The 56,769-nt window shown below is 72.2% G+C and carries 52 protein-coding genes, 3 tRNA genes and 1 pseudogene (2 of these 56 cut by a window edge); 25 read left to right on the top strand and 31 right to left on the bottom strand.

The window, feature by feature from the left end:
- On the bottom strand, nt 1–391 hold the 5' portion of the coding sequence (locus J2S59_RS10385; protein ID WP_068125190.1) for a nuclear transport factor 2 family protein. Its footprint begins 110 nt before the window's first position; only the first 391 of its 501 coding nucleotides appear in the window; it begins with the start codon at nt 389–391; the stop codon falls past the left edge of the window.
- A gap of 44 nt (nt 392–435) precedes the next feature.
- Between J2S59_RS10385 and J2S59_RS10380 the strand changes: the two genes are divergently transcribed.
- A complete protein-coding gene (locus tag J2S59_RS10380) occupies nt 436–1,461 on the top strand; it encodes a TIGR03617 family F420-dependent LLM class oxidoreductase (RefSeq protein WP_068125191.1) in 1,026 nt (341 codons plus the stop codon).
- 109 nt (nt 1,462–1,570) lie between these two features.
- Here the strand turns inward: J2S59_RS10380 and J2S59_RS10375 are convergent, their stop codons facing one another.
- The 4 genes from J2S59_RS10375 to J2S59_RS10360 are packed head-to-tail and all read right to left on the bottom strand — an operon-like array spanning nt 1,571 to nt 5,207.
- Complete coding sequence (locus J2S59_RS10375) at nt 1,571–3,160, bottom strand: AMP-binding protein (protein WP_306825083.1); 1,590 nt, start codon at nt 3,158–3,160, stop codon at nt 1,571–1,573.
- Nucleotides 3,161–3,182: 22 nt separating this feature from the next.
- Entirely contained in the window at nt 3,183–3,845 is a 663-nt protein-coding gene (locus J2S59_RS10370; RefSeq protein WP_306825082.1) for a PaaI family thioesterase, read from the bottom strand.
- 10 nt (nt 3,846–3,855) lie between these two features.
- Nucleotides 3,856–4,455 (bottom strand): rhomboid family intramembrane serine protease, encoded by a 600-nt coding sequence (locus J2S59_RS10365; RefSeq protein ID WP_068124935.1) that lies wholly within the window; start codon nt 4,453–4,455, stop codon nt 3,856–3,858.
- Nucleotides 4,455–5,207, bottom strand: a complete 753-nt coding sequence (locus J2S59_RS10360; protein WP_181642643.1) for a DsbA family protein — start codon at nt 5,205–5,207, stop codon at nt 4,455–4,457. The genes J2S59_RS10365 and J2S59_RS10360 overlap by 1 nt, the downstream gene beginning before the upstream one ends.
- Nucleotides 5,208–5,277: 70 nt before the next feature.
- Between J2S59_RS10360 and orn the strand changes: the two genes are divergently transcribed.
- Nucleotides 5,278–5,937: an oligoribonuclease gene (orn, locus tag J2S59_RS10355; protein ID WP_068124939.1), complete on the top strand. Its 660-nt coding sequence runs from the start codon at nt 5,278–5,280 to the stop codon at nt 5,935–5,937.
- A 3-nt stretch (nt 5,938–5,940) separates the two neighbouring features.
- Here the strand turns inward: orn and J2S59_RS10350 are convergent, their stop codons facing one another.
- Nucleotides 5,941–6,762 (bottom strand): SMP-30/gluconolactonase/LRE family protein, encoded by an 822-nt coding sequence (locus J2S59_RS10350; protein ID WP_068124941.1) that lies wholly within the window; start codon nt 6,760–6,762, stop codon nt 5,941–5,943.
- On the bottom strand, nt 6,759–7,571 hold the full coding sequence (locus J2S59_RS10345; RefSeq protein WP_068124943.1) for an enoyl-CoA hydratase/isomerase family protein: 813 nt from the start codon (nt 7,569–7,571) through the stop codon (nt 6,759–6,761). The genes J2S59_RS10350 and J2S59_RS10345 overlap by 4 nt, the downstream gene beginning before the upstream one ends.
- A gap of 175 nt (nt 7,572–7,746) precedes the next feature.
- On the opposite strand from J2S59_RS10345, the gene J2S59_RS10340 reads away from it, so the two are divergent.
- A complete protein-coding gene (locus J2S59_RS10340) occupies nt 7,747–8,694 on the top strand; it encodes an SDR family NAD(P)-dependent oxidoreductase (RefSeq protein WP_068124945.1) in 948 nt (315 codons plus the stop codon).
- Here the strand turns inward: J2S59_RS10340 and J2S59_RS10335 are convergent.
- Nucleotides 8,687–10,768, bottom strand: a complete 2,082-nt coding sequence (locus tag J2S59_RS10335; RefSeq protein WP_068124948.1) for a sensor histidine kinase — start codon at nt 10,766–10,768, stop codon at nt 8,687–8,689. The genes J2S59_RS10340 and J2S59_RS10335 overlap by 8 nt on opposite strands.
- 151 nt (nt 10,769–10,919) lie before the next feature.
- Nucleotides 10,920–10,995: transfer RNA gene (locus J2S59_RS10330), tRNA-His, on the bottom strand.
- An 85-nt stretch (nt 10,996–11,080) separates the two neighbouring features.
- Between J2S59_RS10330 and J2S59_RS10325 the strand changes: the two genes are divergently transcribed.
- Nucleotides 11,081–12,691: a phytoene desaturase family protein gene (locus J2S59_RS10325; RefSeq protein WP_068124950.1), complete on the top strand. Its 1,611-nt coding sequence runs from the start codon at nt 11,081–11,083 to the stop codon at nt 12,689–12,691.
- 11 nt (nt 12,692–12,702) lie between these two features.
- Here J2S59_RS10325 and J2S59_RS10320 read toward each other — a convergent pair whose 3' ends face one another.
- The gene (locus tag J2S59_RS10320) at nt 12,703–13,446 is read right to left on the bottom strand and encodes an anti-sigma factor (protein ID WP_068124953.1); all 744 of its coding nucleotides are present in this window, start codon (nt 13,444–13,446) and stop codon (nt 12,703–12,705) included.
- The gene (gene sigK, locus J2S59_RS10315; RefSeq protein WP_068124955.1) at nt 13,443–14,024 is read right to left on the bottom strand and encodes an ECF RNA polymerase sigma factor SigK; all 582 of its coding nucleotides are present in this window, start codon (nt 14,022–14,024) and stop codon (nt 13,443–13,445) included. The genes J2S59_RS10320 and sigK overlap by 4 nt, the downstream gene beginning before the upstream one ends.
- 119 nt (nt 14,025–14,143) lie before the next feature.
- Here sigK and J2S59_RS10310 point away from each other — a divergent pair, with 119 nt between their 5' ends.
- The 3 genes from J2S59_RS10310 (at nt 14,144) to J2S59_RS10300 (ending at nt 16,741) form a co-directional block, all read left to right on the top strand.
- Entirely contained in the window at nt 14,144–15,328 is a 1,185-nt protein-coding gene (locus tag J2S59_RS10310; protein ID WP_306825459.1) for a benzoate/H(+) symporter BenE family transporter, read from the top strand.
- Nucleotides 15,329–15,385: 57 nt separating this feature from the next.
- Nucleotides 15,386–15,458: transfer RNA gene (locus J2S59_RS10305), tRNA-Lys, on the top strand.
- A 158-nt stretch (nt 15,459–15,616) separates the two neighbouring features.
- Nucleotides 15,617–16,741: a zinc metalloprotease gene (locus tag J2S59_RS10300; protein WP_306825081.1), complete on the top strand. Its 1,125-nt coding sequence runs from the start codon at nt 15,617–15,619 to the stop codon at nt 16,739–16,741.
- 17 nt (nt 16,742–16,758) lie between these two features.
- Here J2S59_RS10300 and J2S59_RS10295 read toward each other — a convergent pair whose 3' ends face one another.
- Nucleotides 16,759–17,184 (bottom strand): hypothetical protein, encoded by a 426-nt coding sequence (locus tag J2S59_RS10295; protein ID WP_068125213.1) that lies wholly within the window; start codon nt 17,182–17,184, stop codon nt 16,759–16,761.
- Between the two features lie 96 nt (nt 17,185–17,280).
- Here J2S59_RS10295 and J2S59_RS10290 point away from each other — a divergent pair, with 96 nt between their 5' ends.
- Nucleotides 17,281–18,234, top strand: a complete 954-nt coding sequence (locus tag J2S59_RS10290) for an HNH endonuclease family protein (RefSeq protein ID WP_220138424.1) — start codon at nt 17,281–17,283, stop codon at nt 18,232–18,234.
- Between the two features lie 12 nt (nt 18,235–18,246).
- Here J2S59_RS10290 and J2S59_RS10285 read toward each other — a convergent pair whose 3' ends face one another.
- Complete coding sequence (locus tag J2S59_RS10285) at nt 18,247–18,561, bottom strand: hypothetical protein (protein WP_068120362.1); 315 nt, start codon at nt 18,559–18,561, stop codon at nt 18,247–18,249.
- 71 nt (nt 18,562–18,632) lie between these two features.
- On the opposite strand from J2S59_RS10285, the gene J2S59_RS10280 reads away from it, so the two are divergent.
- The gene (locus tag J2S59_RS10280; RefSeq protein ID WP_246360287.1) at nt 18,633–19,589 is read left to right on the top strand and encodes an esterase/lipase family protein; all 957 of its coding nucleotides are present in this window, start codon (nt 18,633–18,635) and stop codon (nt 19,587–19,589) included.
- Between the two features lie 22 nt (nt 19,590–19,611).
- On the opposite strand, the gene serA is transcribed toward J2S59_RS10280, so the two are convergent.
- The 5 genes and pseudogenes from serA to J2S59_RS10255 form a co-directional block, all read right to left on the bottom strand.
- Nucleotides 19,612–20,808, bottom strand: coding sequence for a phosphoglycerate dehydrogenase (gene serA, locus J2S59_RS10275; RefSeq protein ID WP_068120365.1), 1,197 nt, complete (start codon nt 20,806–20,808; stop codon nt 19,612–19,614).
- Nucleotides 20,809–21,073: 265 nt separating this feature from the next.
- Complete coding sequence (locus J2S59_RS10270; protein ID WP_068120367.1) at nt 21,074–22,828, bottom strand: ABC transporter ATP-binding protein; 1,755 nt, start codon at nt 22,826–22,828, stop codon at nt 21,074–21,076.
- Nucleotides 22,825–24,543 (bottom strand): ABC transporter transmembrane domain-containing protein, encoded by a 1,719-nt coding sequence (locus J2S59_RS10265; RefSeq protein ID WP_306825080.1) that lies wholly within the window; start codon nt 24,541–24,543, stop codon nt 22,825–22,827. Before J2S59_RS10265 ends, J2S59_RS10270 begins: the two co-directional genes overlap by 4 nt.
- Before the next feature lie 43 nt (nt 24,544–24,586).
- Nucleotides 24,587–25,222 (bottom strand): penicillin acylase family protein, encoded by a 636-nt coding sequence (locus J2S59_RS10260; protein ID WP_281366689.1) that lies wholly within the window; start codon nt 25,220–25,222, stop codon nt 24,587–24,589.
- Nucleotide 25,223: 1 nt separating this feature from the next.
- Nucleotides 25,224–27,122, bottom strand: a pseudogene (locus tag J2S59_RS10255) (penicillin acylase family protein); the annotation flags it as partial.
- 102 nt (nt 27,123–27,224) lie between these two features.
- Between J2S59_RS10255 and J2S59_RS10250 the strand changes: the two are divergent.
- The gene (locus J2S59_RS10250; RefSeq protein ID WP_306825079.1) at nt 27,225–28,367 is read left to right on the top strand and encodes an MBL fold metallo-hydrolase; all 1,143 of its coding nucleotides are present in this window, start codon (nt 27,225–27,227) and stop codon (nt 28,365–28,367) included.
- A 16-nt stretch (nt 28,368–28,383) separates the two neighbouring features.
- Here the strand turns inward: J2S59_RS10250 and J2S59_RS10245 are convergent, their stop codons facing one another.
- Both J2S59_RS10245 and J2S59_RS10240 read right to left on the bottom strand, forming a co-directional pair.
- Nucleotides 28,384–28,683 carry a GroES family chaperonin gene (locus J2S59_RS10245; RefSeq protein WP_068120425.1) on the bottom strand — a complete coding sequence of 100 codons (300 nt, stop codon included), beginning with the start codon at nt 28,681–28,683 and terminating at the stop codon, nt 28,384–28,386.
- 54 nt (nt 28,684–28,737) lie between these two features.
- The gene (locus J2S59_RS10240) at nt 28,738–28,998 is read right to left on the bottom strand and encodes a DUF3618 domain-containing protein (protein ID WP_306825078.1); all 261 of its coding nucleotides are present in this window, start codon (nt 28,996–28,998) and stop codon (nt 28,738–28,740) included.
- Between the two features lie 104 nt (nt 28,999–29,102).
- On the opposite strand from J2S59_RS10240, the gene bcp reads away from it, so the two are divergent.
- Both bcp and J2S59_RS10230 read left to right on the top strand, forming a co-directional pair.
- Nucleotides 29,103–29,579: a thioredoxin-dependent thiol peroxidase gene (bcp, locus tag J2S59_RS10235; RefSeq protein ID WP_068122103.1), complete on the top strand. Its 477-nt coding sequence runs from the start codon at nt 29,103–29,105 to the stop codon at nt 29,577–29,579.
- A 34-nt stretch (nt 29,580–29,613) separates the two neighbouring features.
- Nucleotides 29,614–29,687, top strand: a tRNA-Leu gene (locus J2S59_RS10230).
- A gap of 3 nt (nt 29,688–29,690) precedes the next feature.
- On the opposite strand, the gene J2S59_RS10225 is transcribed toward J2S59_RS10230, so the two are convergent.
- The 7 genes from J2S59_RS10225 to murI form a co-directional block, all read right to left on the bottom strand.
- The gene (locus J2S59_RS10225; RefSeq protein ID WP_306825077.1) at nt 29,691–30,404 is read right to left on the bottom strand and encodes a non-canonical purine NTP pyrophosphatase; all 714 of its coding nucleotides are present in this window, start codon (nt 30,402–30,404) and stop codon (nt 29,691–29,693) included.
- A complete protein-coding gene (gene rph, locus J2S59_RS10220; protein ID WP_306825076.1) occupies nt 30,401–31,141 on the bottom strand; it encodes a ribonuclease PH in 741 nt (246 codons plus the stop codon). The genes J2S59_RS10225 and rph overlap by 4 nt, the downstream gene beginning before the upstream one ends.
- A 43-nt stretch (nt 31,142–31,184) precedes the next feature.
- Nucleotides 31,185–32,018, bottom strand: a complete 834-nt coding sequence (locus tag J2S59_RS10215; RefSeq protein WP_068122567.1) for an ABC-2 transporter permease — start codon at nt 32,016–32,018, stop codon at nt 31,185–31,187.
- Nucleotides 32,015–32,914: an ABC transporter ATP-binding protein gene (locus tag J2S59_RS10210; protein ID WP_068122568.1), complete on the bottom strand. Its 900-nt coding sequence runs from the start codon at nt 32,912–32,914 to the stop codon at nt 32,015–32,017. The genes J2S59_RS10215 and J2S59_RS10210 overlap by 4 nt, the downstream gene beginning before the upstream one ends.
- A gap of 116 nt (nt 32,915–33,030) precedes the next feature.
- Nucleotides 33,031–34,074 carry a putative endonuclease domain-containing protein gene (locus tag J2S59_RS10205; RefSeq protein ID WP_068122573.1) on the bottom strand — a complete coding sequence of 348 codons (1,044 nt, stop codon included), beginning with the start codon at nt 34,072–34,074 and terminating at the stop codon, nt 33,031–33,033.
- Nucleotides 34,075–34,195: 121 nt separating this feature from the next.
- Nucleotides 34,196–34,957: an MBL fold metallo-hydrolase gene (locus J2S59_RS10200; RefSeq protein WP_068122590.1), complete on the bottom strand. Its 762-nt coding sequence runs from the start codon at nt 34,955–34,957 to the stop codon at nt 34,196–34,198.
- The gene (murI, locus tag J2S59_RS10195) at nt 34,957–35,769 is read right to left on the bottom strand and encodes a glutamate racemase (RefSeq protein ID WP_068122576.1); all 813 of its coding nucleotides are present in this window, start codon (nt 35,767–35,769) and stop codon (nt 34,957–34,959) included. The genes J2S59_RS10200 and murI overlap by 1 nt, the downstream gene beginning before the upstream one ends.
- 73 nt (nt 35,770–35,842) lie before the next feature.
- Here murI and J2S59_RS10190 point away from each other — a divergent pair, with 73 nt between their 5' ends.
- Both J2S59_RS10190 and J2S59_RS10185 read left to right on the top strand, forming a co-directional pair.
- Nucleotides 35,843–37,537 (top strand): DUF885 domain-containing protein, encoded by a 1,695-nt coding sequence (locus J2S59_RS10190; RefSeq protein WP_068122578.1) that lies wholly within the window; start codon nt 35,843–35,845, stop codon nt 37,535–37,537.
- Nucleotides 37,534–38,175 carry a Maf family protein gene (locus J2S59_RS10185; RefSeq protein WP_068122581.1) on the top strand — a complete coding sequence of 214 codons (642 nt, stop codon included), beginning with the start codon at nt 37,534–37,536 and terminating at the stop codon, nt 38,173–38,175. Before J2S59_RS10190 ends, J2S59_RS10185 begins: the two co-directional genes overlap by 4 nt.
- On the opposite strand, the gene J2S59_RS10180 is transcribed toward J2S59_RS10185, so the two are convergent.
- Nucleotides 38,126–38,704 (bottom strand): GtrA family protein, encoded by a 579-nt coding sequence (locus tag J2S59_RS10180; RefSeq protein WP_181642246.1) that lies wholly within the window; start codon nt 38,702–38,704, stop codon nt 38,126–38,128. The two genes, J2S59_RS10185 and J2S59_RS10180, sit on opposite strands and share 50 nt — an antisense overlap.
- A 155-nt stretch (nt 38,705–38,859) precedes the next feature.
- Between J2S59_RS10180 and J2S59_RS10175 the strand changes: the two genes are divergently transcribed.
- The 7 genes from J2S59_RS10175 (at nt 38,860) to J2S59_RS10145 (ending at nt 49,233) form a co-directional block, all read left to right on the top strand.
- On the top strand, nt 38,860–40,647 hold the full coding sequence (locus tag J2S59_RS10175; RefSeq protein ID WP_068122587.1) for an acetyl/propionyl/methylcrotonyl-CoA carboxylase subunit alpha: 1,788 nt from the start codon (nt 38,860–38,862) through the stop codon (nt 40,645–40,647).
- An 81-nt stretch (nt 40,648–40,728) separates the two neighbouring features.
- Entirely contained in the window at nt 40,729–41,934 is a 1,206-nt protein-coding gene (locus J2S59_RS10170; protein ID WP_306825075.1) for a hypothetical protein, read from the top strand.
- Nucleotides 41,931–42,593 (top strand): hypothetical protein, encoded by a 663-nt coding sequence (locus J2S59_RS10165; protein WP_181642549.1) that lies wholly within the window; start codon nt 41,931–41,933, stop codon nt 42,591–42,593. The genes J2S59_RS10170 and J2S59_RS10165 overlap by 4 nt, the downstream gene beginning before the upstream one ends.
- Nucleotides 42,590–43,744 carry a hypothetical protein gene (locus tag J2S59_RS10160; RefSeq protein ID WP_306825074.1) on the top strand — a complete coding sequence of 385 codons (1,155 nt, stop codon included), beginning with the start codon at nt 42,590–42,592 and terminating at the stop codon, nt 43,742–43,744. Before J2S59_RS10165 ends, J2S59_RS10160 begins: the two co-directional genes overlap by 4 nt.
- A gap of 75 nt (nt 43,745–43,819) precedes the next feature.
- On the top strand, nt 43,820–44,989 hold the full coding sequence (locus J2S59_RS10155; protein ID WP_181642669.1) for a hypothetical protein: 1,170 nt from the start codon (nt 43,820–43,822) through the stop codon (nt 44,987–44,989).
- Nucleotides 44,990–45,023: 34 nt separating this feature from the next.
- Nucleotides 45,024–48,467 carry a pyruvate carboxylase gene (locus J2S59_RS10150; protein WP_306825073.1) on the top strand — a complete coding sequence of 1,148 codons (3,444 nt, stop codon included), beginning with the start codon at nt 45,024–45,026 and terminating at the stop codon, nt 48,465–48,467.
- A gap of 19 nt (nt 48,468–48,486) precedes the next feature.
- Entirely contained in the window at nt 48,487–49,233 is a 747-nt protein-coding gene (locus tag J2S59_RS10145) for a CAP domain-containing protein (protein ID WP_068125152.1), read from the top strand.
- Nucleotides 49,234–49,249: 16 nt separating this feature from the next.
- Here J2S59_RS10145 and J2S59_RS10140 read toward each other — a convergent pair whose 3' ends face one another.
- Both J2S59_RS10140 and J2S59_RS10135 read right to left on the bottom strand, forming a co-directional pair.
- Entirely contained in the window at nt 49,250–50,650 is a 1,401-nt protein-coding gene (locus J2S59_RS10140) for an NAD(P)H-quinone dehydrogenase (RefSeq protein WP_220138650.1), read from the bottom strand.
- A gap of 81 nt (nt 50,651–50,731) precedes the next feature.
- Nucleotides 50,732–51,553, bottom strand: a complete 822-nt coding sequence (locus J2S59_RS10135; RefSeq protein ID WP_068125155.1) for a putative endonuclease domain-containing protein — start codon at nt 51,551–51,553, stop codon at nt 50,732–50,734.
- Between the two features lie 314 nt (nt 51,554–51,867).
- On the opposite strand from J2S59_RS10135, the gene J2S59_RS10130 reads away from it, so the two are divergent.
- From J2S59_RS10130 to J2S59_RS10120, 3 genes are all read left to right on the top strand, one after another.
- Nucleotides 51,868–53,316 (top strand): IS1380 family transposase, encoded by a 1,449-nt coding sequence (locus J2S59_RS10130; RefSeq protein WP_306825458.1) that lies wholly within the window; start codon nt 51,868–51,870, stop codon nt 53,314–53,316.
- 159 nt (nt 53,317–53,475) lie between these two features.
- Nucleotides 53,476–54,297 carry a purine-nucleoside phosphorylase gene (locus J2S59_RS10125; protein ID WP_068121491.1) on the top strand — a complete coding sequence of 274 codons (822 nt, stop codon included), beginning with the start codon at nt 53,476–53,478 and terminating at the stop codon, nt 54,295–54,297.
- A 14-nt stretch (nt 54,298–54,311) separates the two neighbouring features.
- Entirely contained in the window at nt 54,312–55,124 is an 813-nt protein-coding gene (locus J2S59_RS10120; RefSeq protein WP_068121487.1) for an NAD-dependent epimerase/dehydratase family protein, read from the top strand.
- Here the strand turns inward: J2S59_RS10120 and J2S59_RS10115 are convergent.
- Nucleotides 55,090–55,554, bottom strand: a complete 465-nt coding sequence (locus J2S59_RS10115) for an SRPBCC family protein (RefSeq protein ID WP_068121482.1) — start codon at nt 55,552–55,554, stop codon at nt 55,090–55,092. The genes J2S59_RS10120 and J2S59_RS10115 overlap by 35 nt on opposite strands.
- Before the next feature lie 39 nt (nt 55,555–55,593).
- Between J2S59_RS10115 and J2S59_RS10110 the strand changes: the two genes are divergently transcribed.
- Nucleotides 55,594–56,769 carry the 5' portion of a phospho-sugar mutase gene (locus tag J2S59_RS10110; RefSeq protein WP_306825072.1) on the top strand. The gene runs 519 nt beyond the window's last position, so only the first 1,176 of its 1,695 coding nucleotides appear in the window; its start codon is at nt 55,594–55,596; the stop codon falls past the right edge of the window.

Raw genomic sequence — 56,769 nt, 5'->3', positions numbered from 1 at the left:
AGGTGTCGGCGTACTCCATCGCGGAGACGGTCTCGGTGCGCGCCTCGGTGTCGATCTGGCGGAACCGCATGCTCCAGGTGCCGGCGGCCTCGTCGTCGGACTGCACGTCGATCACCGGCGCCCCCACGGTGTGCATGTCGAAGACGGCGTAGCCCTTGCCGTCCTCCCGCTTCTTGAGGGCGACGTCACCGAACATCGCGACCAGCGCGTCGCGGCCCTCGAACCGGCCGAGCGGTCCGTAGTCGCAGACCGCTCCCTCGGCGATGAAGCACGTGCGGAAGACTTCGAGGTCCTTGCGGTCGGCCGCCTGGACGTAGCGGTGCTTGAGCGCGCGGATCTCCTCGAGAGCGGTGAGCCGGGCGAGCTGGGCTGCTGCGGTGTCGGTGGTCACAGCGGCATACTAGAACCTGTTTCATTTTTCGGAAGGGGATCCACGTGGAGATCGAGGTTCAGCTGGATGCCCGGCCGGGCGAGGCCGCCGAACGCGCGCGGGTGCTCCTGGCCTCCGGCGTCGACGGGTTGTTCACGTTCGAGGGCCAGCACGACGTGTTCCTCCCGCTTGCGGAGACCGCCCTCGCCCACCCCGACGGCGTGCCCGCGGACCTCACGACCAACGTCGCGATCGCGCTCCCCCGCAGCCCCATGCACCTCGCCCACACCGCCCACGACCTGCAGACACTGAGCAAGGGTCGCTTCCGGCTCGGGCTCGGCTCGCAGATCAAGCCCCACATCGAGAACCGCTACGGCTCGACCTGGGACCGGCCGGCGGCGCGCATGCGCGAGTGGGTCGCCGCGGTGCGGGCGATCCTCGCCTCCTGGCAGGACGGCACGCGTCTGGACTTCCGTGGCGAGTTCACGCGACACACGCTGATGGCGCCGACCTTCAACCCCGGGCCGAACGCGTACGGCGTACCCCCGGTGCTGATGGGTGCGCTCGGACCGGTCATGACGCGGACCGCGGCCGAGGTCGCCGACGGGTTGCTGGTCATGCCGTTCAACTCGGGCGACCACTTCCGTGAGCGCACGCTGCCGGCGATCGAGGCGGGACTGGACCGGGCGGGACGGGACCGCTCCGACCTCCAGGTCGTGCCGCAGGTCATCTGCGCGGTCGGCCGCACGCCGGAGGAGATCGAGCAGGCGAGTGTCGGATGCCGCTTCCTGCTCGGCTTCTACGGCTCGACGCCGGCCTACCGCCCCGTGCTGGAGGTGGCCGGGCGCGAGGACGTACAACCCGAGCTCAACCGGCTGTCCAAGCAGGGTGACTTCGCCGCGATGGCCGAGCTGGTCGACGACGACCTCTTCGACACCATCGCCGTGCGCGGGACGCCCGAGCAGGTCGCGGCCGAGATCCACCGCCGCTTCGGCGAGCACGCCGACCGGGTCTGCGTCTACTTCCCCGGCTCCGACGTCTCCGGCGACCTGCTCACCGCGCTCGTCGACGCCATGCACGCCGTCGGCTGATCCCACCTGCCACACCGGCACCACTCGTCGTACGAAACCGGGCGCCTGGGGCATCAGTTTCGTTCGACGAGCGGGCGTGTCGTTAGTCGGGCGGTGAAACTGCCGCCGGTCACACGGACCGGGCGGCGCCCTCCCAGTACTGCGCGCGCAGCGCCTTCTTGTCGAGCTTGCCCAGGGGAGTGAGCGGGATGGCGTCGACGTAGTCGATCGACTTCGGCGCCTGCACCGAGCCCTTGACCGCCTTGACCGACTCGACCAGCTCTGCCGTCAGGGTGTCGTGGTCGGTCTCGACGCCCTCGCGCAGCTTGATGACGGCCTTGACCGCCTCCCCCCACTTCTCGTCGGGGACGCCGATGACCGCGGCCGCGGCGACGGCGGGGTGGGCGGACAGCACGTCCTCGACCTCGCGCGGGAAGACGTTGAACCCGCCGGTGACGATCATGTCCTTCTTGCGGTCGACAATCGTGAGGAAGCCGTCGGCGTCGGCACGCGCGATGTCGCCGGTGTGCAGCCAGCCGCCGCGCAGCGCCTCGGCGGTCTCCTCGGGCTTGTTCCAGTAGCCCTTCATCACGAGCGGGCCGCGCACGCAGATCTCACCGGGCTCGCCCGGGTCGACCTCGTTGAGGTCGTCGTCGAGCAGGCGTACGTCGAGCCACGGGACCGGGCGGCCGCACGAGGCCAGACGTGCGTCGTCGTCGACGAGGTGCTCGTCGGTGCGCATGACGGTGATCGTCATGCCGCACTCGGTCTGGCCGTAGTACTGGAAGAACACCGGGCCGAGCTTGGCGATGCCCTCCTTCAGCCGCGCCGGCGACATCGGCGCCGCGCCGTAGAACAGCGTCTTGAGGCTCGTCAGGTCGCGCTTCGCGAAGTCGGGGTGGTCCAGGAGCATGTAGATCATCGTCGGGACCAGCATCGTGGCGTCGATCTTGTGCTTCTCGATCGCCTCGAGCACCGCGCCGGGCTCGAAGTACGGCAACACATAGAGTGCGCCGCCGCGCATCAGCGTCGGGATGAAGAACGCAGCGCCGGCGTGCGAGAGCGGGGTGCACATGAGGAAGCGCGGCTCGTGTGGCCACTCCCAGTCCGACAGCTGGATCTGGTTGAGCGCCGCGCCGCCGCGGAAGGCGCCGATGACGCCCTTCGGCTTGCCGGTCGTGCCACCGGTGTAGACGAGGCTGCTGATGTCGTCGGCCTCGACCTCGGCGGCGACGAGCCGCTGCGGCGCGAAGGTCTCGGCGAGGGCGAGGATGTCGGTGCCGTGCTCCGACGGGCCCAGGGACAGCAGGTTCTTCAGCGTCGGCACCCGCTGGGCGAGCTCGGCCGCGCGCTCGTCGAAGGACGGGTCGTAGAAGATCGTCTCGATCTCCGCGTCGGCCAGGACGTAGGCGTGGTCGTCGGCCGACCCCATCGCGCTCAGCGGGGTGTTGCGGCAGCCCGCGGTCATCGCCGCGCCGAGCACGACGAGCACCTCCGGGCGGTTGCCGGACAGCAGCGCTGTGGTCGAACCGCGGGTGATGCCCAGGGACGCCATCGCCTGGCTAAAGCTGCTCATCCGCGCAGCCAGCTCGCCGGCGGTGAGGACGACGTCGCCGAGGTAGAGCGCCGGCTTGTCGCGGTTGCGCTCGAGGGCGCGGACGAGCAGGTCGCCGTTGAAGGCGGGGCGGTGCAGAGCCGGGTGGGTCGCGTCGCTGGTCATGACGCGCAGCCTAGAACCTGTTTCAGTTCGCGGCCAGACGTCGTGCCGCCTCGCGGGAGGTGCCGCTCACGTCCAGCGCGACGAAGAGCCCCTCGGCGCTGACGCACACCTCGCCGTCCGGGTCGAGGATCTCCCCGGTCGTGGTGATGCGGCGGTCCTGGATCGACACCTGGCGCGCCCGCACGGTCAGCGGGACGAAGAGCGGCGTACGCCGGCGGTAGCGCAGCGTCAGCTTCGCCGTCATGCCGGCGGTCCCGGCCCAGTGGTTGGCCATCCCCAGCACGTGGTCGAGCACAAGCGCGGTCACGCCGCCATGGGCGTGTCCCGGCGGGCCCTGATAGGCCAGACCGAGCGTCACCGTGCCGCTGACCTCCTTGTCGCTACGGCCTTGCACGTGCATCGGCGGGGCGATCGCGTTCTCGGGTCCGGTGACCGGGTCGTGGCGCGTCATCTCCAGCCGCTCGGTGTCCCACATGCTGCGCACGCGCTCGGCCAGCTCCGGGGCGGCTGCCTCGAGACGGTCGGCGACGGACTCGAGGTCGGCGGCGACGGCGTCGAGGTCGATCGCGGGGTTGGGACCGTTGCGGACCAGACCCTCGACCACGCGCCGGGCGGCCCGGACCGCGCGGTCGACCCCGGCCTCGCCGGCCTCGGCGGCCAGGGACGGTGCCCACTGCTGCGTCATGGGCCTCAGACTAGAACGCGTTCTGGTTTGCGCGCTCACGGCCCCGGAACCACCAAGCCGCCAGCGCACCACCGACCGCACCGAACAGGTGCGACTGCCACGAGACCCCGGTCTGGCCGGGCAGGACACCCCACAGCACCCCGCCGTACGCCACCAGGAGCACGACGCCGAGCAGGATCTCGCCGATCCGCAGGCTGAAGACACCGCGCAGGATGAGGTAGACCAGCCAGCCGAAGATCAGCGTGGAGGCGCCCAGGTGGATCGTGTAGTCCGGCGCGATCAGCCACGTGCCCGCCCCGCCGACGAGCCAGATCACCAGCGTCACGGCGATGCCGCGGGTCAGGTCGGCCGCGAGCACGAGGAACCCCAGCACCAGCACGGGACCGGTGTTGGCGATCAGGTGGCCCCATCCGACGTGCAGCAGCGGAGCGAGCAGGATGCCGATCGCGCCGTCCTCGCTGCGCGGGCGTACGCCGCCGTTGTCCAGGCGGCCACCGACGACGGTGTCGACGACCTCGATCCCCCAGAGCAGGGCGACGAACGCCACGACGACCACGGCTGCGGAACGCCAGCGCGGCGCCCCGTCGCGAACCCGTTGCGCGAGCGCCATCAGCCCAGCCGGGAGCGGAGCTGGTCGGCCACGTCCGCGATGGACTCGCCCTCGATGCGCTCACCGTCGACGATCACCGACGGCGTGCTCTCGTAGCCGTTGTCGGCCATCGCGTCGGTCGCGGCGTCGACCCAGCCCTCGAACGCCCGGTCCTCGATGCCGGGGCGTACGTCCGCCTCGGTGGCGCCCGCCTCGACCGCCATCGCCACCAGCGCGTCGTCGTCGTGCTCGGCGCGACCCTCGGTCGGCTGGCGCTCGTAGAGCAGGTCGTGGAAGGTCTTGGCGACCTCGGGGCCCGCGGCGTCGAGCACGACCGCGACGGCGTTGGCGGCGCGGGTCGGGTAGTCGGTGCGCGAGGAGCGGTCCAGGATCGCCACCGGGCGGAAGGTGACGAAGACCCGCCCGTCGTCGGCCGCCTCGGTCAGCTCCGCGCCCATCTCGGCCTCGAACGCACCGCACGCGGGGCAGAGGAAGTCCTCGTAGATCTCGACCTTCAGCGGCGCCTCGGGGTCGCCGTACGCGAGGCCGTAGGTGTCGGTGGCGCCTTCGGGCGGCGTGGTCGGCTTGTCGTTGCCGGTGACCGCCCAGGCGATCAGGGCGATCAGGGCAACGGCCACCACGACCACGGCGGCACCGATCGCGACGCGGCGCCGTCGTTCCTGCTTCTGCTGCTGGGCGCGCATCTGGGCGGCGCGTTCGGCGGCGGCCCGCTGACGGGCGTGGGCGGCGGCCGTGGACTTCTTCTTCGACACGGGGATCACTCTAGGGAGCCAGCCTGAGTGAGCGCTGAGCACGTCAGAGCCGCCGAGTAGGGTCGGGCGGGTGAACGACCGACTGGTGTGGATCGACTGCGAGATGACCGGCCTCGACCTCGAGCACGACGCGCTCATCGAGGTGGCGGCGCTCGTCACCGACTTCGAGCTCAACGTCCTCGGCGACGGGATCGAGATCGTCATCAAGCCGCCGGCGGCGGCGCTGGAGCAGATGATCGACTTCGTGCGCGACATGCACGTGAAGTCCGGGCTGCTCGAGGAGCTCGACGGCGGGGTCAGCCTCGCCGAGGCGGAGGAGCAGGTGCTCGCCTACATCCGCCAGCACTGCCCCGAGGGCACCCGTCCGCCGCTGGCCGGCAACACCGTCGGCACCGACCGCGCGTTCATCGCGCGCGACATGCCGGCGCTGGAGCAGTTCCTGCACTACCGGATCGTCGACGTCTCCTCGATCAAGGAGCTGTCGCGCCGGTGGTATCCCCGCGCCTACTACAACGCCCCCGCCAAGTCCGGCAACCATCGTGCGCTCGCCGACATCATGGAGAGCATCGAGGAGCTGCGGTTCTACCGCGAGGCGGTCTTCGTGCCGCCGCCCGGACCCGACACCGACCGGGCGAAGGCGCTCGCGGCCGAGCACGGCGGCGCACTGACGGGCGTGCGCCCGGGCACCGAGGGCACCGAAGGCGACCAGCCCGCCGTCACCGCCGACTGACCGCTACCGGCCCAGCCGGACGTGGAGCAACGCACCCGCGTGCCCCGCGGTGACGAAGAGCCCCGACCCGTCGTGGTCGCGGCAGACGTTCGTCGGTAGGGACCCTGACGGCAGCGGTACGGCGCCCACCACACCGTCCTCGGGATCGACCAGGTCCAGCCGGTCGGCGCCGAGCAGGGCCACCCAGAACCGGCCGTTGGCGGCGCGCTCCATGCCGTCGGGGCTGCCACCGTCGAAGGTCACGAGCTGCCGGGGACCGGCCAGTCCGGCATCGGTGACGTCGTAGGCCCAGAGCACCGCGGACCGGGTCGCCGTAAGGAGCAGCCGGGCCCCGCTCGCGTCGAACGCCAGCCCGTTGGTGAAGACCGGCCCCTCGTCCAGCACGCACCGCGCCGTACCGGAGTGCGGGTCGACGACGTGCACCTGTCCCGGACCGCCGGAGCCGGGGTCGGACCACACGACCTCTGCGACGGTGTCGGTCACCCAGAGCCGCCCGTCCGGCCCGACGACGAGGTCGTTGGGCGCACCCATGCCCTCGACGAGGTGCTCGACGCGGCCGTCGCGGATCACCTGGACGCCGGCCGGGACCTTCGTGGGCGCGCCCCAGATCCCGCCGTTCTGGGCGACGTAGAGCGCACCGTCGTCGCCGGCCGCGAGTCCGTTCGGGCCGCCGCCGGTGACGAACTTCTGCAGGCTCGCGGTGTTGCGCGGGTCGACCACGTAGACGCACCCGTGGCTGATCGACGTGAGCGCGACCCGGCCGTCCGGCAGCGCGACCGGTCCCTCGGTGAAGCCCAGCCCGTCGACGACGACTCGGGCACTCACGGCGCGTCCCCGTCGCCGGCGTCCCAGCGCTCGGGGAGGTCGCTGACCCGCAGGGTCCACAGGGGCACGCGGCGCTCGTGCCAGGCCCGGGGTCCCTCCTGGGCATCGGGGTGCGCCATCAGCACGTGGTGGGCGCGGGTCTCGAGCTGCTCGGTGTGCTCGAGGTCGGCGCCGGACCAGAGGATCTGCTTGCTCAGCGCGAGCGCGGCGGGGCTGGCCTGCTCGGCGACCTCGTGGGCGAGGGCCAGCGTCGCCGCCAGCACCTCAGCGGCCGGCAGCGCCTCGGTGGCGATGCCGCGACGGGCGGCCTCCGCCCCGGTGATCGTGCGTCCGGTCAGCAGCAGGTCGGCGGCGGTGGCCATCCCGACCAGCTGCCGCAGCGTGTGGTGGCTCTGCGCGTCGCCGACCATCCCCCGGCGTACCTGCGGGATGGCGAGCTTCGCGTCCTCGGCGACGAGCCGGAGGTCGCACTGCAGCGCGATCGTCAGGCCGATGCCGATGGCGTGGCCGTTGACCGCGGCGAGCACCGGCTTGCGCACCCGCCAGGCCGGCGGGTCGACCGGTGACGCCGAGAACTCCCGGTCGCGGGCGGCGAACGCGTCCGCGGCCGGGCTCATGTCGGCGCCGGCGCAGAACGCCCTCCCCTCACCGGTCAGCACGACGGCCCGGATCCGGTCATCGGCGTCGCAGGCGGCGTACGCCGCTCCCAGCGCGGATGCGGTGCGGGCGGAGAACGCGTTCAGCTTCTCGGGACCGTCGAGGGTCAGGACCGCGACGGGTCCGTCGAGCTCCGTGCGCACGCCCGTCATCGACGACGCATCACGAGGCGACGGGCGGTGTCCATGGCGGTCCTTCCGGGAGACGAGCGCCTCGCACGGTAGGCGTTCGGCCGGCCTCTCCGCGCCGCCCGGTCCCACTGCGCTGGACCGGCGCCGGCACGCACCCCGCTCCCCCGCCAGACTCGCACAACCACGAGGAGGCCCCTTGACCACGACACCGGAGCAGTCGAGCCCCACCGCGCGCCAGGTGGTGGCCGGCCTCGACCTGCACGGGCGCACCTGCGCGATCACCGGAGCCACGAGCGGGCTGGGCCGCGCGTCGGCGCTGGCGCTGGCGGGCGCCGGTGCGCGCGTGCTGCTGCTCGGTCGCTCGACCACCGGCCTGGTGGACACCGCCGAGCAGATCCGCAGCGAGGTCGCCGATGCCGAGGTGCACCCGGTCCACCTGGACCTGGCGGACCTGACGTCCGTGCGAGCGGCAGCCCAGGAGGTCGCCGCGCTCACCGACCGGCTGGACGTGCTGATGAACAACGCCGGCGTCATGTTCACCCCGCTGGACCGCACCGCCGACGGGTTCGAGCGGCAGCTCGGCGTCAACCACGTCGGGCACTTCGCCCTCACCACCGCGCTCCTTCCGACGCTGTTGACCGCCGAGCGTCCGCGCGTGGTCACCCTGTCGTCGGGGGGCCACGTCCTCGGCGACGTCGACCTGGGGGACCCGCACTGGGAGCACCGGCCCTACGACAAGTTCGTCGCCTACGGGGCGTCGAAGACGGCCAACGTGCTGTTCACCGTCGGTCTGCGCGAGCGGTACGCCGACGCCGGGCTGACCGCGTTCGCGGTGCACCCCGGCACTGTCGCCACCGAGCTGGGACGGCACATGTCCCGCGACGACTTCTCCGAGCTCGGGCGGCTCGTCCGCGAGCGCCGTGCCGGTGACCCCACCAAGAGCCCGTGGCTGGAGTTCGTGAATCCCGAGCAGGGTGCGGCCACGCAGGTCTGGGCGGCGACGCGGGCGCCGGACACGTCGGAGGCGGTCTATCTCGCCGACTGCGCTCCTTCCGACGACGTCGCGGCGTACGCCGTCGACCCCGGACGCGCGCGGCTGCTGTGGGCTGCGAGCGAGAGCTGGTGCGCAGCCGCTCTCAGCTGATCGCGACGCGTTGCGCCGGGACGCTCTCCTTGACGGCACCGCCCTGCGGCTCGTCGTACGCCGCCGGCGTCCGCGGCAGACGTACGACGATGGTGGTGCCGGTGCCGTGCGGACCGGCCTCGGCGTGGACCGTCCCGTGGTGACGCTCGACGATCTGCTTGCAGATCGCCAGGCCCAGGCCGGTGCCGCTGCTGAGTGCCGTACCGCCGCGCTCGAAGGCGGTGAAGACCGCCTCGCGCTGGTCCGGAGGGATGCCGACGCCGTTGTCCGAGATGCGCAGCTCGACCCAGCTGCCCTGCTGCCGGCCGGTCACGGCGATCACGGGGCGCAGATCGGGGTCGGTGTACTTGATGCTGTTGCCCACCAGGTTGTCGATCAGCTGCCGCACCAGAGCGCGGTCGGCCCAGGCGACGAGGCGGGGCTCGACCTGCACGATCGGGCGGCGAGGGCCCGACTCGCGCAACAGCGCGATCTCCTCGACCAGGGCCGTGACGTCGACCGCCTGCGGTAGCACCTGCGCGTCCCGCGCCAGGGTGTAGCCGAGCAGGTCGTCGATGAGCGACCGCATACGGTGGGCACCGACCTGGATGCGCTCGACCATCGGCGCCCCGATCGCCGGGTCCAGCGGGCCGTCCTCGAGCTCGACGGCGATGGTCTCGGCCCAGCCCTGGACGAGCGCGATCGGGTTGATCAGGTCGTGGGCGACCACGCCGGCGAACGAGCTCAGCGCCTCGTGCTGACGCCGCTCCGCGGTGACGTCGCGCAGGTGCGCGAGCGCACGCACGGGCTCCCCGGGCAGCGGCAGGGCGCCGATCGCGACCACCCGGCCGGCCGGGACAGAGGGGCGGCGGACCTGGTAGTCCCGCGCCGGGAAGGACTCCCCGCGCAGCGCCGTCCGGTAGGGCAGGTCCTCGTCGCGAACCGGCTTCCCGTCCATCGCGTGCAACCCGTACTCCTCCGACGTCAGCACGCTCGTGAGGTCTTCGACGCCGAGCAGCTCGCGGGCCGCGCGGTTCGACAGCGAGATCGAGCCGTCGGGCTCGATGACGATCAGCCCGTCGGCCACGGTGTCGAGAATCCGCGCCATCTTGGTCGCCTCGGCCTCCTGCTCGCGGGCGGTCGCGGCCAGCTCGGCCACGACGGCGTCACGCTCGGCACGGTTCAGCGCCAACGCCAGACCGGTCAGCGCCGTCACCGCGACGACGACCTGCACGTGCAACGCCAACATGACCGGGTCCTCGATCGCCCGCAACGCAGGACCGTCCGCGAGGGTGAAACCCACACCCACGGTCCCGGAGTAGAGCCCGTAGGCGACCACCGCCGGGGCAGCGAACCGCAGGCCGGCCCAGATCATGAGCACGAGCAGCACGAACAGCAGGTCGTCGGGGCGCGTGCCGATGCCGGCCCAGGGCAGCAGGGTCAGCCCGAGCAGGAGCGCCAGCTCGGCGAACCGCATCGGCAGGCCCTCGCGTCGCGAGCCGAAGCAGGCAGCCACGAAGGCGCCGAGCCGGTTGGGCGACTCCGCACGCGCCTGGAGCAGGAGCAGCCAGGTCGCGACGACGCAGAGCAGCCCGATGACGTTGCGCCCGTACCACGCCAGCGCGCCCATCTCCGAGACCGGCGAGTCGAGCAGCGCCAAGGTGGCGGTCCCGATCAGCGCTGCCGGAAGACAGGCACCGAGCACGACCAGCAGGATCCGCCCGACGTCCCCGACCCGTACGAGCGGTTCGCGACCGCCGCACCCGCGGAGGTGACCGACGACCTGCTCCAGCGCGTACGCCGCGATCAGCGTCTGCGTGAGGTTGGCCGCCACGAGCCCGAGCACGAGTCCGCTCGACGCGCCGCTGACGCCGTTGCCGACCGCCACCACGACGCCGATCGCCAGGACCGTCCACGGCCGCGCGGACCCGCGGGACACGAGCACCCAGCAGACCGCCACGCCGGCGGCGGGCCAGATCAGGCTCAGCGACTCCCCGTCGATGACCGTGGCCCGGCCCAGCGCGACGGTCGCCGCCAGGGCCATGAGCCAGCACACGTGGCGGACGATCTCGTGCCGTCGGAGGGAACGGTCCATGCCTTCCTACTCGGCAGCGGCCGGCCCGACGTGAGAGATGCAGCACGCGCCGAGGCGCAAGAACGGCTCAAGCCGGCACCGCAGGCGAAAAGCACCAGGCCCGTGCCCTGCATCCCTGCAGGTCACGGGCCTGGGCGTGCCTTCCGGCGTCTGGGGTGAGTGACGGGGCTTGAACCCGCGACCCTCGCGACCACAACGCGATGCTCTACCAGCTGAGCTACACCCACCATGCTCCGGGCGCAGTGCGGCCGGAACGTGCAGAAGTGTAGCGGCCCCGGAGGAGTGGTCGTGCAAAGGGCTACCGTTTCGCGGGTGGACACCGCAGCACGCCGCCCAGCCCCGACCCCGGGACCCGCCGAGCGCACGCACTACGACGTCGTCGTCGTCGGCGGCGGGCACAACGGCCTGGCCGCTGCGGCGTACCTCGGTCGGGCTGGTCTGTCGGTGCTGCTGCTCGAGCGGTTGGGCGCCACTGGCGGAGCCGCTGTCAGCGTCGAGCCGTTCCCGGGCGTCGCGGCACGACTGTCGCGCTACTCCTACCTCGTCAGTCTCTTCCCCGAGCAGATCGCGCGCGACCTCGACCTGTCGCTGGAGCTGCGCTCGCGACGTACGGCGTCGTTCACCCCGTCGGTGCGCGACGGCCGACCGACCGGCCTGCTGGTGGCACGCCCCGAGGACGACGCCACCGCTGCCTCCTTCGCGGCGCTGACGGGATCGGAGGCGGAGTACGCCGCGTGGCAGCGGTTCTACGCCGACGTCGAGGGCCTCGCACAGGCGGTGGCACCGACCCTGACCCAGCCCTTGCCGAACGTGCGCGACCTGAGCGCACAGGTCGACCCCGCGATCTGGCGGGCGGTCGTCGAGCGCCCTCTGGGCGAGGTGATCGAGGAGCGCTTCGCCGACGACACGGTGCGCGGTGTGGTCGCCACCGATGCGCTGATCGGCACCTTCGCCTCGCTCAACGACCCGTCCCTGATCCAGAACCGGTGCTTCCTCTACCACCTCATCGGCAACGGCACCGGCGAGTGGCGGGTGCCGGTCGGCGGGATGGGCGCGGTCACCGACGCGCTGCTGGCCGCAGCCGTCGCCGCGGGCGTCGAGGTCCGCACCGGCGCGGGGGTGAGCGCGATCCGGCCCGGCGCGGACGGGGCGGAGGTGACGTGGCACGACGGCCACAGCCACCACGGCGTCACCGGGACCCACGTGCTCGCAGGTGTCGCGCCGTCGGTCCTCGACATCCTGCTCGGCTCACCGGAGGGCGAGAAGCCCGAGGGCTCGCAGCTGAAGATCAACCTGCTGCTCTCCCGCCTGCCGCGCCTGAAGTCCGGGGTCGACCCGCGCCGGGCGTTCGCCGGCACCTTCCACATCGCCGAGGACTACAGCCAGCTCGAGCGGGCGTACGCCGAGGCCGCCGCGGGCCGGCTGCCGACCGTCCCGCCCGGCGAGGTCTACTGCCACTCGCTGACCGATGACTCGATCCTCGGCCCCGAGCTCACCGCGCGGGGCGTGCAGACGCTGACCTACTTCGGCGTGCACATGCCGGCGCGGCTCTTCGACGCCGACCCGGAGGCAACCAAGGCCGAGGCCGTACGCCGCGCCCTGGCAGCGCTCGACGAGCACCTCGAGGAGCCGATCACGTCCTGCCTGGCCACCGACGCCGACGGCAACCCGTGCATCGAGGCGAAGATCCCCCAGGAGATCGAGCGCGACCTGGCCATGCCCGGCGGCCACATCTTCCACGGCGACCTCGAGTGGCCGTGGGCGCCGGCGCGCTCCCGTCTGGACACGCCTGCCCAGCGCTGGGGCGTCGCCAGCTCCCACGACCGCGTGCTGCTGTGCGGCTCCGGCGCCCGGCGGGGCGGTGCGGTCAGCGCGATCGGCGGGCAGAACGCCGCACAGGCCGTGCTGGAGCTGCGCGGCTGACGCCCGACCGCTCAGAGGTCAGCCGGGTCGACCACCACGACCGGGTCCGACGTCGGCTGCTCCGAACCGCCCGCCGGCTCCACCGTGATCGCCACCTGGAAACCCTCCTCCGGGAGATCCATCGACGCTCCGGTGCGGTGGTCCTCCAGCACCGCGGCGGATGCCATGACCCCTTCACGGACGGTCCACAGCTGGTAGACCCGCTCGGCGTCGAGGTCGGGCAGGCCCGAGGTGTCGACGGCCATCCGGCCGGCCGATCCCGACATCGCCACGGTGACCTTGCCGCCGTTGGTGGTGTCGACGGTGGCGGCCTGCGCGTCCGAGGCACGAAGCACCTCGGTGACCCCGGCCGACAAGACCGAGCCCGGGTCGTCGTCACGCATCGCGTCCGTGACGACCACCCCGCCGACCACCACCGCTGCGACCGCGGCAGCCGCGACCAGGAATCGCCGTACGGGACGGGAGCGGAGCGGGGTGACGGTGCCCGACGGAGACTCGGGACTCGTCGGTCCGCCGGCGACGGTCGGGGGGACCTGGGGCGTCCGGTCGACCGCATCGAGGACGCGGGCGCGCAGCGAGGCGGGTGCGGCGCTCTGCTCGGCGGCACCCATCGACGCGGCGGCCTGCTGGAGCTCGGCGACCTCGTCGCGGCAGGCGGCGCAGGCGGCGAGGTGCTGCTCGAACTCGGCGGCCTCGCTCGGGTCGAGGGCGTTGAGGGCGTAGGCGCCGGACAGGGTGTGGACGTCGGTGGTCATCGGGCCCCCTCCAAGCAGTCGCGCAGACGGATCAGTCCGTCTCTCATCCGGGTCTTGATCGTGGGCAACGGCTTCTCCAGCAAGGTGGCGACCTCGCCATAGGTGTAGCCGTTGAAGTAGGCCAGGCGTACCGATTCCAGCTGCAGGTCGGTCAGTGTGTCCAGACACTCGCGGACCGCGCCGTGCTCCTCCTGCGCGATCACCCGGTCGCCGGGCTCGTCGAAGGAGACCTCGTCGGCTGCGCCGTGGTGGTCCTGGCGGCGCTGCGCCTCCGAGCGGCGTACGGCGTCGACGGCACGGCGGTGCGCGATCGTCATGACCCAGGTCTTCGCGGTGCCCCGCGAGGCGTCGAAGCCGGGCGCCTTGCGCCAGACCTCCAAGAAGACCTCCTGGGCGACGTCCTCGGCCCGCGCCGGGTCGCGCACGACGCGGCGGGCGAGACCGTAGACGGGACTGGAGAGCGCGTCGTAGAGGTCCGAGAAGGCGTCCCGGTCGCCGCGCGCGACGCGCTGCAACAGCCCGTCGACGTCTCGCGCCCCGTCGGCGGGCACGAGCCGCAGGTCAGGTCCAGCGCTCATCAAACAGCTCCTCGAATGCGACTAGTCGGCGAGGTCACGAGGGACGTGGACACCGTCCCTCGAGCGTAGTTCGGACTCCTCCGGGTGCCGGATTGGCCGCGCCGTACGCTGCCGCCGTGATGTGGACCGCATCCGAGCCCCACGATCGTACGGCGGTGCTCGCCGGCGTCGTGACCGCGCTCGTCGGCTTCACCAGCTCCTTCGCGGTCGTGCTGGCCGGACTCCGTGCCGTGGGTGCGTCGCCGGCCGAGGCCGCCTCGGGCCTGCTCGCGCTGTCGGTGACGATGGGGCCGGCCTGCATCTGGCTGTCACTGCGGCACCGGATGCCGATCACCGCGGCGTGGTCCACCCCGGGAGCCGCGCTCCTCGTGACGACCGGTGCGGTCGCGGGCGGGTGGCCCGTCGCCGTGGGGGCGTTCCTGGTCTGCGCCGCCCTCGTGCTCCTGACCGGCCTGTGGGCGCGGCTCGGTGCGCTGATCGCCGGGATCCCGGCCGCCGTCGCGCAGGCGATGCTCGCCGGGGTCCTCGTGCCGCTGTGCGTCGTACCCGTGACGAGCACCGCCGAGCGACCGCTGCTGATGGCGCCGACGCTGCTGGTCTGGCTCGCCCTGACCGCGGTGCGCTCGCGATGGGCCTCCCCCGCCGCCCTGACGGTCGCCCTCGGCACGGTCGTCGTCGCCCTCGCGGTGGACGGGGACCTGCCTGCTGCCGGCGACCTCGTCCCTCGGCTCGTGCTGACCGTGCCGGAGCTCTCGTGGCAGGGCGTGGTCGGCATCGCCGTACCCCTGTGGGTCGTGACGATGGCCTCGCAGAACCTCCCCGGCGTCGCGGTCATGTCCAGCTTCGGGTACGCCGTCCCCTGGCGGCCGTCGATGACGGTCACGGCAATCGGCACCGCGGTGGCCGCGCCCGCGGGGGGCCACCTCCTCAACCTCGCCGCGATCAGCGCCGCCATCGCGGCCGGCCCGGACGCCCATCCCGACTCCGACCGGCGCTGGATCGCCGGAGTGAGCACCGGCGTCGGCTACACCGTGCTCGGGCTCGCCTCCGCCGCCCTGACGGCGCTGATGGTCGCGGCCCCGGCCGGGATCGTCGAGGCGGCCGCCGGACTGGCGCTGTTGGGCACCCTCGCCGCCGCGCTCCGGGCCGCACTCGGCGACCCGCGCAGCCGCGAGGCCGCGGTCGTGACCTTCGTCGTCGCCGTCTCCGGAGTGAGCGTGGCGGGGGTCGGAGCGGCGTTCTGGGCGCTCGTGGCGGGCCTGGTCGTGCATGGCCTCGTGAGCCGCCGCACACCACCCTCCTGACAGCACCGGTCGATTCGCCCTGGCACGTAGCCGCTGCTAGAGTTTTCCACGCTTCATGCGCCATTAGCTCAATTGGCAGAGCAGCTGACTCTTAATCAGCGGGTTGTAGGTTCAAGTCCTACATGGCGTACGCATCAAGGGCCCTGACCGGGAATCGGTCGGGGCCCTTCGCCGTTCTCTCCCACGCACATCACAGCCCGCGAGGCCGAATGTCCGGGCCGCCGCTGCCGATCTGGATGGCGTCGACCCATGACCCGCCCTCCCTTTGAAGAGAACAGGCCCCTGCTCGTGAGATCCCTCCGCCGTCGCAGCACCGTCGCCGTCGCCGGGCTGTCGCTGCTCCTGACGTCGTTCGCCGCGACGACCAGTCCCCTCGCAGGCTCAGCCGCGACCAGTGCGACGCACCCCGCCAGCGCCGCACTCACCCACGAGCACCTCGTGCGGGTCGCTGCCCACCGCGCCATCACGGTCACCGCCCCGCGGCGGGTCGACACCGGCACACGCTTCCGCATCACCGGCACCGTGCGGTTGCACGGGGGCACGCGGCGCGCGAAGCGACCTGTGCGGCTGGCCGAGCAGACCACCGCCGGCACCTGGCGCACCACGGCTGCGAAGGCGTCGACGGCGACCGGGCGTTTCGCGTTCACCGTGGCGGCCGGCGCACGGGCACGGACGCGGACGTTCCGGGTCGTCGCCCCGCGCCACCGCGGGCTGAAGCGGGTCGCGACACAGCGCACCGTGCGCGTCGTCCGGGCGCTGGCCGTCCCGACCCCGCCCGCACCGACGCCTCCCGGGCCGTCACCCGTCACGCCGTACGCACCCGCCGGCGATCCGAACGACTGGACGTTCCTCTACGACGGCGGCGCCCGCTGGAACCCCTGCCGGACGATCACCTGGGCCTACAACCCGGCCCGACAGACCTATGACGCCCTCGGGGACGTCAAGCGATCCTTCGACCTGGTCTCCGCGCAGACCGGCATCCAGTTCGTCTATCTGGGTCTGAGCGACCGGGTCCCTGTCGCGGCGACCGGCACGCCGACCCCCGGCGCGGCCATCCACGTGGCATGGGCGACCCGCCACCAGATCCCGGCCTTCCAGGGATCCACGGTGGGCCTCGGCGGCTCCACCGCCGTCTATCGCGGACGCCCCGACCTCGACGCGTCGTACGAGGTCGTCGACGGCTACCTGCTGTTCAGCACCCACCCGCCGCTGCGACCAGGGTTCGACGTCGCCGGCACCGCGACCTGGGGCCAGGTCATGACCCACGAGCTGCTGCACGTCCTCGGTCTGGGCCACGCCAGGGGCGCAGAACAGCTGATGGCGCCGGGCGTGTCCGCGCTCAACCACCGTCTCGGGGCCGGCGACCTCACCGGGATGACCCGGGTCGGTGCGACCCGGGGCTGCCTCGGCTGACGCTGATCGGACCGCGTTCAGCGGTGGCGGCGCCGGCGCGTGCTGGGCGGGTCGAACGCCCCGACGATGATCCCGACCAGACCGGCGCCGAGCACGGTCCCGACGAGCACGAACAGCGCACCGACGGGCCACAGCCCCTGGTCGTCGCCCGACGCCGAGGTGGCGATCCAGGCCGCGGTGAAGGCCGGCGGCATCACCGCCATCGGTCCGAGCGGCCGCCACAGCGCCGCGCCGAGCACACAGGCGACCAGGAGGGTGAGCACGCAGCCGGCGACCTGCCAGGTCTCGTAGGGCCCGTGCGGGTCGCCCGCTTCGTCATACCAGTACTCGCTGTCCCAGCCCATCCACCCGAACCAGGCGATCGCCGCGACCACGGCGAGACCGATCCCCCAGGCGAGGTGGCGGGTGAGCGAGGTACGGACAGGCGCGGGAGTCGTGGTCATGGCGCGATCCTGCCCGCTCGTGGCGGTTCGAGGGATCCGCAGAAGTACTCAACCGCACGTGAGATCCTCGCCGCGGACGTTCGAGGGAGGACAACGGTGGTACGACGACGCGCGGTCGGCTGGGCGATGGCACTGACGGGTCTCCTGGCTCCGGTGGTCGTGCTGACCCCGGCGGTGGCAACGCCCGGTCAGGCGCCGACCACCCAGCGCGACCGGGTCGTCGTGGCGCCCGGCGCAACCGCACGGGTCGCCGTCCTGACCAACGACCGCGTCTATCGGAAGAGGCGAGCGCAGGTGACCGTCCTGCGCACCCCGCCGCGGATCCGCGCCCGCGGCACGGTCCACCGCAGGGTCCTGGTCCGCGTCGGGCCGCGCGCCGCCGCCGGGACCTATCGGATCCCCTACCGCGTCACCGACGTGCACGGCCGCACGGCCCGCGGCATCCTGCGCGTGGTCGTGCGGGCCGGCGTGCGCAGCCTCAGTGCCGCCGTCGCCGACCTGCGGGTGGAGCCCGAGGTCCGCACCGGCTACGACCGGGCGCGGTTCAAGCACTGGGTCGACGCGGACCGTGACGGCTGCGACACCCGCAGCGAGGTGCTGCTGGCCGAGGCGGTCACGCCGGTCGCCGCTGGGACCGCCTGCCCGATCACCAACGCCCGCAGCGGTGGCGGCCGCTGGGTGAGCTACTACGACGGCGTCACCACCACCAGCCCCACGGGCTTCGACATCGACCATCTCGTGCCGTTGGCCGAGGCCTGGGACTCCGGGGCGCGCCGCTGGACCGACGCCCGCCGCGAGGCGTTCGCCAACGATCTCGACGACCCGCGCTCGCTGGTCGCCGTCAGCGCTTCCAGCAACCGCTCGAAGTCCGACCGGGACCCGGCGGAGTGGCTGCCGCCGCGCCCGGCCGCGCACTGCCGCTACGTCGGCGAATGGGTCGCGGTGAAGCTGCGCTGGGAGCTCAGCGTCGACGTCGCGGAGCGCGACGCGCTGCGAGCGGTCTCCCACGGGTGCGATCAGGCGACCGTCCGGGTCGTGCCGGTGCGGTGACCGGTCGACGCCTCAGGCGGCCAGACCGATCACGGCCAGGAAGACGAACCACAGGCTGAACTCCACGCCCAGCGCGACCCCGACGAACCGCCATGGCCGCGGAGGCCGGAGGAGCACGCCGGCGACGACCGGCACCACCAGCTGCGCGGCGAACGCACCGGCGTACACCGTCAGCGGACCCAGCGCACCGGCGCGCACCTCGCCGTGCGGGAGCGCCCAGGCCCAGGCCGCGGTGTAGAAGGCGGGATAGAGCGCGAACGGCGCGGACGCGGCGAACAGCAGCGCGGTGACGACCGCCGGCACGACGGTCGCGTTGCGATTGCTCACCCCTGCGCCTCCTGCGTGTGTCCTGGACGACCGGCCTACCGTACGCCGCCCGGCGGTGACACGATGCCGGGGTGACTCTCCGCCGCCGTACGACCCTCCCGGCCGTTCTGCTCACCCTCGCCGCCATGCTCGCCGCGCTCGTGCCCGCGCCCGCGCAGGCCCAGGAGAAGCTGCCGGTGCCGTTCTCGTTCCTCCCCGCGGCGGTGCTGGCCGGCACCCAGGTCTACGCCGACCCGCCGGGCGCCAACGACTGGACCTGCCGCCCGACCCGCAAGCGCCCCCGACCTGTCGTCCTGGTCCACGGGTTGGTCGGCAACAAGAACACCAACTGGCAGACCTTCGCACCGCTGCTGAAGAACCGCGGCTACTGCGTCTTCGCCCTGACGTACGGCGTCGGCCCGGCCCAGCTCCCCGGCCTGGACCAGTTCGGCGGGTTGACTCGCATCGAGCGCAGCGCTGCGGAGCTCAAGCGGTTCGTGAACCGGGTGCTGCGGTCCACCGGGGCGAAGAAGGTCGACATCCTCGGTCACTCCGAGGGCACGGTCGTGCCGAACTACTACGCGAAGTTCCTCGGCGGGAGGACGAAGATCCGTTCCTATGTCTCCATCGCCCCGCTCTGGCACGGCACCAACGTCGCCGGCGCCGCCAGCCTGGTCAACGCCGGTACGGCGTTCGGCCTGACTCCACCGGTGATCGCGCTGCTGAGCCCGGTCTTCGGGTCGGGCCCGCAACTGCTCACGGGCTCGGCGTTCTGGGACAAGATGCGCCGGGGCGGGACGCCCCGGGTGAAGGGCATCCGCTACACCAACATCGTCACCCGCTACGACCAGCTCGTCATGCCCTACACCAGCGGTGTCCAGCGCGGCATGCGCAACGTCGTGCTGCAGGACGTGTGCCCGCAGGACTACTCCGAGCACTTCCAGGTCGTGGCGTCGCGCAACACCGCACGGCTCGTGCTCCGCGCGCTGGCGGGCAACCGCAGCACCGCCGTCCCGTGCGCGCGGGTCCTGCCGTACGTCGGGCCGTGACCCCGGGGCGGACCGGCCCCGCTCAGCCGACGATGCGGGCGGTCATCGCGCCCGGCACGGCGAGCACCGAGCGCACGAGGTCGTCGCCGACCGGTCCCTCGAGGTCGGACAGCACGTAGCCGTACTCCCCCGCGGTCGCCAGCGACTGCGCGGTGAGGTTGCGGCCGTCCTGCCCGAGCAGCGTGTTGAGCTGGGCCAGCACGCCGGGCACGTTGTGGTGCAGGACCCCCAGGCGCGACCCGGAGGTCCGCGGCGGCAGCTGAACGTTGGGCAGGTTGACCGAGAGGCCGGTGCTGCCCTCGCGGACGTAGCCGACCAGCTTGCCGGCGACGAACCAGCCGATCTCCTCCTGCGCCTCCTGGGTCGAGGCGCCCACATGGGGCGTGAGGATGACGTTGTCGAGGCCCCGCAGGACCGACTCGAACGTGTCGCCCTGGGCCTTCGGCTCGACCGGGAAGACGTCGAGCGCGGCACCCGCGATGTGTCCGGACTCGATGTGCGCGCGCAGCGCCACGTCGTCGACCACCATGCCGCGCGAGGCGTTGATGAACATCGCCCGCGGCTTCATCTTCGCGAACTGCTCCTCGCCGAACATGCCCGCGTTGCCCGGGCGGCCGTCCACGTGGAGGCTGATCACGTCGGCGATCCCCAGCAGCTCGTCGAGGCTGTTGCAGCGCCGGGCGTTGCCGTGGATCGGCCGGTCGGCGATGTCATAGAAGGCGACCCGCATGCCGAGGGCCTCGGCGACGTTGGACAGCTGGGTGCCGATGTTGCCGTAGCCGACGATGCCGAGGGTGCGCCCGCGCACCTCGTGGCTGCCCTTGGCCGACTTGTCCCAGACCCCGGCGTGCATCCGCTCGGTCTTCTCCATGAGCCGGCGGGCGAGCGCGATGATCTCGCCGATCACCAGCTCGACGACGCTGCGCGAGTTCGAGTACGGCGCGTTGAAGACCGGCAGCGCGCGGGCGGCGGCCGCGGTGAGGTCGACCTGGTTGGTGCCGATGCAGAAGCACCCGAGCGCCTCGAGGTCGTGGGCGCCCTGGATGACCTCCGCCGTGACGGAGCTGTTGGACCGGATGCCCAGCAGCGAGACGCCGTCGAGCGCCGCGAGCAGGTCGGGACCGCTCAGGGAGCCGGGGTGTTGCTCGACGTCGTACCCGGCGGACTCGAGCACGTCCACGGCCGTGGGGTGGATGTTCTCGAGCAGCAGGGCCTTCATCGCGGCTCTCCTTCGCAGTCAGCAGTGGATCGGGGTCGCATTCCTCCAGCACGGTAGCGGCTGCTCGCGGGCACGCCGAGCCAGGGCAGCGGCTGTGGACGTGACCCTCGTCGCACGCCCGTCGTGATACCTCCCGCATGCCGATCGGCCCGCGCGGCATGCGTGACGTAGCAGAAAAGTGCTGGCGTCCGGCGCTGAAGTCCGAGTACGACCTCGGCCGCGGCCACGGCATGGCGACCCGTCCCAGCTGAAGCGGGACGAGCGCTCAGGCCGACCAGGCGGCCCACAGGTCGGCGTACCTGCCGCCTGCCGCCACCAGCTCGTCGTGCGAGCCGGCCTCGACGACGCACCCGGCGTCGAGCACGACGATCCGGTCCGCCGCGCGCGCCTGCGTCAGACGGTGGGCCACAGTGATCGCAGTGCGCCCTTCGGTGGCGGCGAGCGCGGCGATCTCCAGGTCCCGTGCGCCGGCCGAGCCGGCTTCGGCCGTCGCCTCATCGAGCACCACCACCGGCGGGTCGGCCAGCACGACCCGGGCCAGCGCGAGCTGCTGCGCCTGCGCCCCGGACAGCGGTACGCCGTCCCCGCCGACCCGGGTGTCCAGCCCGTCCGGGAGCGCCGTGACCCAGCCCCAGGCGCGGACCGTCTCGAGCGCGGCGCGCACGTCCGCGTCGTCGGCATCCGCGCGCGCGAGCGTGACGGCCTCGCGCACCGTGCCGGAGAAGACGTGGACCTCCTGGCTCACCAGCGCGATGTGGCGGCGCAGCTCGCGGCGCCCGAGCTGCGCGAGCGGCACTCCGCCGAGCAGGACCTCCCCGCGCGTCGGCACCAGCACCCCGGCCGCGATCGCGCCGAGCGTCGTCTTGCCGGCCCCGGTCGCGCCGACCAGCGCCACCCGCTCGCCCGGGGCGAGCACGAGGTCGACGTCGTGCAGGACGGGGGCACCGGCCTCGTAGGCGTGCCCGATGCCACGCAGCGTGAGGGTGGCGTTGGCGGGCCGGGGCGGGTCGGCCGGCAGCACCGGCGCCGGCATGCCGATGACCCCGGCGATGCGCGCCAGTGACGCGCCCGTCGACTGCACCTCGTCGAAGAGGAAGATCAGCGCGCCGATCGGGTTGAACAGCCGGTGGAAGTAGAGCGCCGCAGCCGTCACCGCACCGACCGTGACGGCGTCGTCGCGCACGAGCAGGAAGCCCACGCTGAGGACGGCGAGCAGCCCGACGAGCTCGGAGCGGTTGTTGCGCGCACCGAAGCGGGTCAGCAGCCGCATCACGTTCAACGCGTAGGAGACCGCGTCCCACGACTTCCGCGCGACGAGGTCGAGCTGGGCCTGCTCGCGTCCGTAGGCACGCAGCGTGTCCGCACCGTGCACGCCCGCGACCAGCGCCTCGGCCCGCTCCCCCTGCGCCACCCGCTCGGCGGCATAGATCGGTCCCGAGCGCGGGAGATACCACCGCACCCCGAGGGCGTACGCCGGCGCCGCTGCGAGGCCGGCGAGACCGAGCCGCCAGTCGAGCGCGAAGAGCCCGGCCGCGGTGAAGACCACGGCGACGAGCGCCTGCACGAAGCTCGGCACGACCTCGACCAGCGACTGCGAGACGGTGCGGACGTCGTCGCTCACGCGCGAGAGCACGTCACCGGCACCGGCCTCCTCGAGACGCTGGGTGTCGAGGTGCAGCGCGCGGTCGAGGACCTCCTCGCGCAGGTCGGCCAGCGCGGGCTCGCCGGCCCGGGCGAGGAAGACGGTCGCGCACAGCTGCGCGAGACCACCCACGACCCCGGCCACCGCGATCGCGACGACCACACCGAGCAGCACCCCGTCACCGTCCCCGGGCCCGTCGATCGCGTCGACGAGGTAGCCGAACGCCCGCGGCGCCACCAGCAGCGCCAGACCGCCGACCAGGAACGATGCGAGCGCGGCAAGCAGCGCGGCCCGGTGGCGACGCGCGGTCGACCAGACCAGGCGGGTCGTCGCGCGTCGGTCGGCGATGGGGAGGATCCCCCGAGGTGATGCGCTCATCGCAGCACCGCCTCGCGGTAGCCGGCACCGTGGTCGGGGTGGCTCGTCAGCTCGTGGTGGGTGCCCTCGGCGACCACGCGTCCGTCGCGCAACAGCACCACCCGGTCGGCGACGTCGAGCAGGGCGGGGCTGGAGGTCAGCAGCCAGGTGGAGCGGACCGACCCGCCGTGGCGCAGCCCTCGGAGCCCGCGCGCGATCCGCTGCTCGGTCACCGAGTCGACCGCCGTCGTGGGGTCGTGCAGGACGAGCACCTCGGGGTCGGCGGCGAGCGCCCGGGCGAGCGCGATCCGCTGCCGCTGTCCGCCGGAGTACGACGCCCCGCGCGCTGCCACCTGCTGGTCGGTGCCGCCCTGGCGCAGGTCGACCACGTCGTCGGCGGCCGAGGCCGCGAGCACCGCGGCGAGACGCTCGTCGTCGTACGTCCCGCCGGGGTCGACGTTGTCGCGCAGCGTCCCCTCGAAGAGCTCGGGGTGGCTGGGGTCGACCACGAGCGCGGCGACCCGGGAGCGCGGCGCCAGCTTCGAGAGCAGGACGCCGCCGACGCGGACCTCCCCCTCCTCGACCGCACGCTCGCCGGCGAGCACGGCCCGCAAGGCGGTGGCTTCGACGGGGTCGGGCACCACGACGGCGAGCAGCTCACCGGGCCGTCCCGTCAGCGTCAGGTCGTGCAGCGGACCGCTGGTCACCGAGCGCAGCTCGACCGCAGCGGGCGAGGCCGGCACCGCCGTGCCGGTGCTGGTCAGAGGCGGACTCTGCCAGAAGTCGATCAGCCGACGCGCGGACCCGGCCGCCGCCGCAGTCTGCGCGCTCAGCATGCCGACCAGCGCGACCGGCTCGGCGAGGAACTGCGCGAGCCCCACGACCGCGATCAGCTCACCGATCGAGATCTCGCCGCGCAGGGCGAGCCGACCCGCGAGGAGGGCGACGCCGGCGAGCAGCAGCGCACTCAGCGTCGTGGTGAGCAGGCCCTGCACGCCGTACGCCGTCGCGGCGTGGACACCGGCGGACTCCGCCCGCCGGCTGCTGCTCCGGTAGCGCCGCGCCGCCTCGTCCTCGCCGCCGATGCCGCGCAGCACGCGCATGCCCTCGATCAGGTCAGTGGCGACGCCGACGGTCTCGGCGACCGCGGTCATCCGCGCCCCGCTGCGGCGCGCGATGAGCGGGGTCGCGACCTGCACGAGCAGCACCACCGTCGGCGTGCCGACCAGGACCGCCAGTCCGAGCTGGAGCTCGATCGTGAGCAGCAGCCACGAGCTCACGCCGATCCCGGCGACGGCGGCGAGCACGAACCCGGCGAACCGCATGATCGCCGCGACCTGCTCGGCGTCGGAGGTGGCCAGCGACAGGGTCTGTCCGGGCAGCATCGACGTGCGGGCGCCCTGCGGTCGCAGCAGATGGCCCACCACGCCGAGCCGGATCCGGTGCGACTCGTGCTGCCCGGCGGTGAACGTGATCCGCGCGCCCAGGCGGTAGCCCGTCGACAGCACGGCGAAGAGGGCGGTCAGCCCCACCACCGACCACGCGAGTGCGGTCCAGGAACCGGTTGCGACGGCGTTGTCGATGATCAGCCCGATCGCGACCGGGACCATCGCCTCGCAGACCTGCCAGATCGAGATCAGCAGCGACCCGGCCGCGAGCCGGCCGCGGTGGCGCCACAGCACTCGCCGCAGCAGCCGCCACGACCCGGACGGGACGGCGGAGGGGTCGGCAGGCACGAGGCGCAAGGCTAGCCGTGGTCGCCGCCCCCTCCGCGACGGGTCAGCTCTTGGCGCGCAGCACCCGGGCGCTGATCCGGTCCCGCCTGATCTGTTGCGGCGTGAACGGGAAGTCGACCCACTGCTTGTTGCCGAACAACCGGGTCTGGTCGGAACTCCACGGCGAGCGCGGGTTCATCGACTGGCCGTAGGTCAGGATCGTCTTCGCGATCGGGGCCTTGGGTCCGAAGGTCACCGCTTGGATGTGCGAGGAGCCGTAACCGACCGGATACAGCCGGTTGAGGTTGGCCACCGCCTGGTCGAAGGACAGGGCATTGGCATTGCCGGTCGACGACGGACCTCCGCCGACACCGATGGGCGGGGCACCCGGGTCACCTGCGACCTGCTGGGAGCCCAGCTTCGCGTTCGGGGAGATCTTCTTCGATGCCAGGAAGCTCAGCGCGTCCCGCATCGCTGCGACCACCTGGCCGTTGGTCTCCTGCAGGTCCCGCGGGGTGTTGAACGGGTCGTCCGCGTCGAAACCGACGCGCCAGCGCGACCCTTCCGGCGTACGCTCGAAGAACTCGCGGAACAGCAGCGCGCCCCGGGCGTCGCGATTGTCGCGCCCACCCCAACTTCGCGAGCACCTTGCAGGCCGATCCGCCGTCGGCGGCGCGACAGACCTTGCCCAGATCGCCATTGCGCTTGCTCAGGATCGCGGCGCGGACCTTGTTCTGGTGCTGGAAACCGGCCAGCTGCCGGTGGGTGATCCGCCCCTTCTTCCGTGCATCGGTGACGTAGCGGTAGACCTGCTGCGTGCGCAGGGTCCGCTCGCAGTCCTCGCAACCGATGATGTTGGCGAACCCCTCGAGGCGGACCTTGTCGTTCGGCGTCCAGTAGGAGTCGTTGGCGTTGGCCACCCAGTCGCGTCGGGTCACGTCGGGAAGGTTCTTCGGGCCGAAGATGCCAGGGCGGGCGGCGTCGGCGTCGTTGCGCCACGCGCAGGCGCCGGAGGCGCGGGTCCCGTCCAGGATGGGCAGGCCCGCGACGGCTCGCACGATCAGCCCGATCGGGGTGATGCACTGGTCGACGAGGCCGTTGGGCACGTTCGGGACGACCGAGTGGTCGGCGTAGATCACGTTGCCGGCCCGGTCGGCCGCGATCGTGTTGACCCAGGGCACACCGGCAGACGCGTCCTGCCGACGCAGCAGGTCACGGGAGGAGGTGCCCTTGCCCATGTCGAGGAAGGAGTCGACGGTCTTCAGGTGCTCCCCGTTGGCGTCGCGGATCGCGAAGACGCTGATCGGTGTCCAGCCCATCAGCATGTCGGGGGCATCGATCACGTAGCCCTCGTCGGTGCGGTAGATGGTCCGCGTGACCTTCCGCAGCTTGCCGCCGCGCCGCAGGGTGACGGTGACCTTGCGCTGCTGGAGCTGCTTCGGGCCCGAGGTGGTCAGGTAGGTCGTGGGCAGCCCCGGCAACGTGCGGTACTCGTACGGCGTGAAGCGATAGGCGGTCGACACGGTGTGGCTCCACGCGACGTCTTTGTTGAACCCGATGTTGATGCCGGGTGAGCCGATCAGGCTGGCTCCTGCGATGTCGTAGTGCCCGGGAATCGTCAGGTGGGCTTGTGAGAACCGGTAGCGCCCGCTCCACGGGAAGTGCGGGTTGCCCAGCACCATGCCGCGACCGTTCGCGCTGGCTGCGCCACCGATCGCCGTCGCGTTGGAGCCGAAACCGGAGTCGGGGTCCTTGCCGAGGCGAGCGCGCAGCTCCTTCGCGGAAGGCAGGTCCTTCTCGGCCGGCACCTTCGCGAAGGGCAGGCGCCGGCTGAGCTCGCGCGCCGGCAGCCACAGCAGGCCGGCGACGTCCGGCAGGCCCGGGTCGGTGAGGGTGGGCGGGGTCGCGGAGGCGATCGCGGAGACGAAGACGCCGCCGGAGGCCAGCAGGTTGGCGGCGTAGACGCCGTACCAGAGGTCCTTCACCGTGCCCGGCCGGACGTAGGCCTTGCCGCGGCACTCCGGGTCGGTGATGCCGTTCGGCCCACCAACGTCCCGGAGGTAGCGGTTGACGCCCTTGAGGTAGCCGCGCGCGATCGCCCGCGCCTCAGGACCGGGACCCCGCTTCGAGTCCTTGAAGAGCTTCTCCACCACGCGCCGGTTGCGCAGGTCGGTGAAGAGGATGTCGCTCTCGAGGTTGGAGGCGTCGACGGAGACGAGGTCCTGGTAGCGCCCGTTCGGCCCGAACCACCGCGAGCGTTCGCCACGGCCGGTGATCAGGGTGTCGAGCAGGTTGCACGCGGCCACCTCTGCGGTCGCGTAGCCCTGCCCGAACCCGAGTGATCCCCAGTCCTTCGCGACGATGTGCGGGATGCCGTGCTTGGTGCGCGTCACCCGAGCCTCGTAGGTGCCGCCGCGCGGGCGCAGGGGGGCGCCCTTGCGCTGCGCAGCAGTCGCGACGGACTCGGCTACGGGATCCGGTCCCACAGCGCGATCCGCAGCTGATGCGGGACCGGTCGCCGAGGTGCTGGCGAGGGCCGGCAGCACCGGCAGGGCGACTGCCAGCGCGAGGGTGGCAGCAGTACGGCGGAACGCGCGCATCGAGGTCCTCTCGGAGGGGCTGACCACCCTCACCAACGTCGACGGCTCCGAAGGGTTATGCGGCTCGGGTGACCTGGAGCGACTCCGCTCGTTGGCGGGGATGTGACCACCCCTGCTGCCCCCACCACCCGCCGCACCGTCCTGCGCGGAGCGGCAAGCCTCGGCGCCGTCCCGTTCCTGCTCCCTGTCGGGACCGCGGACGCGGCGCCGCGTCGCAAGCGCCCGCCGCGTGCCCCGCGAGCGATGGTCCGCGCGCGGCGCCGGATCTTCGGCGCGGCCAACGTCCACACCCGCACCGGCGCCGTGCGCCGCGACCGGGTGCTGCTGTCGTGGGTGGGGTGCGCCGGGTTCGCGCTGGCGATCGACGGCGAGGTGCTGCTGCTCGACGCCTGGCTCCCCCGCGGCATCCACGGTGGCCGGGTCCCCACCAGTGTCGCGGAGCTGGCGGCGCTGCGGCCGCGCGCGATCCTCATCGGTCATGGTCACTTCGACCACGCCGCCGACGCGCACCGGATCGCCGAGCTGTCGGGGGCAGTCGTCGTCGGTACGGCGCAGCACATCGCCCAGGTGCGCGCGAAGGCCTCGACGAAGGTGCGCGGGCTGGTGGTCGGCGACGAGGCCGACCCGCACGGGACCGTGCGCCGAGCCCGCCTCGGCAGCGTGCGGCTCACCGCCGTACGCCATCCGCACTCGACGCCGAAACCGCCCGACCTCAGCGACCCGCATCTGCCGCTCCTGCCGATCCCGGACCCGCTCACCCCGTTGCTGCACCCACCCACGCTCGACGACTGCGCGGGTCTGCTGACCGGGCTCGTCGAGGACGCCGAGGGCGGCTCACTGCTCTATCAGCTGCGCGTCCCGGGCTTCACGCTCGTCTGGCACGACACCGTCGGGCCGTTGAAGGAGGACGCTCCGCGCGTGCGCCGGGTGCTGCGCCGCCTGCCCCGCCCCGACCTGCACGTGGGAGCGATCCAGGGCTTCGGCCAGATCACCAACGGATTGCGCGACGTGCGGCACTACGTCGAGGACGTCGGGGGCACGGTGTTCGTGCCCAGTCACCACGACGACTGGGGCGCGCCGCTCATCGCCTCACCCGGGAGTGGGTACCGCGGTCCGCTCGAGACCGAGTTCCGGCGCATCCCGGAGGCGCGGAGGCCACGGCTGCGCTTCCTCAGCGACCCGCACGACTACGTGCGCCCCGACCGGCTGACGTTCACCCGGCGCGGGCGGCACTCCCGCTGGTGAGCTCCCGCGCGAGGGCTCAGAGGTAGAGGCCGGTCTGGCTGTCGCCGAGCCGGTCCGCGGCGACGGCGTGGACATCGCGCTCACGCATGACGACGTAGAGCTCGCCGCCGACCTCGACCTCGGCCTTGTCCTCGGGATCGAAGAGCACCCGGTCGCCGGCCTCGACGGCGCGCACGTGGGCGCCCACGGCCACGACGCGGCACCACTGCAAGCGCCTCGAGCCCATCGCGGCGGTGGCGGGGATGACGATGCCCCCGGAGGAGCGGCGCTCACCGCTCTCGGAGTCGACCGCCACCAGGACGCGGTCGTGGAGCATGCGGATCGGCGTCTTGTCGCCGCCGATCTCGGTGGGGGGTGGGGTGGGCACCGGTCAGCGGGTGATCTTGCGCAGCAGCACCATCGCCGCCACGACGCCCACGACGCCGCCCGCGACCTTGAGGATGTTGTCGGTGCGCGGCGAGCCGTCCGGCGCGACGAAGTAGGCCTTGATGTCGGCGACCTGACGCGAGGCGATGGTGCTCGGCTTCGCCCGGTAGGCGAGCTGGTCGATGGTCGAGGCCAGCCGCTGACGCGTGGCTTCCATCTCGCGCTCGATCTCGGCGGGCGTACGGTCCGACACGGGTGGGACCACCGGTGCTCCTCGGTTGACTGGGCAGGACGGGTCGTGGCGGAACGTTACCCGCTACGGCGTAGGTTGCACCTCGACGCCCAACCCGATCGACCGAGAGGACCGCCATGAGTGCCCGCCTGGCTCCCGGTGACCCGGCCCCGGACTTCACCCTGTCCACCGACGACGGACGCGAGGTGAGCCTGCGCGACTACCGCGGACGCAAGGTGATCGTCTACTTCTACCCGGCTGCGCTCACCTCCGGCTGCACCAAGCAGGCGTGCGACTTCACCGAGGCCCGCGAGAGCCTCGAGGCGCAGGGCTACGACGTCCTCGGCATCTCCCCCGACAAGCCGGAGAAGCTCGCGAAGTTCCGCGCCAACGACGCGCTGACGATCACGCTGTTGTCGGACCCCGACAAGGAGGTCATGCAGGCGTGGGGCGCCTTCGGCGAGAAGAAGCTCTACGGCAAGGTCGTGACCGGCGTGATCCGTTCGACGTTCGTCGTCGACGCCGACGGCGTCATCGAGAAGGCGATGTACAACGTCAAGGCCACCGGCCACGTCGCCAAGCTGCACAAGGACCTCGGGCTGACGACCGGCTGACGTTCTACTCGATCCGCCGGCCATGCCGGCACCCGCGCCCGTAGCCCAATTGGCAGAGGCACCAGGTTTAGGTCCTGGCCAGTGAGAGTTCGAGTCTCTCCGGGCGCACCTTCAGTCGGTCGAGCGGTCCTCGTCGGTCGAGCTTGTCGAGACCAGCACCGCTGCCACCCGCGGTGCGATCTCCCGCAGAGCCCGGCCCCGGTGGCTGATGGCGTCCTTGGCGTCGCTGTCGAGCTGCGCCGTCGTCAGCCACGTCTCGGGCGGACCGTCGGTGACGTGCTCGTCGGCGACGAACAGCACGTCGTACCCGAAGCCGTTGTCACCGCGGGTCTCGCGGATCACCCGGCCCGGCATCCGGCCCTCGACGACGATCTCCTCGACCCCGTCCGGTCCCGGGTGTGCGAGGACGACTGCGCAGGCGAAGTACGCCGTACGCCGCTCGTCGGGGACGTCCTCGAGCTGGGCGAGCAGGAGCTGGTTGTTGGCGTCATCCACCTCCGCGGCCCCGGTCTCGCCCTTGCGCAGGCCGCTCCACCGGGCGGAGAGCACCCCCGGCATCCCGTTGAGCGCGTCGACACAGAGGCCGGAGTCGTCGGCGAGTGTCGGCACCCCGGTCGCCAGCAGGCCGGCCCGCGCCTTGAGTGCGGCGTTGCCGACGAAGTCGGGGCGGTCCTCGACCGGCTCGGCGTACTCGTCGGCTCCGAGCTCGGCGAGGTCGTCGAGGCCCAGGACGCGTACGCCGGGGACGTGCGGCGCGAGGATGCGCTCCATCTCCGCGTGCTTCTTGCGGTTGCGGGAGGCCAGGAAGACCCGCGGCTCACTCACGAGCCGAGGGCCTCGCGCTGCAGGCGGATCAGCTCGGCGCATCCCCCCGCGGCGAGGTCCAGCAGCGCGTCGAGCTCGGCGCGCGCGAACGCGGCCCCCTCGGCCGTGCCCTGGACCTCGACGAAGCCGCCGTCGCCGGTCATCACGACGTTCATGTCGGTGTCGGCACGGACGTCCTCGACGTAGGGCAGGTCGAGGCGCGGGACGCCGTCGATGATGCCGACCGAGACCGCGGCGACCGAGCCCGTCAGGGGCTCGCCCTTGAGCGCGCCCTGCGCGCGCAGGTGGGCGACGGCGTCGGCGAGAGCGACGTACGCACCGGTGATGGCCGCGGTGCGGGTGCCGCCGTCGGCCTGCAGGACGTCGCAGTCGATCTGGATGGTGTTCTCCCCCAGCGCCTTGTAGTCGACGATCGCGCGCAGCGACCGGCCGATGAGGCGGGAGATCTCGTGGGTGCGGCCACCGATGCGGCCCTTGACCGACTCCCGGTCCGAGCGCGTGTTGGTCGCGGCGGGGAGCATGGCGTACTCCGCAGTGACCCAGCCGAGGCCGGAGCCCTTGCGCCAGCGCGGCACACCCTCCGAGGCGGAGGCGGCGCACAGGACGCGGGTCTTGCCGAACTCGACGAGCACCGAGCCGGCGGCGTGGTCGAGCCAGTGGCGGGTGAAGCGGATCGGGCGCAGCTCGTCGTCGGCGCGGCCGTCCTCGCGGGGGGCGGGGCTCGTGGTCGAGGTCATGGACCCTGACCCTACGAGAGCCCCACCCCCGGCGCGGATGCGACTACTTCGGGTCCGACTTCAGGACGCGCCAGATGCCGACCGCGATCGGCACGACGATCCAGATCAGCGAGGTCGTCGCGAGCTGGGCCCAGGCCTCCGCGTCCATCCCGCCCTCGACCTCCATGCCGGTGTTGGGGTCGATGCCGAGCAGGCGCGACTGCGCGGTGGCCAGGTCGATCCACGGCGCCGCGTCGCGCAGCCACGAGATCAGCGTGACCAGGACGTTCCACACGATCGGGATGACGAAGAACACCACGATCGCGACAGCGGAGTTGAGGAACAGCAGACCGAACCCGAGTCCCTGGAGGATGCCGAGGCCCTGCAGGAGTCCGAAGTTGAAGAAGTCGGACGCGGTGATGCCGTCCCAGGCGCCAGGCGCGTCGCTGACCACCGTGGCGATCGCGGCCAGGGCGACCGCCAGTGCCATGGCGACCAGACCGATCACCAACGCGGCGACGACCTTGGCCCCGATCACCTTCAGCCGCTTGGGCGTGAGGGTGAAGGTGACCAGTGCCGTGCGCTGGTTCCACTCGCTCGTGATGAGCAGGATCCCCATCACGGGAAGCAGGAAGCCCTGCGGCGTGGTGGTGGCGCCGAGGTAGTTGAAGAAGGTGCGCTGGTCGCTGCCGCCGTTGTCACCGAAGATGAAGAACAGGCCGACGAACAACGCCGTCATGACGCCGATGGTGATCATCAGCCACATGCCGGCACGGGTGTCGACCATCTTGCGCAGCTCGACGGAGAGCTGGCGCCCGAACGGCACCGGCTTGGTGCCACTGACGTCGAGGTGTGCCGGCGCCGACGCTTGCGGCGGGGGGAAAGTGGCGCTGCTCATGCGATGCTCCCTTCACGCTGGGTCTCGGCGGTGAGCTGGAGGAACATCTCCTCCAGGCCCGCGCCGTCGGCCGGACGCAGCTCGACGAGCGCGATCCCGGCCTGGAGGGCGGTCTGGCCGACGACGGTCGGCTCCGCGTCGGTGCGCAGCCCGTTGGCCGCCGCGTCGACGGTGATGCCCCCAGCGCGCAGCGCGTCGGCGAGGGCGGCGTCGTCAGCGGACCGCACGAACGTGCCGGCGGTCTGGAGCAGCTCGGCCTTGGTGCCCTGAGCGACGACCCGTCCCTGGCCGATGACCACCATCTCGTCGGCGATCACCTCCACCTCGTGCAACAGGTGCGAGGAGAGCAGCACGGTGCCGCCCCGCTCGGCGTACGACCGGAGCAGTCCGCGCATCCAGTGGATGCCGGCGGGGTCCAGGCCGTTGGCGGGCTCGTCGAGGATCAGCACCTGCGGGTCCCCGAGCAGCGCGTGCGCGATGCCGAGACGCTGGCGCATGCCCAGCGAGTAGTTGCGGACCCGCCGCTTGGCCTCGGTGTCACTGAGGCTGACGAGCTTGAGCATCTCGTCGACGCGCGACGACGGCAGGCCCATGGTCTTGGCGCCCAGCGTCAGCACCTCGCGACCGGTGCGGCCGGCGTGCTGCGCGGAGGCGTCGAGCAGGACGCCGACGTGGCGACCCGGGTTGGGGATGTCGGCGTAGCGGTGCCCGCCGATCGTCGCCGTGCCGCTCGTGGGCAGCGTGAGGCCCGTGAGGATCCGCATGGCGGTGGTCTTCCCGGCGCCGTTGGGACCGAGGAACCCGGTCACGGTGCCGGGTTTGCAGATGAGAGAGATGTCGTCCAGGGCGCGGTAGCCCCGGGGAAACACCTTGGTGAGCCCGTCGATGGTGATCATGGGCTCCACCGTGTCAGAGATCGAGGCCCGCCCGCATCAACCCACAGCCTGATTTCGGCTCCGTCGCGAGGTGGACGCAGGGACGGGTCTGCGACGGGATACGTCACGCAGCCGGATCAGGGTCGTTCGCCTGCGTCCTGTATCCCGTTGTCAGGGATCCGCGCACGCAGGTGGTCGCAGGCGGTGAGCCATGGGCGGCGTCCGCCTGTCAGGGACCAGCGCGCCTCGACACCGCGTGGGGACGCCCGCTGCGCTCCGCGCCGCAACTGCAGCGCGGCGGCGGCCCGGCCGGCTTCAGTTGTCAGTTCACCGCCGACGATGCGCACGACCTCCAGCCCGGCGTCACGCAGGTCGGCCTCCCGCGCGACGTCACGGTGGTGGCGGCTCGCGCTCCGGTGCGCTGCGCCGTCGTACTCACCGACAAGACCGAGCACCGGATCGAGCAGGTCGACCCGCGCGAGGAAGCGTCCATGGACGTCGAAGAGGTCCTGATTCACCAGTGGCTCGGCGAGCCCTACGTCGCGGGTCCACACGAGACGGAGTCGGCTCTCGTTGGGAGACACGCTGCGCTCACCGGCCGTGGCGAGAGCCTGACCGACGCTCGTCCTGCCGCGCACCGGTGCGGCATCCAGCGCGGTGCTGACCCACTCCGGCAGCGTCGCTCCTGCGGCGAACATCATCTCGAGGAAGACGATGCGCTCACGCTCGTCCCCGATCGCGGCTGTCGCCTCGACGGCCGCCATGCCGGGGGTGAGCGTCGCGATCCGCCAGCGACTCGCGTGGTGCGCCTCCGGCACGATCCTCCGAGAGACGACGCGACCCGAGCGCCGCCGCGCGGAGCGTTCCCGCGGTAGCAGGAGAGGCACGTCGAGGTGGTCACCCTCGGCCGTCTCCCCATCAGCGAACGCAGCGCCCCAGAGACGGCAAGCGGCCCACCCGGTCACCCGCGAGCCCGGGAGGTTGCACCACTCCTCGGCGATGCGCTGCTCGACGGTCAGCTCGACATCGGCCGGGACGTAGCCGGCAGGACCGACCCGCCTCCACCGCGGACCCTGCGCGGCGCCGCGCGTCGGTCCGTCGCGACCCCTCGGATCGACGGGCACGGGGCGCACCAGGCGCGCAGGGCGAGGAGCGCGCGGGACGAAGTGCTCCTCGACCATGGCGGCATCGTGACGCGTGCGACCCTCCTCGCGTCGCCGTCGTCCACAGGCGTGGCGACGACGACGGGATACGTCACGCAGCCGGAGTCTGCCGATCGGGATGTCTCACGTATCCCGCCGCTCAGAGGTCGATGACCATCCCGCTGTGGGCGCGGCTGAGCTTGCCGGTGAAGACCTCCCGGGCCTCCTCCTCGCAGGTGTCGCGGTCGAACCACGACGGGACGTGGGTGAGGACGAGGTGTCCGACGTCGGCGTCGCGGGCGGCCTCCCCTGCCTGACGCCCGGTGAGGTGCAGGTCGGGCGGGTTGTCGTCGATCTCGCGGAAGGACGCCTCGGCGAGGAACACGTCGGCGCCGCGAGCGGTCTCGACCAGCTCGGCGCAAGGCCCCGTGTCGCCGGAGTAGGTCACGACCGCGCCGTCGGCCTCGATCCGCAGGGCGTACGCCGGTACGGGGTGGCGGACCTGGCGGACCCGGACGGAGAACGGGCCGACCTCGATCGCCGGGTGGTCCTCCCAGCGCCGGAAGTCGAAGGCCTCCCCCATCCCCGGGTGGGTCTGCAGTCCGTACGCCGCGGCCATCTGCGCGGCGGCGCCGTCGGGTGCGTAGACCGGGATCTGCGGACCGGCACCACGCGGGTGGTAGCTGCGCAGCACGTAGTAGCCGCACAGGTCCATGCAGTGATCGGGGTGCAGGTGGGAGATGAGGACGGCGTCGATCTCCATCGGATCCACGTGGCGCTGCAGCGTGCCGAGCGCCCCGTTGCCGAGGTCCATCAGCACCCGCCAGGTGCGGCCCTCGTGCTCGGCCTCCAGCAGGTAGCAGGAGGCCGGCGAGTCCGGGCCCGGGAAGGAGCCCGCGCACCCGATGACGGTCAGGCGCATCAGGCCCACACCGCCTGTTGAGTGAGCTGGTCCACTCGCTGCAGCTCGGGTCCGAGGAACCGCTGGCCGATCCGGGCGAACTCCTCGGGCCGTCCGGTCGTGAGGAACCGGTGCTGCGGCGCCGGGAGCGCAGGGTCGCGCTCGAGCCCGGAACGAACCAGCGTCCGGTAGACGTCCTTCGCGGTCTCCTCGGCGCTGGAGACCAGCGTGACCTGGTCGCCGAGGACGTAGGAGATGACGCCGGTGAGCAGCGGATAGTGCGTGCACCCGAGCACGAGCGTGTCGATGCCTTCGGAGATCAGGGGCGCGAGGTACTCGTGGGCCACGGCGGTGAGCTCGGGGCCACTGGTGACGCCGGACTCGACGAACTCCACGAAGCGGGGACAGACACTCGTCGACAGCTGGACGTGCGGCGCGGCGGTGAAGGCGTCCTCGTAGGCCATCGACTCCGCGGTCGCGCGGGTGCAGATCACGCCGATCCGGCCCGTGCGGCTCGCCGCGACCGCCCGCCGGGTCGCCGGGTGGATCACCTCGATGACCGGCACGGGGTAGCGCTCGCGCGCGTCGCGCAGCACGGCGGCGGAGGCGGAGTTGCACGCGATGACGAGCGCCTTCACCCCTTGCGCGACCAGGTGGTCGAGGCACTCGAGCGCGTACTCCCGCACCTCGCCGATCGACTTGGGGCCGTAGGGCTGGCGGGCGGTGTCGCCCAGGTAGAGCACCGACTCGTGCGGGAGCTGGTCGATCACCGCCCGCGCCACGGTGAGACCCCCGAACCCGGAGTCGAAGATCCCGATGGGTGCATCTGCCACGCGCCGATGCTACGGGACGTACGCCGTTCCGGGGCTGCGATGCGCGTCACCGCCGGCCACCTACAGTGTCCCGGTGAGCGACACGACCCCACGCCCCGTCGACGCACTCGCCGAGCAGTTCGTCACCGATCTCGTGGTCCTCGACCCGCTGACCGCGACGTACGCCGGCATCGCCGGGCACGACCACCGCCTGCCCGACCTCTCCCCCGACGGGTACGCCGCCCGCACGGCGCTCACCCGCAAGGCGGTCGCCGACGTCCGTGCCGCCGAGCCCGTGGACGCTCGCGAGGAGGTCGCCAAGGCGGCCTTCCTGGAGCGCAACCAGCTCGAGCTGGAGCTGGACGACGCCGGGGTGACCGCCTCGCGGATCTCCGTCATCACCAGCGCGCTGCACGACCTGCGCGAGACCTTCGACCTGATTGACACCTCCTCCGAGGCCGGGTGGGCGGCAGTCGACGCGCGCCTCGCCGGGGTGCCCGACGCCCTCGAGGGCTACCGCCGCACGTTGCTCGCCGAGGCCGATAGGGGCCACGTGTCCGCCCGCCCACAGCTGCTGCAGGTCGCCGCGCAGACCCGCAGCTGGACCGGCGCCGGCACCGGCGGTAGCGACTTCTTCCGCGACCTGGCCACCACCGCGCAGCAGGCCGGCGTGCCCACCACCCTGGCCGCCCAGCTCTCGAGCAACGCCGCCGCCGCGTCGCAGGCCGTCGCCGAGCTCGGCCGGTTCCTCGCCGACGACCTCACACCGCGCGCACCGGAGAAGGAGGCGGTCGGACGCGAGCTCTACGCGCTGCACTCGCGCTACTTCCTCGGCGCCGCCGTCGACCTGGACGAGACCTACGCCTGGGGCTGGGAGGAGCTCGCGCGGCTGGACGCCGACCGCGACCGCGTCGTCGACCTGATCGTCCCGGGCGGGAGCCTCGACGACGCCGTCGCAGCGCTGGACGCCCAGCCGGGCCGCGTCTTCACCTCCAAGGACGCCTTCCGCGAGTGGATGCAGGAGCTGGCCGACCGCACCCTCGCCGAGCTGGCCGACACCCACTTCGACATCCCCGAGCCGGTACGCCGCATCGAGTGCTGCATCGCGCCCACCGACGACGGCGGCGTCTACTACACGGGACCGAGCGAGGACTTCAGCCGTCCCGGCCGGATGTGGTGGTCGGTGCCCGCGGGCCAGGACTCCTTCAGCACCTGGCGCGAGGTCACCACCGTCTTCCACGAGGGCGTGCCCGGCCACCACCTGCAGATCGGCCAGACGGCGTACCGCACCGAGCAGCTCAACCGCTGGCAGCGGCTCCTGTGCTGGGTGTCGGGCCACGGCGAGGGCTGGGCGTTGTATGCCGAGCGGCTCATGGACGAGCTCGGCTACCTCGACGACGCCGGCGACAAGCTCGGCATGCTCGACGCGCAGGCGTTCCGCGCCGCCCGCGTGGTCGTCGACATCGGCATGCACCTGGAGCTGGAGATCCCGGCGAACCCGTGGGGCTTCCATGTGGGTGAGCGCTGGACCCCCGAGCTCGGTCTGGAGTTCATGCTCGCCCGCAGCAGGATGTCGGAGCCCGAGCTCCGCTTCGAGGTGCAGCGCTACCTCGGCTGGCCGGGGCAGGCACCGTCCTACAAGGTCGGCGAGCGCATCTGGCTGCAGGCCCGTGAGGATGCGCGCATCCGGCAGGGCGACGCCTTCGATCTCAAGGCCTTCCACCGCGCAGCACTGGACCTCGGCTCGCTCGGCCTCGACCCGTTGCGCGACGCGCTGGCCCGGCTGTGAGCGGCACCCCGACGGACTGGGCCGCACGCTTCGTCCTGGCCTCCGCCTCCCCGGCTCGGCTGGCGACGCTGCGATCGGCCGGTGCCAACCCCCGCGTCGTCGTCTCCGGCGTCGACGAGTCCCAAGTCGCCCTGGCCGATCCGGCAGCGCTCGCCCTCGAGCTGGCCCGGTTGAAGTGCACCGCCGTCGCTGAGCTGCCCGAGCAGGACGACGCGGTCGTCCTCGGCTGCGACTCGGTGCTCGAGCTCGGCGGGGAGATCCACGGCAAGCCCGCGGACGCCGCCGAGGCGGTCCGGCGGTGGGAGCGCATGCGTGGGCGTTCGGGCGTTCTCCACACCGGGCACTGGTTGATCGACCGGCGCACCGACCGCACCGCGGGAGCTGCCGCTGCGACCACAGTGCACTTCGCCGACCTGAGCGACGCCGAGATCGCGGCGTACGTCGCCACCGGCGAGCCGCTGCACGTCGCGGGCGCCTTCACCGTCGACGGTCTCGGCGGCGCGTTCGTCACCCGGATCGAGGGCGACCACCACAACGTGGTCGGGGTCAGCCTGCCGCTGGTGCGCGACCTGCTCGCCGAGCTCGGCCTCAGCTGGACCGAGGTGTGGAGCTCTCGGTGTGCTGGACGACCTGCCTAGCAGGCAGCGGCGCCGACGGGCCGGGCTCGCCCTGAGGGTGCTCGATCTCCTCCACGAGGTCCGGCGGCAGGTTCATGTGCAGCAGCGGGACCGGGCGACGGAACACCAGCCGGCGGAACAGGTAGAACCGCGCGACGAGTCCGATCGGCTGCCCGACGAGGTTGGCTGCGATGTTGTCGGTCAGGGCGCTGTCGAGGCCGAGCACCTCGTGGGTGAACCACAGGCAGGCGACCGGCAGCGCCATCGTGATCACGTTGATCACGAAGAACAGCGCGACCCCGCCGTCTGCGTGGACCGTCTCGCGCTCGCGGAAGGCGTACACCCGGTTGCCGGTGTAGCTGATGACCATCCCGACGGTGTGGCCCAGGACGTAGCCGGCGATCGCGTTGCCCCGCAGGGGCGGCTCGTACCAGGAGCCGAGGCCGTGGACGAGGAGATTGAAAATGATGAGCGCGACCACGGTCGCCACCCCGCCCACCACGAGAAAGCGACCGCCCTCGGCGAGGAGCCGACTCCAGCGGGTGCCCACCAGCACAGGCTAGTGCCGGTCGGGCCGGCGCGCGTGCACCCCCTCGTCCCGCGTGCCGAACCCTCCAACACCGCCCGCAGGGCGCGGCCCTACACTCCGAATGTTTCCGCGCTCACCGTTCCGCTGCGCCACCCGAACACTTCGAGGAGTCGTCCGTGCCCGAGGCCAAGCCGCTGCAGAAAGTCCTGATCGCCAACCGGGGCGAGATCGCAGTGCGGATCATCCGGGCGTGCAAGGACGCCGGCATCGGCAGCGTCGCTGTCTACGCCGAGCCCGACCGCGACGCCATCCACGTGCGCATCGCCGACGAGGCCCACAGCCTCGGCGGCTCGACGCCGGGTGAGTCCTACCTCTCGATCGAGAAGATCATCGAGGTCGCCAAGAAGACCGGTGCCGACTCGGTCCACCCGGGCTATGGATTCCTCGCCGAGAACGCCGACTTCGCCCGCGCCGTCATCGACGCCGGGCTGATCTGGATCGGCCCCGGCCCCGAGGCGATCGAGGCGCTCGGCGACAAGGCCAAGGCCAAGCAGCTCGCGCAGAAGGCCAACGCCCCCCTCGCCCCGGGCACCAAGGAAGCGGTCAAGGACGCCGACGAGGTCGTGGCGTTCGCCGAGGAGCACGGCCTGCCGGTCGCGATCAAGGCGGTCTTCGGCGGTGGCGGTCGCGGACTCAAGGTCGCCCGCACGATGGAGGAGATCCCGGAGCTGTTCGAATCCGCGGTCCGCGAGGCCGTCGGCGCGTTCGGTCGCGGCGAGTGCCTGGTCGAGAAGTTCCTCGACCGTCCTCGCCACGTCGAGACCCAGTGCCTGGCCGACCAGCACGGCAACGTCGTCGTCGTCTCCACCCGCGACTGCTCGCTCCAGCGTCGCCACCAGAAGCTGGTCGAGGAGGCCCCCGCGCCGTTCCTCACCGACGACCAGGTCGAGCGGCTCTACGAGTCCTCCAAGGCGATCCTGCGCGAGGCCGGCTACGTCGGCGCCGGCACGTGCGAGTTCCTCGTCGGCCAGGACGGCACCATCTCGTTCCTCGAGGTCAACACCCGCCTGCAGGTGGAGCACCCGGTCACCGAGGAGGTCACCGGGATCGACCTGGTCCGCGAGATGTTCCGCATCGCCGCGGGCGAGGAGCTCGGGTACGACGACCCGGAGATCCGCGGTCACTCGATCGAGTTCCGCATCAACGCCGAGGACGCCGGCAGCAACTTCATGCCGGCCCCCGGCACCTTGACCCGCTGGTCGCCCCCGTCCGGCCCGGGCGTCCGTCTCGACGGCGGCTACGAGACCGGCGAGACCGTCCCGGGCTCGTTCGACTCGCTCGTGGCGAAGCTGATCGTCACCGGCCGCGACCGCACGCAGGCCCTCGAGCGCTCGCGCCGCGCCCTGGCGGAGTTCGACGTCGACGGCATGCCGACCGTCATCCCCTTCCACCGCGCGGTCATCGAGGACCCGGCGTACGTCGCCTCGTCCAACCCGTCCGGTGAGGGCTCGTTCGACGTCTACACGACCTGGATCGAGACCGACTTCGACAACCAGATCCCGCCGTACGCCGGCGACCGGGCCGAGGCGCCCGAGGCCGAGGAGCGCCAGAGCGTGACCGTCGAGGTCGGCGGTCGCCGGCTCGAGGTCGTCCTGCCCGGCGGACTCGCCGCGATCGGTGGCGCCAACGGTGGCGCCCAGAAGAAGCCGAAGCGATCGGCCGGCAAGAAGGCCGGCGCGGCCGCGACGGGTGACTCGGTCACCTCGCCGATGCAGGGCACGATCGTCAAGATCGCCGTCGAGGAGGGCCAGGAGGTCGCGGAGGGCGACGTCGTGGTGGTCATCGAGGCGATGAAGATGGAGCAGCCGCTCAAGGCCCACAAGGCAGGTACGGTCACGGGCCTGACCGCGGAGATCGGCGCGACGGTCAACAACGGCGCCGTCATCTGCGAGCTGAAGGACTAGCGTCCGCCGCCGGCCTGGGCCGGCCAGAGACACGAACCGGGGGATTCTGTGTCGAGCACTCCAGAGTCGGGCACTCCAGAGATGGGCACTGGCGACGGGGCGTCGACGATCGAGGAGATCGCCGACGCCCTGCGCGACGATCCCGTGCTGGTCCACACCGCACTGGGCAACGGCCGGACCGCCGAGGTGCACGCGGCCCTGACCGATCTGGCCGAGGAGCTCGACTTCCCGGTCTACGTGGTGCTGGTCCGCCGACCTCCGGACGAGCTCGCCGAGAACCGGCCGGCCGAGGACCTGCTGCGCAAGGTGCACGCGCGCCTCGAGGAGCCCGGTCTGTACGTCGGCCAGCTCGAGGAGGGCATCGGCGCGGCCGTGGCGTACGACGTGGACCTCGGCGGCACGGCGGCCTCAGCGCTGCCCCCCATGACCTTCGAGGTGGAGCACGAGATCTGGGACCGGGTCCGTGAGCACGGTAACGACCTCGTCGGCGACCTCGGCGAGCAGGTGCGCGACGCGGTCCACCTCTCCGCGGCCGGCCAGGTGGCCCTCGAGCTGCATCTCGCCGCGGACCCGGAGGGTCCCTATGACGTCGACGCGTTGTTCGACGAGCTGGCCGAGGGGCCGTGGTTCGCCAACCTCCAGTCCGAGCCGCTCAACTTCGAGCTCGACGACGCCCGCAGCGAGCCGCTCACCGACGTCGTCGCCGGGATCGCAGCGACCATCGTGGTGCTGGTCGTCGGGTGGCGCGTCGCCCGCGCTGTGGCGGCCTGGCGTGCGGGACTCGCCCGGCGTCGCCAGGGCCTGGCCGGCGACGTCGCGAAGCACCGCCGCTTGGCACAGACGGCGATCACGCGGCTGGAGCGGGACCTGCAGCGCGCGCTGCGCCGCGGCGCGGACCTGGCGCGCACCGCCCGCGCGGAGGACCACCTCCGCGCGGCACGTCACGTGCTCGACTCGACCGACCACCTGGACGTGATCGGTGCCGAGGCGCTCGCCGGTCAGGGCCGTGCGCTCCTCGCGGGCGGCTCCGCGCCGTACCGTCCGTGCTTCTTCGACCCCCGCCACGGCGCGGGCGGACAGACGGTCCGGGTCAAGGAGACGCGGGTCCCCGCCTGCCGGCACTGCCAGGAGCAGGTCGACGCCGGCCGTGCGCCCGAGACCCTGAAGATCGTCGAGCGCGGCCGCGTACGGCCCTACTACGAGGGTGACTCGGTGTGGGCGCGCACGGGCTTCGGTGCCCTCGACGACCAGGTCGCGGCCCGTGTCCTCGAGGGGGTACGGCGATGAGCCGCCTGCGGAGCGCGGTGGTCGTGCTGTGTCTGGCCGCCCTGGCCGGGGTGGCGACCTGGCACCTGTGGGGCGTCGCGGAGGAGGCCCGCACCCCCGTGCTGCCCGAGCCGACCGACCGGGTCGCCGCCGCCGTCGCCGACTTCGACGCCGGCGATCCCGTCCATGTCGCGCAGGACGCGCGTCGCTGGATCAGCGCGGAGGACGAGCAGCGCCTCGAGCAGCTGGCGGCGGACTCGGCGGTGCCGGTGCGCATCGCCGCGTGGTACGGCACCCGCGAGGCGGGCTACCGCAACAGCCTGCGCGCCGTCACCCAGATCACCCGGCTCGCCGAGCAGGAGGCGGTCTACGTCCTGCTCGGCGGCCCCGGCGACCTCGCCCTGGGCTCGTCGCTGAGCTGTTGCACGGTCATGGAGTACGAGCTGCCGGAGGCACAGGGTGACCTGCCGTTGCGCCTGGAGGAGCTGATCACGGCGTTGCCGGAGGCGACCCGGACCCAGGTGGAGCACGACCCGTACCACTACTACGGCGGCGTCGGTGGCGCGGTCGCCGCGGGCGTGCTGTTCGGCGTGCTGGCCATCCCCGTGGTGCTGCTGGCGATCGGCCTGGGGAGACTGGCCCTCGGGCGCCGATTCCGCATGGGAGGGGGGTGGCGATGAGCAACGAGGACCTGCTCGCCCAGATCCAGCAGGCGCTCGACGAGACCGGCGTCTGGGTCGCGCCCGCGCTGCGCTCGGCCGTCGATGACGCCGATGTCGCCACGATCTCGACGCAGCTCAGCACGCTGGACCGGCCGACCTTCCTCGTCCTCCACGACCTGCGCGACAGCGACGCCTTCGGGGGCGACCCCGCCGAGCTGCTCACCCAGCTCCACGATCGCTCGGGGATCGACGGGCTGTACCTCTCCCCGCAGTTCTTCGGCGGTCCCGAGCGGTTCATCGTCGACGCGCGCGGCTGGAGCACCGAGGACGACGCCCGCGAGGCGATCGCGGTGGCGGACGTGCGCCACGAGGAGGACGGCCTCGTCGACGACCTCGGCGCCTACTTCGTCGAGCTGGCCACGTTGATGGCCGACGGCACCGCGCGGGAGGCCTACGAGGCCGAGGTCGTGCCGACCTTCGGCACCCACTCCTCCACCTCCTCGCCGTACGACGACGAGGGGGTCAGCGACGGTCTGGTCGGTGCCGGCATCGGGGCCGCGCTCGCGCTGGTCGCCGTCGGGGTCTGGTGGCGTCGCCGGGCACGACGCAAGCAGGTCCTGCACCTGCCTGCGTCGGTGGTGGCGACCGCGCGGGCAGCCCGCGACAGCACCCTCGAGCGGCGGGCGGAGGAGTCGGCCCTCGCGCTCGGCGAGGCCATCGACGCGGCCGAGATCGACCCGGTGGCGCACGACGCCGCTGCCTGGCAGCAGGCCCTGGACCACTACGAGGGCGCGCAGCGCGTGCTGCGGGGCTCGTCGAACGACGTGCTCGACGTCGTTGGAGCGATCGTGCTGGCCGAGCGCGGCGAGGAGGCGCTCGCGGCGGCGCTCGCCGGGAAGGCATTCGTGCCGGGTCCTCGTTGCTACCTCCACCCGCTACACACCGGTCGCGTGTCGCGCGCAGTGGTCGAGTCCGGTGGGCGTCGGGTCGACGTACCCGTGTGCCAGGCCTGCCGCGCCGCGCTGAAGGCCGGGAAGACCCCCGAAGTCCTGGACGTCGAGCGCCGAGGACGGCCGGTCCACTACTTCGAGGCCGACGCCGAACCGTGGGCCTCGACGGGCTACGGGACGCTCCAGCCCGATCTGATCGACCGGCTGCACCGCCGCTGAGCTGTTCACGCGCCGTTCGACCGGCGGTCGCCCCCGGTTGACGCGCGGATCCCCGACACCCGGCACCGTCGGGGCGTGTCGACTTCCGAGCGTCGCGTCATCCTCCATGTGGGAGTGCCCAAGAGCGGGACGAGCTACCTCCAGTCCGGCCTGCGCGAGCACCGCAAGGAGCTCGGCGAGCGGGGCGTCTACCTCCCCAAGGACTCCCACGAGGTGATGTTCCGAGCCGCACTCGACGTCCGCGGCAACCGCCACCAGTGGGGGCGGGCGGCGGCCGAGGTGGACGGGATGTGGGAGCGCGTGTGCCGTCGCGCCTGTGAGCACGAGGGCACCACCATCCTCAGCCACGAGATCCTCGCGGCGGCCACGACCGAGCAGGCTGCGCGTGCACGTGAGGTGCTCACCCGGCACGCCCCGAACCACCGGGTCGAGCTGGTGCTCACCGTCCGCGACCTCGCCCGCCAGCTGGTCGCGGAGTGGCAGGAGAACATCAAGGGCGGGGACACCCGCACCTTCGCTGCCTTCTGGGAGCGGGTGGGGCCCGCGGTGCGGGCCGACGACCACGGTGCTCGGTTCTGGGCGGCGCAGGACGTGCTCGACGTCGTACGCCGATGGGGTGCGGACCTCCGCCCGTCGCAGGTCCACCTGGTGGTGTGCCCGCCGGCCGGCACCGACCCGACGGTGCTGTGGCAGCGCTACGCGGAAGCCACCAGGCTCCCCGTCACCGACCTCATCCCGACCGAGCCCGAGCTCAACGCCGGCCTGGGTGCAGTCGAGATCGCCCTGCTGCGCGAGGTCAACGTCGCGCTCGGCGACCGCCTCCCGCAGCCGCGCTACGGTCGCGCGGTGAAGGGCGCACTGGCGCGTGACGTCCTCGCGCGCCGGGCCTCGCCGCGGCCGGTGCTGCCACGCGCCGGACACGGCCTCGCCGTGACGATCGCCGACCGGTGGATCCCGCAGATCCGGGCGGCGGGCTGGCAGGTGCACGGCGATCTCGACGAGCTGCGGCCAGCGCCGTACGCGTCCGCGTGCCATCCCGACGAGGTGCCGACGGCGGCGACCGCGCAGACGGGAGCCGAGGTGATCGCCGAGCTGCTCGTGGCCCTTGCCGACGCCCGGGAGACCGGCCAGGAGCAGGCGGCGCGCATCGAGGAGCTCTCCCGTCAGCGCAAGAAGCTGCGCCGGACCCGGGACAAGCTCCGGGCGCGGCTACGCCCGCCACCGGCCCACACTGTGACTCCCTGATGACCGCGACGTGAGCCCCCACTAACCTCGCCCCATGTTCTCCAAGGTGTTGGTGGCCAACCGCGGTGAGATCGCGATCCGAGCTTTCCGGGCGGCCTACGAGGTCGGGGCGAAGACCGTGGCGGTCTTCCCGCACGAGGACCGGTGGTCCGAGCATCGGTTGAAGGCCGACGAGGCCTACGAGATCGGTGAGCGCGGCCACCCGGTGCGGGCCTACCTCGACCCGGAGGCGATCGTCGCGACGGCCGTGCGGGCCGGTGCCGACGCCGTCTACCCGGGCTATGGCTTCCTCAGCGAGAACCCGAACCTCGCCGAGGCGTGCGCCAACGCCGGCATCACGTTCGTCGGCCCGACCTCCGAGGTGCTGGAGCTCACCGGCAACAAGGCCCGCGCCATCGCCGCGGCGAAGGCCGCGGGCGTCCCGGTGCTGGCCAGCGTCGAGCCGAGCACCGACGTCGACGCGCTGGTCGAGGCTGCCGCCGACATGCCGTACCCGCTGTTCGTCAAGGCCGTCGCCGGTGGTGGCGGTCGCGGGATGAGAAGAGTCGACGACGCTGGGCCGGACGGGGCGAAGCTGCGCGAGGCGGTCGAGACCTGCATGCGCGAGGCGGAGGGCGCGTTCGGCGACGCCACCGTCTTCATCGAGCAGGCTGTGGTCAACCCGCGCCACATCGAGGTGCAGATCCTCGCCGACGGCGAGGGCAACGTCATCCACCTCTTCGAGCGTGACTGCTCGGTGCAGCGGCGCCACCAGAAGGTCGTCGAGATCGCCCCGGCCCCCAACCTCGACCCCGAGCTGCGCGAGCGCATGTGCGCCGACGCGGTGCGGTTCGCTGAGTCGATCGGCTACCGCAACGCCGGCACGGTGGAGTTCCTGCTCGACGAGTCCGCGGCGGCCGAAGGTCGCGATCTCGGGGGGCAGTCGGGGGGCGGAGCCCCCCGACCGTACGTGTTCATCGAGATGAACCCCCGCATCCAGGTCGAGCACACCGTGACCGAGGAGGTCACCGACGTCGACCTCGTGCAGTCGCAGCTGCGCATCGCCTCCGGCGCGACCCTGGACGACCTGGGTCTGTCGCAGGACACGGTCGTCCTGCGCGGCGCGGCCCTACAGTGCCGCATCACCACCGAGGACCCGGCCAACGGGTTCCGTCCCGACACCGGCAAGATCACGACGTACCGCTCCCCCGGTGGCGCCGGCGTGCGCATCGACGGCGGCACGACCTACACCGGGGCGGAGGTCAGCGCCCACTTCGACTCGATGCTCTCCAAGCTCACGTGCCGGGGTCGCACCCACGAGAAGGCCGTCGAGCGAGCGCGCCGGGCGATCGCGGAGTTCCGGATCCGCGGCGTCGCGACCAACATCGCGTTCCTGCAGGCCCTCCTCGCCGACCCGGACTTCCAGGCCGGCCGGGTGACCACGTCGTTCATCGAGGAGCACCCGCACCTGCTCGCCGCCCGCGCCCCCGGCGACCGCGGCACCCGCCTGCTCAACTACCTGGCCGACGTCACGGTCAACCAGCCCCATGGTGCTGCGCCGGTGACGATCGATCCGGCCGACAAGCTGCCCGCCGTCGACCTCGACGTCCCGGCGCCCGACGGCACCCGCCAGCTGCTGCTGTCGGTCGGGCCCGAGGAGTTCGCTCGCCGGCTGCGCGAGCAGACCGCCGTCGCGGTCACCGACACCACCTTCCGCGACGCCCACCAGTCGCTGCTCGCCACCCGCGTGCGCACGCGCGACCTGCTGCAGGTCGCGGGCCACGTCGCCCGCACGACCCCGCAGCTGTGGAGCCTCGAGGCATGGGGCGGGGCGACGTACGACGTGGCGCTGCGCTTCCTGGCCGAGGACCCGTGGGAGCGGCTCGCGCAGCTGCGCCAGGCGGTGCCGAACGTCTGCCTGCAGATGCTGCTGCGCGGACGCAACACCGTCGGCTACACGCCGTACCCCACCGCCGTCACCGAGGCCTTCGTCCGCGAGGCCACCGAGACCGGCATCGACGTCTTCCGGATCTTCGACGCCCTCAACGACGTCGAGCAGATGCGGCCGGCGATCGAGGCCGTGCGGGCGACCGGGCAGTCGGTGGCCGAGGTCGCGCTGTGCTACACCGGCGACCTCTCGAACCCCGACGAGAAGCTCTACACGCTCGACTACTACCTCGACCTCGCCGAGCGGATCGTCGACGCCGGGGCGCACGTCCTGGCCATCAAGGACATGGCCGGGCTGCTGCGCGCTCCGGCGGCGCGCACGCTGGTCACCGCGCTCCGCGAGCGCTTCGACCTGCCGGTGCACCTGCACACCCACGACACCCCGGGCGGCCAGCTCGCGACGCTGGCAGCGGCCATCGACGCCGGCGTCGACGCGGTCGACGCCGCGTGTGCCGCGGTCGCCGGCACCACGAGCCAGCCGGCGCTGTCGGCGCTCGTGGCGAGCACGGACTTCACCGAGCGCGCGACCGGCCTGTCCCTCGACGCCGTCAACGCGCTGGAGCCCTACTGGGAGGCCACCCGCCGCGTCTACGCCCCGTTCGAGTCCGGCCTGCCGGCCCCGACCGGGCGGGTCTACACCCACGAGATCCCCGGGGGGCAGCTCTCCAACCTGCGCCAGCAGGCGATCGCGCTGGGATTGGGCGAGAAGTTCGAGCAGATCGAGGACATGTACGCCGCGGCCAACCGGATCCTCGGCAACGTCGTGAAGGTGACGCCATCGTCGAAGGTCGTCGGCGACCTCGCGCTGCACCTGGTCGCGGTCGGCGCCGACCCCGACGACTTCGAGCAGAACCCGCAGAACTACGACGTACCCGACTCGGTGATCGGCTTCCTCTCCGGCGAGCTCGGCGACCCGCCCGGTGGCTGGCCGGAGCCGTTCCGGACCAAGGCGCTCGAGGGGCGCAAGGTGCGCAGGTCCGAGACCGAGCTGACCGCCGAGCAGGCCGAGGGCCTGGGGCGCAACCCCCGCTCGACCCTCAACGAGCTGCTCTTCCCCGGCCCGACCAAGGACTTCCTCGAGGCCCGCGAGAAGTACGGCGACGTCGCGGTGCTCCCGACGATCGAGTACCTCTACGGCCTGCGCCCGGGCGAGGAGCACGAGGTGCGACTCGAGGAGGGCAAGACCCTGCTGCTCGGCCTGCAGGCCGTCAGCGAGCCCGACGAGCGGGGCTTCCGCACGGTCATGTGCACGATCAACGGACAGCTGCGCCCCATCGCCGTACGCGACCGGTCGATCTCGAGCGACGTGGCGGCGCAGGAGAAGGCCGACACGTCGGTGCCCGGGCACGTGGCTGCGCCGTTCGACGGCGTCGTCACCCTGGCGGTCGAGGAGGGCGACACGGTCGAGGCAGGTGCGACCATCGCAACGATCGAGGCGATGAAGATGGAGGCCTCCATCACCGCACCCGTCGCCGGCACCGTCGAGCGGCTCGCCTTCACCGGCACCCAGCAGGTCGAGGGCGGCGATCTGGTCGTTGTGCTCCGCACCTGAGACGCCCTAGCCTCCGCTCATGCGACGCGCCGGGGTGTGCCTGCTGGTCGCTCCGGCGCTTCTCGTGGGTCTCACCGCTCCCCCGAGCGTCGCCAAGGCCCCCGCGGTCACGGTGCAGGTCGCCTCGGTGCAGACCTCCGACGGCGAACGGGTGGTGCTCCGCGGTCGGGTCCGGGTCGCGGTCCCGGCCGCGACGCTCCGGGTCCAGACGCCCCGCACGGGGGCGAAGGGTGCCTGGCGCACGGTCCGCACGGCGCAGCTGACCCCGAAGCGCCGGTACGCCGTGCGTCTGGCGCGGCCGGCGAAGACGAGGAAGTTCCGCATCGCCGTGGTGACGGCGCGCGGGAGGGTCGCCGCGTCACGCGTCGTCGTGGTGCGCGGACGGCCGAAGGTCGACGCGGTGCAGGCGAACGTCCGCGCCCTGGTGCTCGAGCACACCAACACCTACCGCGCCGCCAGCGGGCTGGCGACCTTGGCGCCGCTCCCGGCGATGCACCGGGTCGCGACCGCCTGGAGCAAGGTGATGGCCTCGGCCGGAGCGATCACGCACAACCCCGAGTTCGCCCAGCAGATCCCTGTCGGGTGGACCGTCGCCGGCGAGAACGTCGCCTACGGCTACCCACCCCACCAGGTCACCGCCGCGTGGTTCGCCAGCCCCGGCCACCGTCGGAACCTGCTCGGCGCCTACACCCACATCGGGATCGGGTACGCCGTCGACGGCAACGGGGTGCCGTACTACACGCAGGTCTTCGCGACGTACCCGTAGGAAGTCCGCTCCGGCGTCAGTCCGCGACGCGGTGTAGCCGGCGTGCGGCCTCGGCGATGGAGCCGCTCATCGACGGATAGACGGTGAACGCCTGCGCGAGCTGGTCGGCCGTCAACGACTCCGCCACCGCGATCGACACCGGGTGGATGAGCTCACTGGCGCGCGGCCCGACGACCACGCCGCCGACGACGATGCCCGTGCCGGGCCGGCACAAAAGCTTCACGAACCCGTCGCGCGTGCCCTGCATCTTGGCGCGGGCGTTGCCCGACAGCGGGAGCATGACGATCTCCGCCCCGATCTCGCCGGCCTCGACCGCCACCTGGCTCCACCCGACGGTCGCGATCTCGGGCGCGGTGAAGACGTTGGAGGCGACCTTCTTCAGGTCCAGCGGCGCGACGGCGTCACCGAGGAAGTGCCACATCGCGATCCGGCCCTGCATCGCGGCGACCGAAGCGAGCATGAGCACGCCGGTGCAGTCACCGGCGGCGTAGACGCCCCGCGCGGTCGTCCGGGAGACCCGGTCGACCTTCACGAAGCCGCCGTCGTCGGTGTAGACGCCGGCGTCCTCCAGGCCCAGGTCGGCGGTGTTGGGCACGGAGCCCAGCGCGAGCAGGCAGTGGGACCCGACGATCTCCCGACCGTCGGTGAGCTTGACGACGACCTCGTCGCCGTTGCGGGCCACCGACTCCATGCGCGACTTCGACAGCACGGTCATGCCGCGACGCACCAGCACCTGCTCGAGGACCTCGGCCGCGTCGGCGTCCTCGCTCGGCAGCACGCGGTCGCGGCTGGAGACCAGGACCACGTCGATGCCGAGCGCCATGTAGGCGCTGGCGAACTCCGCACCGGTGACACCGGAGCCGACCACGATCAGCCGACTCGGTACCTCCTGCAGGTCGTAGACCTGCTCCCAGGTGAGGATCCGCTCGCCGTCGGGCACCGCGGTCGGCAGCGTGCGCGGGCGGGCGCCGGTGGCGATGAGGATGGCGTCGGCGTCCAGGGTCTCCTGTCCGCCCGCGTGCAGCTCGGCGACGACCCGCTCGGGTCCGTCCAGCCGGCCGCGGCCCTCGACCACGCGCACCCCGTCACGCTCGAGACGACGGGAGATGTCGGCGGACTGCGCGATCGCCAGCGTCTTGACCCGCGCGTTGACCTCGGCGAGGTCGACCTCCACCCAGCGCTCGGCGTTGCCGCCCCCGACCGAGCCGAACTTCACCCCGAGCTCGGAGGCGCCCTCGACCTCGGTCATCAGCTCGGCGGTGGCGATCAGGGTCTTGCTCGGCACGCAGTCGGTCACCACGGCGGACCCACCGATGCCGTCGGAGTCGACCACGGTCACCTCGGCGCCCAGCTGCGCGGCGACCAGCGCCGACTCGTAGCCACCAGGACCGCCACCGAGGATCACCACATGAGTCACGGGAGCCATTCTCCCGGCTCGGCGCGCGAAGGCCAATCCGGGTGGGCGGGGATAGGCGAAGAATGGTCGGTTCCCGCCTCCTCAGGTCGCGGTCAGCGGCGCGGATCGACCATTCTCGGAGCCCGAGGACGGATTCCATACGGCGTCCACCGCGGGACGGCGCGTGAGGTCCCGCTTCGTGAACCCGTTGCGCGTCCACCCGATCGCGCTGAGGCGTCGATCTCGATCCAGGTCCGCATGGTGCTGACCTCGATCGCGGTGGACCGCACCGTCGTACTCCTGCAGGGTCCGGGTTCGCGGGATCCACAGATCTCCACGCGCGATGAAGACGCCGTCGTTCACGACCCGGTGTTGCGGCACGACGGGTACGCCGAAGGTCTCGTGCTGAATCCGGAGCAGGGTCTCCCAGGCCGATTCCGACCGAGCATCGGCACCCGAGAGAGCGGCACGCAGCGCCGGAGCGCCCGCACGTCGCTCGTTCGCCGCCGCCTCGATCCGCGCCCGCGGCACCCCGGCGTGCAGAGCCCCGTCGACCACGACGGCAAGGTCGAGCACGCCGAAATCGCGCGCGCACGCAAGAAGGACGTCCTCCGGCGCAGCGACCCGCAGCCCGTACCGTGTCCGATGCTCGCGGCACGGCTCGACCCGGATGACGCGGAGACCCCGGCGGCGGATCCGGTGACGCGGAGACATCTGCGCGAATACCGGCACGCCGGGCGGCAGTTCGGGCATCCACCACCCCCACAGCTCGACCGCGGTGAGGTGGGTGAATGCCGCGTCGGGCGGCAGCTTGGACTGCCACGCAGCGAGCACAGCGACCCGGCCGGCGTCGATGCGGGCGTAGGCACCCGGGGTCACAAGGTGCCACCGCCTCGAACGCGTGCGCTTCGCCGAGATGTCCATCGGCGTCAGGGTGGGCGAGGTCGTCCACCCAGGGGCCCGGACGACCGCGACATGGGGACGGCGGACGCCTCGCATCCCCTGGGGACGAGCAGCGGCCGGCCACCGATTGGTCGTTCCCCGGCGCCGACGAACGCAGCTAGTGCCACCGATCGACCATTTCGTCGGGCGAGTTGCTGTGCACCAGCGCGTCTAAGCCCGGATCCACCGATGAACTTGGGCGGTGAGCGTGGCGTAGAACGAGAATGCCCTTGCTGGGCGGGAGAATCGGAGTTCTTCAGGCAACGATTCACACCAAGAGCAAGGGCATCTCTGAGGTGAAACTCTCTCACACGCTTCGATCGACGTCGGCGGTCTTCGATGACCCGAATCTCGTGTCGGCCGCAGGCCTGGTGCCGGCGCTCGCGTTGGCCGAGTCCGCCGGCCTGCGTGACCTGGCAGATGAGCACCTGAGCGTCCCGACGGACAAAGGCGCGAACGCTGGGTTGAAGGTCACCTCGCTGGTCGGCGGGATGGTCGCCGGCGCGGACAGCATCGATGACATGGCGCTGCTGCGTCACGGCGGAATGGGGCGGCTGTTCACCCGGGCGTATGCGCCCTCGACGTTGGGTTCGTTCCTTCGGGCGTTCACCTTCGGGCACGTCCGCCAGCTCGACGCGATCGCTTCGCGGTTCCTGATCGCACTGGGCGGCCTCACCGGTTTGCTCGGCGCATCGGCAGACCCCGCAGCCAGCGACACCGACACCGACCTCGAGGTGGATCGCGGGTACGCGTTGGTCGATGTCGACGACACGATCATCGAGGTCCATGGCTATGCCAAGCAGGGCGCAGGGTTCGGCTATTCCGGGGTCCGTGGGCTCAACGCGCTGCTTGCCACCCTCACCGTCCCCGGTGGGGCCCCGGTGGTCGTGGCCCAGCGTCTGCGCAAGGGTTCGACCGGGTCACCACGCGGCGCGAAGCGTCTGGTCGGCGACGCGGTGCGAACCGCCCGACGGCTGCTCGGGAAGAACCGGCCGATCCTGGTGCGGATGGACTCGGCGTTCTACGGTCGCAGACCAGTCCACGCCGCGATCGCTGGTGGGGCAGCGGTGTCGGTGACGGTGCGGATGGACAAACGCATCAAGGCGGCGATCGAAGCGATCGCCGACGATGCGTGGACCACCATCGAATACACCGACGCCATCTTCGACGAGCCGAGTGGCCGCTGGATCTCGCGAGCCGAGGTCGCCGAGATCGACTTCACCGCGTTCGCTGCGCAGAAGAAGTCCGACCACGTCCCGGGCCGGCTCGTAGTCCGTCGCATCCCGGACTTCAACGCCGAGAAGAACAAGGCAGCCGGCCAGGACACCTTGTTCGACACCTGGCGCTTCCACGCCTTCTTCACCACCACCGACGCCGACGTGCTGGACACCGTCGCCGCCGACAAGATGCACCGCCATCACGCGGTCATCGAACAAGTCCATGCTGACCTCAAAGGCGCCGCGCTGGCACACCTGCCGTCGGGGGTGTTCACCGCGAACGCCGCCTGGCTGGTGCTCGCCGTCATCGCGTTCAACCTCACCCGAGCCGCCGCGAACCTGACCGATCGGGAGTTGGCGAAGGCCACCACCGCCACGCTCCGTCGCAAGCTGATCATCGTGCCGGCAAGGGTCGCGACCTCAGCACGCCGGATCACCCTGCACCTGCCCCATGCCTGGCCCTGGGAGAGCGCCTGGACAGCACTGTTCGACCGAGTCAACGACCCGCCGCCAAGCCTCGCAGCCTGACCACCCAGCAGCCCGCCGCTGCGCGAACCGAGGACCAAGTGGACGACACCGGACAACGAGGCCCGGCACATCGACATGCCCGCGGCTCCTCATGACCAGACGAACCGGATCAGGCGCTCAGCGCCATGGCCATCGGTGGATCCGGGCTAAGGTGAGCCCGTGACGGCCTACGACCTCTCCGACCCCGCGACGAACCCCGACGAGGCTGCGCAGGCGGCCGCCGAGAAGCTCGCGGAGCTGACCGGCGCAGACCGGCACGACGCCGCCCTGGTGATGGGGTCGGGGTGGCTGCCCGCGGTCGACGGCATCGGCGAGACGCTCGCGGAGATCCCGGTGACCGACCTGCCGGGGTTCGCGGCCCCGGCCGTCGAGGGGCACGCCGGCACCGTCCGCTCGGTGCGCGCCGGCGACAAGCGGGTGCTGGTCTTCCTGGGACGCACCCACTTCTACGAGGGCCGCGGCGTCCGACCGATCGTTCACGGCGTGCGCACGAGCGCCGCTGCCGGATGCTCCACGATGGTGCTCACCAACGGCGCCGGCGGCCTCCAGGAGCATTGGTCGCCTGGCACGCCGGTGCTCATCTCCGACCACATCAACCTCACCGCCACCTCGTCGCTCGAGGGCCCGAACTTCGTCGACCTCACGGACCTCTACTCCAAGCGCCTGCGCGAGCTCTGTCGCACAGCGGACCCGGAGCTGGAGGAGGGCGTCTACGTCCAGTTCCCCGGCCCCCACTACGAGACACCGGCCGAGATCGGCATGGTCCGCGCCATCGGGGGTGACCTGGTGGGGATGTCGACCGCCCTGGAGGCGATCGCCGCCCGCGCTGCGGGTATGGAGGTGCTCGGCATCTCGCTGGTCACCAACCTCGCCGCCGGCATCACCGGCGAGCCGCTCAACCACGAGGAGGTCCTCGAGGCCGGGCGTGCTGCGGCCACCCGCATGGGCGGCCTGCTCGGCGCGATCGTCCCCCAGCTCTAGGTCAGGAGCAGCAGATGAAGGTCCTCGTCACCGGCGCCGCCGGCAGCATCGGTCGCGTCCTCGTCCCCGGCTTGGTCGACCGCGGTCACGAGGTCGTCGGCATGGACCTGCACGTGGCGCCCGACGGCACGACATGTCCGTGGTACGTCGCCGACTGCGGCGACCCCGACGCCGTGGAGGCGACCCTGGTCGACGCCTCCCAGGCCGGCCCTGTCGAGGCGGTGGTCCACCTCGCCGGGATCCCCGACGAGACGAGCCTCGACGACGCGCTGGCCTCCCACGTGCTGACCACCGGCACGCTGCTCGATGCGATGGTCCGTCACGGCATCTCGCGGATGGTCTACGCCAGCAGCAACCACGCCGTCGGGCGTACCCCCTCCAGCGAGGCCGTCGACACCCGGACCCTGCCGCGGCCCGACACCTTCTACGGCGTCGGGAAGGTCGCGGCCGAAGCACTGCTGCGGTTGTACGCCGACCGGCACCAGATCGACGCCGTGGCGCTGCGCATCGGCAGCTTCCTGCTGCAGCCGGAGACCCGCCGCCAGCTCGGGACCTGGCTGTCGCACGACGACGCCGTCCGCATGGTCGACGCCGCCCTCACGACGCCGGACCCCGGCTTCGCCGTCGCCTACGGGATCTCCAACAACACCCGCGCGTGGTGGGACCTCGAGGCCGGCCGCGCGCTGGGCTACGAGCCGGAGGACGACGCCGAGCAGTTCGCCGACGCGCTGCAGGCGCAGCCCGCGTCGGACGACGACGAGGTGGAGGCGGCGTACGTCGGCGGTCCGTTCGTCACCGAGGCGTACTACCGGCCGGCCCGCGACTGAGCCTGCGCTCCAGACCCCTCCTGCACCCGCGCATCATCCAGGCGTGGTTCGCCTCCAGCACCGGCCGACCCAACCGCCCCGTCCTGCGCAGCAACGGCGCCCGGGCCTCGACCTCCTGCTCGAACCACAGCCGGGTCGCGGTGCCCTCGGGCTCCATCCGCCAGCGGCACCAACCGTCGAGGTCGCCGTCGACGTCGACCTCGAGGACGCCCGAGTCCGGGTCCTCGACGGTCGCGCGCAGCAGGAGCCGCAACGAGTAGGGCAGGAACGACCGGCACCGCGCGTACCCACTGCGGTCGTCGATCTCCTCGATCGACCGGATCTGCGGCCACCACGCGACGTACCCCCGGATGTCGTGCAGGACGTCGTAGACCTCCGCGACCGGGTGGGGCGTCGTCCAGGTCGAGCTGAAGCGGTAGTGGTGGCTCATCGTTGCTCAGCGTAGGGACGCGCCGGTTACGGTGCGTCGGTGAGCACTCTCGAGCACGCCACCGACGATGCCGACCTGCACGCGCGGGTGACCGCCTGGATCGGTGAGGACCCCGATCCGGCCACCCGGGCCGAGCTGAGCGACCTGCTCGCCGCCGCCCGCGACGGTGACGCGGCCGCCGAGGCCGACCTGGCAGCCCGGTTCGCCGGCACGCTGCAGTTCGGTACGGCGGGGCTGCGCGGCGCGCTCGGGGGCGGTCCGAACCGGATGAACCGGGTCGTCGTGGGGCGCGCAGCCGCGGGGCTGGCGGCGTACCTCGACGCGCAGGGACTCGAGGGCCCGGTCGTGATCGGGTACGACGCGCGCCACGGCTCCGAGCAGTTCGCGCTCGACACCGCGGCGATCGTGGAGGGTGCGGGACGCGACGCGCTGCTGCTGCCCGGTCCGCTGCCCACGCCGGTGCTGGCGTTCGCGATCCGCCATCTCGACGCCGCCGCCGGCGTGATGGTCACGGCGTCGCACAATCCGCCGCAGGACAACGGCTACAAGGTCTACCTCGGCGACGGCAGCCAGATCGTGCCGCCGGCGGACGTGGAGATCGCGGCCGCGATCGCCGCGGTCGGGGCCTACCCGGACATCCCGCAAGCCGAGGGCTGGACGGTCCTCGGCGAGGACGTCGTCACGGCGTACGTCGACGCGGTGGTGGCGCTCTCCCCCGCGACCGAGCGCAGCCTGCGCGTCGTCACCACCCCCCTGCACGGCGTGGGCGGGGAGACGCTGGCGACGGTGCTGACGCTCGCCGGCTTCAGCGACATGCACGTGGTGGCGTCCCAGGCCGCACCCGACCCGGACTTCCCGACCGTCGCCTTCCCCAACCCCGAGGAGCCCGGCGCCATCGATGCCGCGCTGGCGGTGGCGCGGGCGGTCGACGCCGACCTGGTCATCGCCAACGACCCGGACGCCGACCGGTGCGCCCTGGCCGTCCCCGGCCCCGAGGGCGACCGGGACGCCTGGCGGATGCTACGGGGCGACGAGGTCGGAGCGTTGCTCGCCCAGCACGTGCTCGACCGGGGCGACGTACCCCCCGACGGGATCCTCGCGACGTCGATCGTGTCGTCGTCGCTGCTGGGCGTGATCGCCGCCGCTGCCGGTGTCGGGTACGCCGAGACGTTGACGGGGTTCAAGTGGATCGGCAAGGTCGCCGGCTTGGCCTTC

Source organism: Nocardioides massiliensis (genome assembly GCF_030811215.1).
GTDB lineage: Bacteria > Actinomycetota > Actinomycetes > Propionibacteriales > Nocardioidaceae > Nocardioides_A > Nocardioides_A massiliensis.
Note: the sequence above shows the minus strand (reverse complement) of the source record. Positions and strands in the feature narration are given on the sequence as shown.

Coding starts and splice junctions, on each gene's coding strand:
- J2S59_RS10260 (WP_281366689.1), bottom strand. CDS start 25,222: ATGGCGATCTGGGCAAGGTCTGTCGCGCCGCCGACGGCGGATCGGCCT.
- J2S59_RS10150 (WP_306825073.1), top strand. CDS start 45,024: ATGTTCTCCAAGGTGTTGGTGGCCAACCGCGGTGAGATCGCGATCCGA.
- J2S59_RS10270 (WP_068120367.1), bottom strand. CDS start 22,828: ATGAGCGCATCACCTCGGGGGATCCTCCCCATCGCCGACCGACGCGCG.
- J2S59_RS10115 (WP_068121482.1), bottom strand. CDS start 55,554: ATGAGCCACCACTACCGCTTCAGCTCGACCTGGACGACGCCCCACCCG.
- J2S59_RS10205 (WP_068122573.1), bottom strand. CDS start 34,074: ATGGTCGAGGAGCACTTCGTCCCGCGCGCTCCTCGCCCTGCGCGCCTG.
- J2S59_RS10145 (WP_068125152.1), top strand. CDS start 48,487: ATGCGACGCGCCGGGGTGTGCCTGCTGGTCGCTCCGGCGCTTCTCGTG.
- J2S59_RS10165 (WP_181642549.1), top strand. CDS start 41,931: ATGAGCCGCCTGCGGAGCGCGGTGGTCGTGCTGTGTCTGGCCGCCCTG.
- J2S59_RS10200 (WP_068122590.1), bottom strand. CDS start 34,957: ATGCGCCTGACCGTCATCGGGTGCGCGGGCTCCTTCCCGGGCCCGGAC.
- J2S59_RS10215 (WP_068122567.1), bottom strand. CDS start 32,018: ATGAGCAGCGCCACTTTCCCCCCGCCGCAAGCGTCGGCGCCGGCACAC.
- J2S59_RS10335 (WP_068124948.1), bottom strand. CDS start 10,768: ATGGACCGTTCCCTCCGACGGCACGAGATCGTCCGCCACGTGTGCTGG.
- J2S59_RS10135 (WP_068125155.1), bottom strand. CDS start 51,553: ATGGACATCTCGGCGAAGCGCACGCGTTCGAGGCGGTGGCACCTTGTG.
- J2S59_RS10345 (WP_068124943.1), bottom strand. CDS start 7,571: ATGACGGGCGTGCGCACGGAGCTCGACGGACCCGTCGCGGTCCTGACC.
- serA (WP_068120365.1), bottom strand. CDS start 20,808: ATGAAGGCCCTGCTGCTCGAGAACATCCACCCCACGGCCGTGGACGTG.
- J2S59_RS10370 (WP_306825082.1), bottom strand. CDS start 3,845: ATGACGCAGCAGTGGGCACCGTCCCTGGCCGCCGAGGCCGGCGAGGCC.
- rph (WP_306825076.1), bottom strand. CDS start 31,141: ATGACCTCGACCACGAGCCCCGCCCCCCGCGAGGACGGCCGCGCCGAC.
- J2S59_RS10210 (WP_068122568.1), bottom strand. CDS start 32,914: ATGATCACCATCGACGGGCTCACCAAGGTGTTTCCCCGGGGCTACCGC.
- J2S59_RS10160 (WP_306825074.1), top strand. CDS start 42,590: ATGAGCAACGAGGACCTGCTCGCCCAGATCCAGCAGGCGCTCGACGAG.
- sigK (WP_068124955.1), bottom strand. CDS start 14,024: ATGAGCGCTGGACCTGACCTGCGGCTCGTGCCCGCCGACGGGGCGCGA.
- bcp (WP_068122103.1), top strand. CDS start 29,103: ATGAGTGCCCGCCTGGCTCCCGGTGACCCGGCCCCGGACTTCACCCTG.
- J2S59_RS10310 (WP_306825459.1), top strand. CDS start 14,144: ATGTGGACCGCATCCGAGCCCCACGATCGTACGGCGGTGCTCGCCGGC.
- J2S59_RS10295 (WP_068125213.1), bottom strand. CDS start 17,184: ATGACCACGACTCCCGCGCCTGTCCGTACCTCGCTCACCCGCCACCTC.
- J2S59_RS10170 (WP_306825075.1), top strand. CDS start 40,729: ATGGGCACTGGCGACGGGGCGTCGACGATCGAGGAGATCGCCGACGCC.
- J2S59_RS10120 (WP_068121487.1), top strand. CDS start 54,312: ATGAAGGTCCTCGTCACCGGCGCCGCCGGCAGCATCGGTCGCGTCCTC.
- J2S59_RS10320 (WP_068124953.1), bottom strand. CDS start 13,446: ATGACCACCGACGTCCACACCCTGTCCGGCGCCTACGCCCTCAACGCC.
- J2S59_RS10245 (WP_068120425.1), bottom strand. CDS start 28,683: ATGCTCCACGACCGCGTCCTGGTGGCGGTCGACTCCGAGAGCGGTGAG.
- J2S59_RS10375 (WP_306825083.1), bottom strand. CDS start 3,160: ATGACCAGCGACGCGACCCACCCGGCTCTGCACCGCCCCGCCTTCAAC.
- J2S59_RS10365 (WP_068124935.1), bottom strand. CDS start 4,455: ATGGCGCTCGCGCAACGGGTTCGCGACGGGGCGCCGCGCTGGCGTTCC.